The sequence below is a fragment of the Bradyrhizobium sp. 141 genome, assembly GCF_023074055.1.
Taxonomy (GTDB): Bacteria; Pseudomonadota; Alphaproteobacteria; order Rhizobiales; family Xanthobacteraceae; genus Bradyrhizobium.
Genome location: NZ_JADPKR010000082.1, coordinates 230687 through 288066, shown reverse-complemented (window position 1 = coordinate 288066; position 57380 = coordinate 230687). Strand labels below are relative to the sequence as shown.

55 protein-coding genes and 2 pseudogenes (2 of these 57 running past the window's edge) are annotated in these 57380 nt (G+C 65.3%); 27 read left to right on the top strand and 30 right to left on the bottom strand.

The features are described 5' to 3' along the window. The 22 genes and pseudogenes from IVA81_RS24715 to motA form a co-directional block, all read right to left on the bottom strand. On the bottom strand, positions 1 to 1053 hold the 5' portion of the coding sequence (locus tag IVA81_RS24715) for a chemotaxis protein (RefSeq protein WP_247322790.1). 120 nt of this gene lie to the left of the window's left edge; 1053 of the gene's 1173 nt are visible here — the first part of the coding sequence; it begins with the start codon at positions 1051 to 1053; the stop codon falls past the left edge of the window. Then, the gene (locus IVA81_RS24710) at positions 1050 to 2351 is read right to left on the bottom strand and encodes a MotB family protein (RefSeq protein WP_247322788.1); all 1302 of its coding nucleotides are present in this window, start codon (positions 2349 to 2351) and stop codon (positions 1050 to 1052) included. Before IVA81_RS24710 ends, IVA81_RS24715 begins: the two co-directional genes overlap by 4 nt. Positions 2352 to 2357: 6 nt before the next feature. Beyond that, the gene (locus tag IVA81_RS24705) at positions 2358 to 3050 is read right to left on the bottom strand and encodes a hypothetical protein (protein WP_247322786.1); all 693 of its coding nucleotides are present in this window, start codon (positions 3048 to 3050) and stop codon (positions 2358 to 2360) included. Further along, the gene (fliF, locus tag IVA81_RS24700; protein ID WP_246928812.1) at positions 3047 to 4672 is read right to left on the bottom strand and encodes a flagellar basal-body MS-ring/collar protein FliF; all 1626 of its coding nucleotides are present in this window, start codon (positions 4670 to 4672) and stop codon (positions 3047 to 3049) included. Before fliF ends, IVA81_RS24705 begins: the two co-directional genes overlap by 4 nt. Positions 4673 to 4987: 315 nt before the next feature. Further along, complete coding sequence (locus IVA81_RS24695) at positions 4988 to 5899, bottom strand: flagellin (protein WP_247322785.1); 912 nt, start codon at positions 5897 to 5899, stop codon at positions 4988 to 4990. Between the two features lie 266 nt (positions 5900 to 6165). Beyond that, positions 6166 to 7071 (bottom strand): flagellin, encoded by a 906-nt coding sequence (locus tag IVA81_RS24690; protein ID WP_246928807.1) that lies wholly within the window; start codon positions 7069 to 7071, stop codon positions 6166 to 6168. A 240-nt stretch (positions 7072 to 7311) separates the two neighbouring features. Continuing rightward, positions 7312 to 8052, bottom strand: a complete 741-nt coding sequence (gene fliP, locus IVA81_RS24685; RefSeq protein ID WP_247322781.1) for a flagellar type III secretion system pore protein FliP — start codon at positions 8050 to 8052, stop codon at positions 7312 to 7314. Then, a pseudogene (locus tag IVA81_RS24680) lies at positions 8049 to 8490 on the bottom strand (flagellar basal body-associated FliL family protein). Before IVA81_RS24680 ends, fliP begins: the two are co-directional and overlap by 4 nt. A 39-nt stretch (positions 8491 to 8529) precedes the next feature. After that, on the bottom strand, positions 8530 to 9231 hold the full coding sequence (gene flgH / locus IVA81_RS24675) for a flagellar basal body L-ring protein FlgH (RefSeq protein ID WP_247322779.1): 702 nt from the start codon (positions 9229 to 9231) through the stop codon (positions 8530 to 8532). Beyond that, positions 9232 to 10005, bottom strand: coding sequence for a MotE family protein (locus IVA81_RS24670; protein WP_247322778.1), 774 nt, complete (start codon positions 10003 to 10005; stop codon positions 9232 to 9234). Positions 10006 to 10072: 67 nt separating this feature from the next. After that, positions 10073 to 11206, bottom strand: coding sequence for a flagellar basal body P-ring protein FlgI (gene flgI, locus IVA81_RS24665; protein WP_247322777.1), 1134 nt, complete (start codon positions 11204 to 11206; stop codon positions 10073 to 10075). Beyond that, complete coding sequence (gene flgA, locus IVA81_RS24660) at positions 11203 to 11673, bottom strand: flagellar basal body P-ring formation chaperone FlgA (RefSeq protein WP_247322775.1); 471 nt, start codon at positions 11671 to 11673, stop codon at positions 11203 to 11205. The genes flgI and flgA overlap by 4 nt, the downstream gene beginning before the upstream one ends. Before the next feature lie 13 nt (positions 11674 to 11686). Continuing rightward, complete coding sequence (gene flgG / locus IVA81_RS24655) at positions 11687 to 12475, bottom strand: flagellar basal-body rod protein FlgG (protein WP_247322774.1); 789 nt, start codon at positions 12473 to 12475, stop codon at positions 11687 to 11689. An 18-nt stretch (positions 12476 to 12493) separates the two neighbouring features. After that, on the bottom strand, positions 12494 to 12823 hold the full coding sequence (locus IVA81_RS24650; protein WP_247322772.1) for a flagellar hook-basal body complex protein FliE: 330 nt from the start codon (positions 12821 to 12823) through the stop codon (positions 12494 to 12496). A gap of 2 nt (positions 12824 to 12825) precedes the next feature. Continuing rightward, a complete protein-coding gene (flgC, locus tag IVA81_RS24645) occupies positions 12826 to 13242 on the bottom strand; it encodes a flagellar basal body rod protein FlgC (RefSeq protein WP_100174722.1) in 417 nt (138 codons plus the stop codon). An 11-nt stretch (positions 13243 to 13253) separates the two neighbouring features. Next, positions 13254 to 13655 (bottom strand): flagellar basal body rod protein FlgB, encoded by a 402-nt coding sequence (gene flgB / locus IVA81_RS24640; RefSeq protein ID WP_247322770.1) that lies wholly within the window; start codon positions 13653 to 13655, stop codon positions 13254 to 13256. 64 nt (positions 13656 to 13719) lie between these two features. Continuing rightward, positions 13720 to 14805 (bottom strand): flagellar biosynthesis protein FlhB, encoded by a 1086-nt coding sequence (flhB, locus tag IVA81_RS24635; protein WP_247322768.1) that lies wholly within the window; start codon positions 14803 to 14805, stop codon positions 13720 to 13722. Positions 14806 to 14818: 13 nt separating this feature from the next. Further along, entirely contained in the window at positions 14819 to 15859 is a 1041-nt protein-coding gene (locus IVA81_RS24630; RefSeq protein ID WP_247322767.1) for a flagellar motor switch protein FliG, read from the bottom strand. Positions 15860 to 15861: 2 nt separating this feature from the next. Further along, positions 15862 to 16251 carry a flagellar motor switch protein FliN gene (fliN, locus tag IVA81_RS24625; protein ID WP_247322765.1) on the bottom strand — a complete coding sequence of 130 codons (390 nt, stop codon included), beginning with the start codon at positions 16249 to 16251 and terminating at the stop codon, positions 15862 to 15864. Positions 16252 to 16327: 76 nt separating this feature from the next. Next, positions 16328 to 16642, bottom strand: a complete 315-nt coding sequence (locus tag IVA81_RS24620) for a hypothetical protein (protein WP_247322763.1) — start codon at positions 16640 to 16642, stop codon at positions 16328 to 16330. After that, the gene (locus IVA81_RS24615) at positions 16623 to 17564 is read right to left on the bottom strand and encodes a FliM/FliN family flagellar motor switch protein (RefSeq protein WP_247322761.1); all 942 of its coding nucleotides are present in this window, start codon (positions 17562 to 17564) and stop codon (positions 16623 to 16625) included. Before IVA81_RS24615 ends, IVA81_RS24620 begins: the two co-directional genes overlap by 20 nt. After that, on the bottom strand, positions 17561 to 18457 hold the full coding sequence (gene motA, locus IVA81_RS24610) for a flagellar motor stator protein MotA (RefSeq protein ID WP_247322759.1): 897 nt from the start codon (positions 18455 to 18457) through the stop codon (positions 17561 to 17563). Before motA ends, IVA81_RS24615 begins: the two co-directional genes overlap by 4 nt. A 143-nt stretch (positions 18458 to 18600) precedes the next feature. Between motA and IVA81_RS24605 the strand changes: the two genes are divergently transcribed. The 6 genes from IVA81_RS24605 to IVA81_RS24580 all read left to right on the top strand — a co-directional run bounded on the left by IVA81_RS24605 (position 18601) and on the right by IVA81_RS24580 (position 28343). Then, positions 18601 to 19386 carry a DUF1217 domain-containing protein gene (locus IVA81_RS24605; protein WP_247322758.1) on the top strand — a complete coding sequence of 262 codons (786 nt, stop codon included), beginning with the start codon at positions 18601 to 18603 and terminating at the stop codon, positions 19384 to 19386. Between the two features lie 3 nt (positions 19387 to 19389). Beyond that, positions 19390 to 20118: a flagellar basal-body rod protein FlgF gene (flgF, locus tag IVA81_RS24600; protein WP_247322756.1), complete on the top strand. Its 729-nt coding sequence runs from the start codon at positions 19390 to 19392 to the stop codon at positions 20116 to 20118. Between the two features lie 42 nt (positions 20119 to 20160). After that, a complete protein-coding gene (fliI, locus tag IVA81_RS24595) occupies positions 20161 to 21486 on the top strand; it encodes a flagellar protein export ATPase FliI (protein ID WP_247322754.1) in 1326 nt (441 codons plus the stop codon). 786 nt (positions 21487 to 22272) lie between these two features. After that, on the top strand, positions 22273 to 22908 hold the full coding sequence (locus IVA81_RS24590) for a MarR family transcriptional regulator (protein ID WP_247322752.1): 636 nt from the start codon (positions 22273 to 22275) through the stop codon (positions 22906 to 22908). A 1281-nt stretch (positions 22909 to 24189) separates the two neighbouring features. Beyond that, entirely contained in the window at positions 24190 to 25344 is a 1155-nt protein-coding gene (locus IVA81_RS24585; protein ID WP_247322751.1) for an MFS transporter, read from the top strand. Positions 25345 to 25502: 158 nt separating this feature from the next. Further along, the gene (locus IVA81_RS24580; protein WP_247322748.1) at positions 25503 to 28343 is read left to right on the top strand and encodes a winged helix-turn-helix domain-containing protein; all 2841 of its coding nucleotides are present in this window, start codon (positions 25503 to 25505) and stop codon (positions 28341 to 28343) included. Positions 28344 to 28645: 302 nt separating this feature from the next. Here IVA81_RS24580 and msrA read toward each other — a convergent pair whose 3' ends face one another. The 4 genes from msrA to IVA81_RS24560 form a co-directional block, all read right to left on the bottom strand. Further along, positions 28646 to 29161: a peptide-methionine (S)-S-oxide reductase MsrA gene (gene msrA, locus IVA81_RS24575; RefSeq protein WP_247322746.1), complete on the bottom strand. Its 516-nt coding sequence runs from the start codon at positions 29159 to 29161 to the stop codon at positions 28646 to 28648. Between the two features lie 133 nt (positions 29162 to 29294). Next, entirely contained in the window at positions 29295 to 29717 is a 423-nt protein-coding gene (locus tag IVA81_RS24570; RefSeq protein WP_247322744.1) for an OsmC family protein, read from the bottom strand. 82 nt (positions 29718 to 29799) lie between these two features. Beyond that, the gene (locus IVA81_RS24565; RefSeq protein ID WP_247322742.1) at positions 29800 to 30477 is read right to left on the bottom strand and encodes a VOC family protein; all 678 of its coding nucleotides are present in this window, start codon (positions 30475 to 30477) and stop codon (positions 29800 to 29802) included. A gap of 44 nt (positions 30478 to 30521) precedes the next feature. Then, positions 30522 to 30701, bottom strand: coding sequence for a hypothetical protein (locus tag IVA81_RS24560; RefSeq protein WP_247322740.1), 180 nt, complete (start codon positions 30699 to 30701; stop codon positions 30522 to 30524). 323 nt (positions 30702 to 31024) lie between these two features. Here IVA81_RS24560 and IVA81_RS24555 point away from each other — a divergent pair, with 323 nt between their 5' ends. Both IVA81_RS24555 and IVA81_RS24550 read left to right on the top strand, forming a co-directional pair. Then, positions 31025 to 31732: a hypothetical protein gene (locus IVA81_RS24555; protein WP_249812821.1), complete on the top strand. Its 708-nt coding sequence runs from the start codon at positions 31025 to 31027 to the stop codon at positions 31730 to 31732. A 325-nt stretch (positions 31733 to 32057) separates the two neighbouring features. Then, positions 32058 to 32489 (top strand): annotated as a pseudogene (locus IVA81_RS24550) (AraC family transcriptional regulator); the annotation flags it as partial. 165 nt (positions 32490 to 32654) lie between these two features. Here IVA81_RS24550 and IVA81_RS24545 read toward each other — a convergent pair. From IVA81_RS24545 to IVA81_RS24535, 3 genes are all read right to left on the bottom strand, one after another. Next, complete coding sequence (locus IVA81_RS24545; protein ID WP_247322727.1) at positions 32655 to 34976, bottom strand: molybdopterin guanine dinucleotide-containing S/N-oxide reductase; 2322 nt, start codon at positions 34974 to 34976, stop codon at positions 32655 to 32657. A 183-nt stretch (positions 34977 to 35159) separates the two neighbouring features. Then, positions 35160 to 35336, bottom strand: a complete 177-nt coding sequence (locus IVA81_RS24540; RefSeq protein ID WP_247323220.1) for a hypothetical protein — start codon at positions 35334 to 35336, stop codon at positions 35160 to 35162. Positions 35337 to 35458: 122 nt separating this feature from the next. Next, positions 35459 to 35653 (bottom strand): hypothetical protein, encoded by a 195-nt coding sequence (locus IVA81_RS24535; RefSeq protein ID WP_247322726.1) that lies wholly within the window; start codon positions 35651 to 35653, stop codon positions 35459 to 35461. 87 nt (positions 35654 to 35740) lie between these two features. Here IVA81_RS24535 and IVA81_RS24530 point away from each other — a divergent pair, with 87 nt between their 5' ends. Then, positions 35741 to 36256 (top strand): ferritin-like domain-containing protein, encoded by a 516-nt coding sequence (locus IVA81_RS24530; protein WP_247322724.1) that lies wholly within the window; start codon positions 35741 to 35743, stop codon positions 36254 to 36256. A gap of 74 nt (positions 36257 to 36330) precedes the next feature. Here the strand turns inward: IVA81_RS24530 and IVA81_RS24525 are convergent, their stop codons facing one another. Next, positions 36331 to 37188: an SDR family oxidoreductase gene (locus tag IVA81_RS24525; protein WP_247322722.1), complete on the bottom strand. Its 858-nt coding sequence runs from the start codon at positions 37186 to 37188 to the stop codon at positions 36331 to 36333. 267 nt (positions 37189 to 37455) lie between these two features. Between IVA81_RS24525 and IVA81_RS24520 the strand changes: the two genes are divergently transcribed. From IVA81_RS24520 to IVA81_RS24435, 18 genes are all read left to right on the top strand, one after another. Next, positions 37456 to 38706, top strand: coding sequence for an ABC transporter substrate-binding protein (locus tag IVA81_RS24520; RefSeq protein WP_247322720.1), 1251 nt, complete (start codon positions 37456 to 37458; stop codon positions 38704 to 38706). 124 nt (positions 38707 to 38830) lie between these two features. Continuing rightward, positions 38831 to 39658: an AraC family transcriptional regulator gene (locus IVA81_RS24515; protein WP_247322718.1), complete on the top strand. Its 828-nt coding sequence runs from the start codon at positions 38831 to 38833 to the stop codon at positions 39656 to 39658. Between the two features lie 304 nt (positions 39659 to 39962). After that, entirely contained in the window at positions 39963 to 40973 is a 1011-nt protein-coding gene (locus tag IVA81_RS24510; protein ID WP_247322716.1) for a branched-chain amino acid ABC transporter permease, read from the top strand. A 1-nt stretch (position 40974) separates the two neighbouring features. After that, on the top strand, positions 40975 to 42060 hold the full coding sequence (locus IVA81_RS24505) for a branched-chain amino acid ABC transporter permease (RefSeq protein WP_247322715.1): 1086 nt from the start codon (positions 40975 to 40977) through the stop codon (positions 42058 to 42060). Next, positions 42053 to 42835, top strand: coding sequence for an ABC transporter ATP-binding protein (locus IVA81_RS24500; RefSeq protein ID WP_247322712.1), 783 nt, complete (start codon positions 42053 to 42055; stop codon positions 42833 to 42835). Before IVA81_RS24505 ends, IVA81_RS24500 begins: the two co-directional genes overlap by 8 nt. Continuing rightward, positions 42828 to 45038 carry an ABC transporter permease gene (locus IVA81_RS24495; RefSeq protein ID WP_247322710.1) on the top strand — a complete coding sequence of 737 codons (2211 nt, stop codon included), beginning with the start codon at positions 42828 to 42830 and terminating at the stop codon, positions 45036 to 45038. The genes IVA81_RS24500 and IVA81_RS24495 overlap by 8 nt, the downstream gene beginning before the upstream one ends. Positions 45039 to 45041: 3 nt before the next feature. Continuing rightward, positions 45042 to 45875: a phosphoenolpyruvate hydrolase family protein gene (locus tag IVA81_RS24490; protein ID WP_247322708.1), complete on the top strand. Its 834-nt coding sequence runs from the start codon at positions 45042 to 45044 to the stop codon at positions 45873 to 45875. A gap of 26 nt (positions 45876 to 45901) precedes the next feature. Beyond that, complete coding sequence (locus tag IVA81_RS24485) at positions 45902 to 48814, top strand: flotillin family protein (protein WP_247322705.1); 2913 nt, start codon at positions 45902 to 45904, stop codon at positions 48812 to 48814. 9 nt (positions 48815 to 48823) lie between these two features. Further along, positions 48824 to 49261 carry an SRPBCC family protein gene (locus IVA81_RS24480; RefSeq protein ID WP_018643039.1) on the top strand — a complete coding sequence of 146 codons (438 nt, stop codon included), beginning with the start codon at positions 48824 to 48826 and terminating at the stop codon, positions 49259 to 49261. Positions 49262 to 49263: 2 nt separating this feature from the next. Further along, positions 49264 to 49707, top strand: a complete 444-nt coding sequence (locus IVA81_RS24475) for an SRPBCC family protein (RefSeq protein WP_247322703.1) — start codon at positions 49264 to 49266, stop codon at positions 49705 to 49707. Positions 49708 to 49709: 2 nt separating this feature from the next. Further along, positions 49710 to 50528, top strand: a complete 819-nt coding sequence (locus IVA81_RS24470) for an FAD binding domain-containing protein (RefSeq protein WP_247322701.1) — start codon at positions 49710 to 49712, stop codon at positions 50526 to 50528. A 5-nt stretch (positions 50529 to 50533) separates the two neighbouring features. Beyond that, positions 50534 to 51010: a (2Fe-2S)-binding protein gene (locus IVA81_RS24465; RefSeq protein ID WP_247322699.1), complete on the top strand. Its 477-nt coding sequence runs from the start codon at positions 50534 to 50536 to the stop codon at positions 51008 to 51010. Between the two features lie 9 nt (positions 51011 to 51019). Beyond that, positions 51020 to 52612 carry a molybdopterin cofactor-binding domain-containing protein gene (locus IVA81_RS24460; protein WP_247322697.1) on the top strand — a complete coding sequence of 531 codons (1593 nt, stop codon included), beginning with the start codon at positions 51020 to 51022 and terminating at the stop codon, positions 52610 to 52612. 1 nt (position 52613) lies between these two features. Further along, positions 52614 to 53636, top strand: coding sequence for a molybdopterin cofactor-binding domain-containing protein (locus tag IVA81_RS24455; RefSeq protein WP_247322695.1), 1023 nt, complete (start codon positions 52614 to 52616; stop codon positions 53634 to 53636). A 10-nt stretch (positions 53637 to 53646) separates the two neighbouring features. Continuing rightward, a complete protein-coding gene (locus IVA81_RS24450) occupies positions 53647 to 54528 on the top strand; it encodes a MoxR family ATPase (protein ID WP_247322693.1) in 882 nt (293 codons plus the stop codon). Next, positions 54525 to 55646 (top strand): VWA domain-containing protein, encoded by a 1122-nt coding sequence (locus tag IVA81_RS24445; RefSeq protein ID WP_247322691.1) that lies wholly within the window; start codon positions 54525 to 54527, stop codon positions 55644 to 55646. Before IVA81_RS24450 ends, IVA81_RS24445 begins: the two co-directional genes overlap by 4 nt. Then, entirely contained in the window at positions 55643 to 56527 is an 885-nt protein-coding gene (locus tag IVA81_RS24440; RefSeq protein ID WP_247322689.1) for an amidohydrolase family protein, read from the top strand. The genes IVA81_RS24445 and IVA81_RS24440 overlap by 4 nt, the downstream gene beginning before the upstream one ends. Before the next feature lie 31 nt (positions 56528 to 56558). Next, on the top strand, positions 56559 to 57380 hold the 5' portion of the coding sequence (locus tag IVA81_RS24435) for an MBL fold metallo-hydrolase (protein WP_247322686.1). 27 nt of this gene lie beyond the right edge of the window; only the first 822 of its 849 coding nucleotides appear in the window; it begins with the start codon at positions 56559 to 56561; its stop codon lies off the right edge, out of view.

Here is a 57380-nt window from a genome sequence, read left to right as displayed (position 1 = left end):
GGCGGATCCGCCCGGGAGCGGCTTGCGAACGTCGAGCGCGAGCTGCACCGTGGCATTCAGAAGCGGGACGTCGCGCTCGGGCAGCTTCGACCGGTCGAGCGCCTTCAGCTCGGCGAGACCGCCGTCATATTCGTCGGCGAGCGCGCGCGAGACGCCGCGAAAGAAATGCGCCCGCTCGCGATCCGCGGAGGCATCGACGCTGAGCGTCAGCGCCCGCTCGCCGGCAAGCCGCGTCACGGCCAGCTGTCCACGCAGCATCGCCGCGCGCGCGATCACGAGATAGAGCTTGAGGCGGCTCGCGCGATCGATCTGCTCCAGCAGGGCAGCGATCCGCGCAAAGCGGCGCCCGTCGAGCGCCAGGCTCGATTGCGTCAGGCCCGTGGAGAAGCGCTGCCAGAAATCGCCGGCATAGATCGAGTTGCGGTAATGGCGGATATAGGCCAGCGTCAGGAACTCGAACTTGTCGAAATCCTCCGCCTGCCCCACCAGCAGGATCTCACGCCGCAGCGCCGCTTCCTCGACCAGCGTGCCCGGCAGCAGCAGGCGCGCATCGTCCAGGCGCTCGATCGCGAACGATGCCTCGACACGCGCGAACAACGCGCCCTGAACCAGCGCGACCTGTCCGCCCAGGCCCGAGGAAAGCGTTCGCGGCTTGACGTCCTTGAGCTGCTCCCTCGCTTCCTCTTGACGACCCTCGACATAGGCGAGCGCACCATTGAACAGCCGCTCGTCCACGTTCATCTTGTCGCGCGGCAGCTTGCGGACGATTTGCGGCGCGCCGCCGCTGAGCAGATAGATGACCACGGCCTGGCTGTTCTGCGGATTGCTCCACACACCCGGATCGGCGGCGAGAAACTTATCTCCGATCTGCCGGATCAGCGCGACGTGGCTGCCGTGCGCGGCGGTGTCGCCGTTGGCGATCCCGTCCTGCACCGCCTGCAGCGCGCGGACGAGTTCATAAGGCTCGCCCGGCTGGCGCGCGGGCTGGGCAAGCACGTTCGCCGCCGTGAACGGCAGGAGCAGCAGGGCGATGCGGAGCAGCAGCCTGATCAAGGGCGCTTCTCACGGATCAGGATCTCGATCCGGCGGTTCTGCGCGGCAGCGGGATCGTTCGGAAGCTTCGGCCGCCGGTCGGCGTAACCTTCGACATGCTCGATCCGCTGCGCGTCGACGCCGGAGCGAACCAGCATGTAATAGGCCATCTGGGCACGAGCGGTCGACAGCCGCCAATTGTCGTAAGTCTCCGAACGATACGGCCGATTGTCGGTATGGCCGCGGACGATGATCATGCCCTGGCGTTTCGTCAGCAGGGGCCCGATCTTGTCGATCACGCGGATGAGTTCGGGCCGCGGCTCGGCCGAGCCGACCGCGAACATGCCGAAGCTCGCATCGTCGGTCAGGCTGATCAGGAGGCCCTCCTCGACCTGACGCACCTCGGCCGCCGGCCCGGCGCCGGCCTTGATGTCCGACAGCGCGTCCGCGATCGCGGACTGAAGTTGCTTGACGGTCGGCTGATGGGTTTGCGCCGCATCGCGAGCTTCGCTCTCCTTCGTCGTATCGTTGCCGCGCGCCTGCGCGGCGGCGTTGGCTTGAACGCTGCCCTCACGTGGCGATTGCGCCGGCGCGGGCCCTGGCGGCAGCAGCGGCGACAGGCTCGCGGACGACGCATCCGTGCTCGGAGCCACGCTTCCGCCGGCATCGTCTGCCCTGGCACGACGGGCCTGCGGCTCATTCTGATTTGCGCCGGACGCGCCGTCGCGCGCGGAGGCATTCGGCTTGGACTCGCTCTCGATCATGCGATCCGCGTCCTTGGACGCTTGCGGCGCCAGCTTCCAATAGCCGGGGTCGAAGGGATCGCGGTAGGCATCGCCGCCCTTGAGGCCATCCTCTTCGGCGGATGTCAGCGCGCCGGCGCGCCGCTGGCCCGAGGATTGGTTCGCGCTGTTCGCGATCTCGGCGAGAGTCGCATAGGGATCACGGAACAGTACCTTTTCTTCAAAGGAGGCCGGCTTCTCGATCGTCGGCGAGTCACCGCGACGTTCTTCGTTCGAGCCGGCCGGCTGGCGCTTGCCATCCTGGCCTTCGAACGACGTCGGCTCCTTCTTGGAGAGATTCTTCAGGCCCTTCGGCGCGGGGGCATTTTCCGCGAGCTGGATCGGGTTGAAATAGCTCGCGACCACCTGCTTCTGGTCCTGGTTGAGCGCGTTGAGCAGCCACATGACCAGGAAGAACGCCATCATCGCGGTCATGAAGTCCGCGTAGGCGATCTTCCAGACGCCACCGTGATGCGCCTCCTCTGCGAAGGCGCTGCGCCGGCGGACGATCACGAGCTCATGTTTGACCTCTTCCATGGCGGATTACCGGCGCGCTTCCTTCAGGCGTTCGCTCCAGGCCGAGATCTGCGTCTCGATCACGGTCTGGTCGGCCACGACACGGACCTCCAGCGCCTCGGCGGCCTCGTATTCGATGCCGACTCGCCTGGACGCCTCAAGCTGTGTCTTCACGAGGTCGAGCAGCTCGCTCGGGCCGGTGACCTTGAACGCCGGCACCGACGAGTTGCCGGTCAGCGCCGCGATCTGCTCGACCAGCGATCCGATCGCCTTGTCGCGGACCGCGTCAGCGAGGAACGGCAGCAATATCCGCGCAACGGAGCTTGCGATGTTGGTCTCGATCTCGCGGCAAGCCGCCTCGAAGCCGCTGACGATCGCGACCGCCTGCTGGTCGGACCATTTGGCGCGCTCCTCGCCGAGCCGGATCGCGCTGCGGACGCGCTCCTCGGCAAGCCTGGCATCGCCCTCCGCGACGCCGGCCGCATGGCCGCGCCGGTAAGCATCATCCAGGAGATTGGCCGCCGGGGCTTCCGCCTTCGGCGCCGGAGGCGGCGACTGAGGCAGAGGCTGCGGGTGAGCCTGAAGCTGCGGTTGAGGCTCGCGCACGATCTCCTTCGGCCTTGTCAGCACGTCCTGGATCCTGGGCGGCGGAGGCGGTGGTGCCTTGGCCCGGCCGTTCGCGTCGAACTGCGTCAGGAGCTTTCCGATTGCCGCGTTCATGCCGCCTCCTCGCGTCGCATCCAGTCTTTAAGGATCGCCGCCGCCTGCGTCTGATCGAGCCGGACGATCTGCTCCAGCCGCTTCTGCGGCGTTCGCTGCATCTTGCCTTCGAGGTCTTCGACGAGATTGAGCTCGGGGTCCTGACTCTCGGCCAATGCGAGGGCGGTAGCAGCTTCGAGCTCCGCGGCCTCGGCGGCCTCGACCTGCTCCTGCTCCGCGCGATGGGTCAGAATGCCGTTCACCGCCGGCCGCAATCCGAACCAGACCAGCATTGAAGCAACGGCCAGGATCGTCACCGCGTTGATGACGCTGCCGAGCTGCTTGTTGATCATCTCGACGAAGCTGATCGGGGGCACCGGCGCCAGCTCGCGCGAGCCCTCGATGAAATCGACGGCCGTCACCTGGATCTGGTCGCCGCGCTGCTTGTCCAGTCCGCCGGCCGTCGCCGCGAGCTGGCTGATCTCGGCGAGCTTGCTGTCGACGATGGCCTGGTTGCTCTTGTCACCGAGATCGGCGACCAGCCGCGCGCGATTGACCAGGACGGCGATGAAGAGCTTCTTCACCAAATAGCCGTCGCTTACCGTCGTCGTGGTCTTGGACGAAACCTCGAAATTGGTCACGTCCTCACGGCGGGTCTTGTCCTCGTTGGAGTTCTTGCCGCCGCCGGCGTTCACCTGCTGATCGGGAAGATTCTGCTGCACCGTCGTCGGCGTCGAACGGTCGGCGTTCTGCGAGGATTCCTTCTCGCGCACGTTCCGCACCGAACGCTCGGCACGGCTCTCCGGATCGTAGACGGTCTCGTTGATCTGCCGCTTGTCGGTGGAGAGCTGCGGCGCGACGCTGACCTCGAAATTGTCGAGGCCCAGATACGGCGTCAGCGCCTTGCGGATGTTCTCCTGCACCATGCCGCCGACCGTTTTCTGAAGGCTCGCCATTTTGGTCGGGGCGGCGCTGGCCTCGTCCTCTTCGGCGAGCAGCATCGAGCCGTCGGCGTCCAGCACCGTCACCTTGTCGCGGCTCATGCCTGGAATCGCGGCGGCGACGAGATGACGGATCGACTGCGCCGTGCGCGCTTCGATCGCGCCATCGGTGCGCAACACGACCGAGGCCGAAGGCGGCTGCTGCGTCGCGCGGAACGAGCCGCGCACCGGCATCACGATATGCACCCGCGCCGCCTTGACGCCCTTCATCAATTGTACCGTGCGCGCGATCTCGCCTTCCAGCGCCCGGAGCTTGGTGACCTCCTGCATGAAGGAGGTCAGGCCGAGCGAGCCGATCTTGTCGAACAGCTCGTAGCCGGAATTGGCGCTGGTCGGCAGCCCCTTCTCGGCGAGCAGCATCCGCGCCTGCATGGTCTGGCTCGGCCGCACCGAGAGCGCGTCTCCGGCCGTATTGACGTCGAAGGTGATGTTCTGCTCGCGCAGCGCCGCACCCATGCGCGTCACGTCTTCGCGGGTGAGGCCGGTATAGAGCGTCTCGAATTCAGGCCGGCTCAAATAGTACGCGCCGCCGACGACGGTGACGAGAACGGCAAAGCCGATCAATCCCAAGGCCATCAGGCGTCGCGGCCCAAGCTCCAGCAGATTGTTGAGCAGTTGCTGTACCTGCGCACGACTGAGCATATGACCTCGTACCAATGCGAACGGTGAGGACACTCCGCTGCCAACCTTGTCTGAAGGTTGCGCGAGGACAGGATTGTGTCAGTTCGCAGGCACGGCGTTGCAATTTTACAAGAAGCGGGGGCGACGCGATCGGCTTGCCGTCAACGCGCCGACGACCGGGCGCGCGACAGCGCAGGACAGCGCGCTCGAATGCGGCGCGTCGTATGACGTCTGGCGTCGGGGGGTGATTGCGGGCACGTCTCGTGCCGTCACGTCCGCCGGTCACGGCGGGGACCGTGCTCCCTGAGGGAGCACGGTCGTTTTCGAAGCCGTCGCTTAGCCGCGGAACAGCGACAGTATGCTCTGGCTGTTCTGGTTGGCGATCGAGAGCGCCTGAACGCCGAGCTGCTGCTGGGTCTGCAGCGCCTGGAGCCGGGTCGATTCCGCGTTCATGTCGGCATCGACGAGCTGGCCGATACCGCGATCCACCGAGTCCATCAGCGACTTCACGAATTCCGTGTTGTTCGAGATGCGGTTCTTGATGGCGCCGAGGTTGGCGGCGGACTGGCTGACCGTGTTGATCGCGCCGGTGACCTGAGCGATGTAACCGTCGATCGTGGTCTGGTCGGCCGCCGAGTCGGTCAGCGCACCGATGCTGATGGTGTTGACCGACGCGCTGCCGCTGACCGTGTCCAGGATACCGGTCGTGGTCGAGGTGTAGAGCGAGTAGTTGGCCACCGTCACCGTGATGGTGTTGATCGTGGGCGTGCCGCCGACGCGCGAGAACGACGACACCAGGTTGACCGTCGCCGGGGTGGAGGCGTTGGTGCTCAGCCAGTTCACGCCGTTGAACGTCGCCGCGTTCGCCACGTTCTTCATGTCCTGCTGGATCTGGGTGATTTCAGCCTGGATCTTGGTGCGGTCGATGCCGGCGGTCTTGGCTTCGACCAGCAGCGCCTGGAGCTTGGTCAGGCCGGAGTTCTGGTCACCGATGACCTTGTTCAGAGCGGTGTATTCGGTGTCGACGGTCGCGGCCGACAGACCGAGCGAGTCGGAGACGGCGGAGAGCGCGGCGTTGTCGGCGCGCATCGAGGTCGCGATCGACCAATAGGCAGAGTTGTCCGAAGCGGTCGAGACGCGCTGGCCGGTCGAGATGCGGTTTTCGGTCGTCTGCAGGCTGGCGCTGACATTCCGGAGGGTCTGGAGCGCAGTCATTGCAGCGGAGTTGGTAAGCAGGCTGGAAGCCATCTTTGATGTCCCTTTGAAAGCAGATTGGATTTGGGGACATACCGGGCTTGCACCGGTACGACAGGGCGGCATCATGCCTTTGGGCTGCGGAAATGCGCGTGAACCCAATCCGTCGTAACGGCCAGACTAGCCGGCGAAGCTTGTGCGAGGCTTGTGGCGCAGTAATCCCTCTGCAACAGGGCAACCGGAATCATGCCGGCGGCATCGCGCCAAACGAAAGGGCCGCGCTTCGCGAGAAGCGCGGCCCTCCCGAGATTGTCTCAGACTTAGCGGAACAGCGACAGGATGCTCTGGCTGTTGTTGTTGGCGATCGAGAGCGCCTGAACGCCGAGCTGCTGCTGGACCTGGAGAGCCGCCAGGCGGGTGGACTCCTGGTTCATGTCGGCGTCGACCAGCTGGCCGATACCGCGATCCACCGAGTCCATCAGCGACTTCACGAACTCCGAGTTGTTCGAGATACGGTTCTTGATGGCGCCGAGATTGGCGGCGCCCGAAGACACCGTGCCGATCGCTGCGGTGACCTTCGCGATGTAACCATCGAGAATGGTCTGGTCAGCGGCGGAGTCGGTCAACGCACCGATGTTGAGGCTGTCGACCGACGCGCTGCCGCTCACCGTGTCGAGGATGCCGGTCGTGGTCGAGGTGTAGAGCGAGTAGTTGGCGACGGTCACGGTGATCGAGCTGGTGGTCGGCGTGGAGCCGACGCGCGAGAACGACGACACCAGATTGACGGTCGTCGGCGTGGAGGCGTTGGTGCTCAGCCAATTGACGCCGTTGAAGGTCGCCGCGCTGGCGACGTTCTTCATGTCCTGCTGGATTTGCGTGATTTCCGACTGGATCTTGCTGCGATCGATACCGGCGGTCTTGGCTTCGACCAGCAGCGACTGGAGCTTGGTCAGACCGGAGTTGCTGTCGCCGAGCACCTTGTTCAGAGCGGTGTACTCGGTGTCGACGGTCGCGGCCGACAGACCGAGCGAGTCGGAGACGGCGGAGAGCGCGGCATTGTCGGCGCGCATCGAGGTCGCGATCGACCAGTAGGCGGCGTTGTCCGCGGCCGTGGCCACGCGCTGGCCGGTGGAGATCCGGCTCTGCGTGGTGGAGAGTTGCGAGCTGACAGACCGCAGGGTCTGGAGCGCGGTCATGGCGGACGAGTTCGTGAGCAGGCTTGACATTGCGAATGTCCCTTTATGTACGCGTTACATTTTCATCAGGGGACATACCGGGCTTGCACCGGTACGGAGGGGCGGCATCATGCCTTTGGACTGATCTGTGTGGGGTCCAACCCGCCGTGACGCAGTGCTAGCACGCCGAATCTTGCCGCTGGATTAAGATCGGCTTGAATTCCGCAGCAATATCATATGGTTAATATTACTTTCCGCTAACCATAACCGGCCGGTCGACGATCGCCGCCGTTACGAGAACGAGCGCACCAGTCCGGAGGCGAGCAGATTCCAGCCGTCGATCAGCACGAAGAACAGCATCTTGAACGGCAGCGCGAGGATCGTCGGCGGCATCATCATCATGCCCATCGACATGGTCAGCGTCGCCACGATCATGTCGATCACCAGGAACGGCAGGATGATGAGGAATCCGATCTCGAACGAACGCCTCAGCTCGGAGATCATGAAGGCCGGGATGATGACGCGCAAATCGACGCGCTTGTCGTCGAACTTCTTGCGAAAGCTCTCCGCGGCGAGTGCCTCGAAGGTCTGCAGATCCTTGTCGCGGACATGGGCCAGCATGAACTCGCGGAACGGATCCGTGATCTTCAGATAGGCTTGCTCTTCCGAGATCTCGTTCTTCATCAGCGGCTGGACGCCGGTCTCCCAGGCGCGGTCGAAGGTCGGCGCCATCACGTAGAAGGTCATGAACAGCGCGAGGCTGATCAGCACCAGATTGGCCGGCGTGGTCTGCAGGCCGAGACCGGCGCGGAGGAACGACAGCGCCACCGCAAATCGCGTGAAGCTCGTCACCATGATGAGCAGTCCCGGCGCCACCGACAGCACCGTGATCAGGGCCATCAGCTGGATGATCCGGCCGCTGGTCGAGCCGTTTCCGGGCGGCAGCAGCGAGTTGAGGTCCGGAATCTGGGCGAGCGCCACCTCGGGCAGCACCACCAGGATCAACGCGAGCAGCAGGACTTTCACTCTCACTGGATCACCAACGTCTCAATGATCAATTCGCGAACCTTGCCGGACGAGCGGATGTTGGCGCGCTCGGTCAGGTCGTCGCGCAGATGCTGGAGCCCGCGCGATCCCTCGAACTGCGCGACCGAGGCGGCGCAAGTAGGTGACGATGTCCTCGCTGATGTGCGCGGCCAGGATGCCGGCCTCCTCGTCGTTCATGCTCTCGGTCACCATGGAAGCCTCGATGCGGGCCCAGTTGTTGGCCGGCGCGGCGAGATTGGTCACAATCGGGGACAATTTCCTGAGCCGCGCGCTGCCGGCGTAGCTCGACGCAAGCGGCGGCGGGGTCGCGCTCTTCTTCGCGTCGGCGGCGCGCTCGGCGGCCGCAAACAGATGCAGGCCGGCCAGCGCGCCCGCGCCGATCGCGACAAGGGTCAGCACCACGATGGCCGCAATCAGGCGCATGACGTCCCCTGCCCTCGCGCGGCCTCGCCGGCGCAGATCTCAGAATGGTGCCACGGCATCATAGATCCGATGTCCCCATCCAGGCTGCTGCACGTCGGACAGATTCCCGCGACCGCCATAGGACACGCGCGCCTCGGCGATCTTCTCGTAGGAAATCGTGTTGGTGCGCGAGATGTCGCGCGGGCGCACGATGCCGCCGACGTTGAGCACGCGCATCTCGGTGTTGACGCGAAATTCCTGCGAGCCGCTGATCATCATATTGCCGTTCGGCAACACGTCGGTGACGATGGCGGCGATCGAGAGCTTGATATCTTCGGTGCGGTCGATCTGGCCGTTGCCCTTGATCTGGGTGTTGGTGCTGAGATTGGCGTTGGCCGAGCCCGTGTCTTTCCACCCTGCAACGTCCATCAGCCAGTCCAGCCCGAACTTGACCTGTGAATCGCGCGAGCGGCCGGTCTTGTTGTCGAGCTTGGCCTTGTCCTGCATCGAGATGATCACCGTCACGACGTCGCCGGTGCGCCGGGCGCGAGGATCGCGGTAGAGATCGGTGCCGTCGTCCCAGGTCGAGCGATAGCTGACCGGCGTGCGCATGCGCGGCGTCACCGGGATCGGATCGGCCTGGGTCCGCAAGCCGCTACCGACCGGCGACATTTGCGGGCCGGTCAGGACTTCGGCCGGATCATGGAAGCAACCGGCCAGAAGCACGGAGGCCAGCGGGAGGATGAGGATCGGCTTCTTCATCTATTTGGTCTTTCCGTCATCCACGCGGCGCATTCCGCCCAAGAGGTCGGCGAGGTGAGCCGCGCGGGCCGTATCCATCTCGTTGAAGATTGCGCTTGAGCTCCTCGGGCTGAGCTTGGCGAGCACGGCGGCGGCGGTCTCGTCGGCCATGCCGGCAATCTGGGTCGCCGCAGCGTCGGGCTTCATGCGCGAATAGATCTCGACAACGCTCGCTTCGGCCTTCTTCAGGAAGTCGTCGCGCAGCGCCATCCACCTTTCATATTCGGCGCGCTTGGCCTCGACCTCCGCGATCCGCTCGCGGAGCAGGCTCTCGGCCTTTTCCAGCTCCTTGAGCTGCCAGGCCAGCCTCGCATCGACGGCGGGATCGGCAACGTTGCTGCAGAACAGGGCGACTTCGTTATCGGCGGTCGCCGCGGCCTGCGGCGGCGCAGGCTTCGGCGGCACCGTGACGCTGCCGGGCTTGGCCGGACGTACCGGTGCTGGTGCGGGCGCAGCCGCTGGCGCAGGCGTCTCGGAAGCGGGCACCGCGCCGGTGATCGCGGGTCCCGAATCTTCGGCGACCCACGCCGTCGCCCGGATCGATGCATTGTCGCCTGGTATCGCCGTGACCGGCTGCGGCTTCTGCGGTCCGGATGCGCGGGCGCGCGCGAAGGAGAGCAGGTTGAGCGGCTTCGACGACTTGGCTTCGTCCAGCGCCAGCACGGGCGAGGCGCTCGCGAGCACTGATGCCGCGACCAGCAGGAGGAATTTGGCTTTGTGATCCAGCTTCAGCATCGGGCCGCGTGCGATTCTCGGTCGAGACCTGAGCATTGAGCGACCAAGCTTGCACGACGCTTATGCATCATTGCACGATGACATCGGCCTGGAGCGCGCCAGCCGTCTTGATCGCCTGAAGGATCGCGATGATGCCCGACGGTTTCAGGCCGATCTGGTTCAGCCCGCGCACCAGGCGCTGGAGATCGACCCCGCTGAGGATCGCCACCTGCGCTCCGGCCTCGTTGGCCTCGACCACGGTCTGCGGGACGACCACCGTTTGGCCCCCCCGCGAGAACGGCGCCGGCTGCGACACCACGGGCATCTCCGTGACACGGACCGTCAGATTGCCGTGCGTCACCGCAACGGTCGATATCCGCACGTCGCGCCCGATCACCACCGTGCCGGTGCGCTCGTTGATCACCACCCGTGCCGGCGTGTCCGGCTCGACCGTCAGCTCGCCGATCTCGGCAAGGAATCGGACCGGGCCGATGTGGCGCGGCTTCGACAGCACGATGGTGCGGAAGTCCCGCTCGAAGGCGATCTGCGCGCGGTAGCGTCCGCCGGCGTAGCGGTTGATGGCGTCGAGGATGCGCGTTGCCGTGACGAAATCGGGGTTTTTCAGCTCCAACACCAGGAACTCCATCTCATGGAGACTTCCCTGCACCTCGCGCTCGACCAGCGCGCCGTTCGGGATGCGCCCCGCCGTCGGCGTACCCTGGCTGACGTTCTGCGCCTGGCCTCCGACGCTGAAACCGGCGACCGTTACCGCGCCCTGTGCCACTGCATAGACCGCGCCGTCCGCCGCGCGCAGCGACGTCATGACAAGCGTGCCGCCGAGTAGCGAGGTCGCATCGCCCAGGGACGACACGGTGACGTCCATGCGCTCGCCGGGCCCGATCGAGGGCGCAAGGTCCGCCGTCACCATCACGGCCGCGACGTTGCGCGTGCGCAGCGTCGTCGGACGCGTGGGATTGTTGGTGCTCGTGGTCTCGTTCCTGACATTGATGCCCATGTTCTCGAGCATCGATTGCAGGGACTGCTCCGTGAACGGAGCGTTGCGAAGCGTGTCACCGGTGCCGTTCAGGCCGATGACGAGGCCGTAACCGACGATCTGGTTTTCGCGGAGGCCCTTGATGTCCGCAATGTCCTTGATGCGGACAGCGGCATGGGCGCTGGCGGCCGAAAGCAGCAGGACGAGCGCAAGCAGGACTCTGGTCATGACCCGTCCACGACCTTGACGGTGCCGTCCGGCTGGACGATGCCCCTGATGATCACCCCGGTATCGGTATTGCGCACCGGGATGAGCGCGCCGGCTGCACCCGACTGCATCGCCGCGCCGTAAGTGACGATCGACAGGCCGCTGTCTTCCACCACGACCTTGACCTGGGCGCCGCGGGCGACGGTCCAGGGGTCTTCCACCGAGTTGGTTGGAATGGGCTGGCCCGGCAACAGCGCGCGCCGCGCCATGCGGCCGACCAGGACCTGGCGTCCTTCGATGAACATGGCAACGCCGAGCAGGCTCGGCGCAAAGGCGCGCTCGGTGATCATGTCGTCCCGGATCAGCTCGCCGGCGCGGATCGAAACCGCCGGCACGGGAAGCCGCTTCTCCTCGGCCGCGGCAAGGCGCGCCGAAGCCAGAATCAGCAGCACGGCGGCCAACCCGCGCATGATCACCCTGTTCAACATCGAGACACCGGAACTAGCGCATGCCCTTCGAGACCGTCTGGGCCATTTCGTCCGAGGCCTGGATGACCTTGGCATTCATTTCGTAGGCACGCTGCGCCGAGATCAACTCGGTGATTTCCTTCACCGGGTCGACGTTCGAGGCTTCGAGATATTTCTGGTTGATCTTGCCGTAGCCGGCGTCGCCCGGCAGGCCGACGACCGGCGTGCCGGACGCCGTGGTCTCCTTGTAGAGATTGCTGCCGAGCGGCTCGAGGCCCGCTTCGTTGGCGAAATTGGCGAGGTTGAGCTGGCCGATCTGCCGTGGGTTCACTTCCGTGTCGAGCTTGGCGAACACCTGGCCGGTCTGGTTGACCGTGACCTCGACGGTTCCCTGCGGCACCGTGATCGCCGGATCCAGCAGATAGCCGTCGATCGTGACGAGCTGGCCGTTGGCATTGGTGTTGAACGAACCGGCGCGGGTGTATTGCACCTCGTTGTTCGGGCCGAGCACCTGAAACCAGCCCCGGCCGTTGATCGCCATGTCGTAGGGATTGCCGGTTTGCGTCAGCGCGCCCTGGATGTGCAGCTTGCGGATCGCCGCAGACTTGACGCCGAGACCGAGATTGGCGCCTTCCGGCACCGGCGAGGACCCGTTGACATTCGCCACGCCCTGCATGCGGTCCATCTGGTAGAACAGATCGGTGAACTCCGCACGCGCCCTCTTGTACGACGTCGAGTTGATGTTGGCGATGTTGTTCGCGATGACTTCGATGTTGGTCTGCTGGGCGTTCATGCCCGTGGCCGCAATGGCGAGCGATTTCACTTGCGTTACTCCTTCAGATCAAATCGACATCCGAACGACTTCCTGGTAGGCCTGCACGACCTTGTCGCGGACCGCGACCGCCGTCTGCAGAGCCTGCTCGGCCGACATCAGCGCCTCCACGACGCGCCGCGTCGATTCCTTGCCCTGCATCGCCGAGATCGACGCCGCTTCGCCCGCCTTCAGCGTCCCGATCGCGTCGGTCGTCACCTGCTTCATCACCGATTCAAAGCCGACATCGTCGGACGGCTGGATCGCGGTCGGCGCCGCGGGCGCGATGGCCTGCGTCTCGGTCGCGCGGCTCGCCGCCTGTCCTGCGGAGATCGCCGTGGATGAAATCGCCTCAAGCATTGTCAGCTCCTTAAGAGGTCGATGGTCATGCCGAGCATCGACCTGACCTGTTTCACGACCTGGAGATTGGCTTCATAGGACCGGTTGACTTCGCGCATGTCGGCCATCTCGATCATCATGTTGACGTTCGGCAGCTTGACGTAGCCGGCCTTGTCGGCGGCGGGATGTCCGGGATCGTACTCGACGCGGTACGGCGTGGTATCGACTCCGATCTCCTTGACCTTCGCGAGCTGCGAACCCGAGGCGCGGTCCATCGCGGCATCGAAGGTGATCGTCTTGCGCTGATAGGGATCGGCGCCGGCGGTGCGCCCCGTCGAGGTCGCGTTCGCGAGATTCTCCGAGACGATGCGCATGCGCGTCGATTGCGCTTCGAGCCCGGAGCTCGCAACCGTCAGAGAGGCGCTTAGTGAGTCCAGCATGTCAGTTCACCTCAGGCCTTGGCACCGGCCAGGACCATGCGGTGGAACGACCGCACGATCGCCGAGTTCATCGAATAGTCGCGACTGACGTCGCTACCCTTGATCATTTCCTGCTCGAGGCTGACGGAGTTGCCGGAGTGAACCACTTCCCAGCTGTCCTTCTTCGCGGTCGCGCGCGTGTCGGTCTCGGTCGCGGCCAACTGCAGGTGCGAGGGCGATGTCGTGGCAAGCCTCACCGGCATGCCGTCGAGCACCTTGTTGAAGGGCTCGACGTCGCGCGCCCTGAAGCCGGGCGTGTTGGCGTTGGCGACGTTGGTGGCGATGGTCGACTGGCGGAGCTCGAGATAGCGCGCCTGCGACGATGCGAGTTCGAAGAGATAAAGCGGTCCCACGACAGCCCCGTTCTGGTCCATTCGGGAGAAGCCTAGGGCGTTAAGCTTTCGTCAAGCTGTTGGGCCGGACGTCGTGCTCGGAATTCTACTGGACCTTCTCGGTGCGCGGCGCCTGTTTCGACTGGAGGAAGTAGATGATCTCGGCGACGGGGCGGAAGAACTCCGCCGGAATCACCTGATCGACCTGGACCGCCTCGTAGAGTGCGCGCGCCAACGCCTTGTTCTCGATGACGGGGATCCGGTTCTGCTCGGCGACCTCGCGGATCTTCAGCGCGATCACGTCCATGCCTTTGGCCACCACGAGCGGCGCGGGGTTTTCCTCGCGATTGTAACGCAGCGCGATCGCGAAATGCGTCGGGTTCGCGATCACCAGCGTCGCGCGCGATGCGGACGCGATCATCCGCTGCCGCGAGCGGTCGCGCGCCAGCGAGCGCAGGCGCGCCTTGATCAGCGGATCGCCCTCGGCCTGCTTGTGCTCGTCCTTGATCTCCTGCTTGGTCATGCGCAGCTCGCGCCGCCAGTGGAAGCGTGCCCAGGCGAGATCGATCGCCACCAGGACGATGGTCGCGATGCAGATCGCGGAGACGATTCGCATCGCAATGTTGAGAATCATCTCCGGCAGCGCAACCGGATCGGTGTACATCGCCTCGAACGCCTTCGCCTCCGATGTGCGCAGCACGAAGACGACCACGGAGGTCACTGCGGCGAGCTTGAACAGCGACTTGGCGAACTCGACCAGCCCTTGCGTTCCGAAGAGCCGGCTCCAGCCGCCGATCGGAGAGATTCGCGACAGGTCCGGCGTGATCCGCTGAAGCACCAGGCGCGGCGCATTTTGCAGCAGCGAGGCGGCGAGCCCGAATACCGAGAGGATGACGACCAGCGGCACCAGGAAACGCAGCGCCTGGAGGCCGACCACGGTGAGCAGGTTCTGCGCGTCTGCGCCGGTCGAGAGCGGGAAGCCTCCGGGATCGTCCAGCAGGCTCGTCAACGTCGGCGTCAATTGCTGCACGCCCTGACCGATCAGGAACGCCTGAATGACCAGCAGCGCGGCCATCGAGGCGAAAATAGAGGCCTCCCGAGAGACCGGGATCTTGCCCTGTTCGAGCGCATCACGGACTTTCTTCTCGGTCGGCTCTTCTGTCTTGCTGTCCTGATCGGATGATTCTGCCATGCCCGTTCAGCGGTCAGCGGAAGACCAGCTCATCCTCCTGCTCGGGGTTGAGTTCGATTTCGCCCTTCTCCGCGAGCTCGAGCGCGAGATCGGTGATAACGCGTCGCGCCTCCAGCACGTCGCGCTGGTTCGAAGGCTCGCCGATCGCGAGCTCGTGCTCGACGACGCGGCGGACGCGTGAGGCGACCGAGGACAGGATCAGCTCGCGGAAATGCTTGTCGGTCCCCTTCAGCGCGATGACGATGCGATCGGTCGGCACCTGGTCGAAGATCATGGTGCGCGCCTTCGGCGTCAGGTTGGTCACGTCGTCGAAGGTGAACAGCAGCTCCTTCAGCACTTCGGCCGACTTCGGCCGCTTCTCCGACAGGCTCTTCAGCATGTCCTCGATGTGGCCGCGCTCCATCTTGTTGATGATATCCGCGACGCGGGCGTAGGTGTCGGCACCGAGATTGCGGGCGAAATTGAGCGTCAGGTCCTCGTGCAGCGTCTTCTCGAGAACCTTCATCGCGTCGTCGACGATCGGCTTGAGGCTCAGCACGCGCCGCATCAATTCATTACGCAGGCTCGAGGGTAGCTGACTCATCACCTTGGCGGCGCAAGACGGCTTGACCTTGGACAGAATCAGCGCCGCGGTCTGTGGATGCTCCTTGGAGAGGTAGGTCGCCAGCGAATTTTCCGACACCGACGAGACGCGATCCCACACCGACCTGCTCGAATTGCCGAGCAGGTCCGACATGATCGCCGTCACCTGGTCGGCGGGAAGCACATCGCCAAGCACGGCTTCGAGGCCACCGAGAGTCCCCAGAATGTTCGCGCCCATCGAGAATTGCTGGGCGAACTCCTCGACGATGGCTTCGAGCTCCTGCGCCGTGATCGGCCGCAGCTCGGCCGCGGCCTTGGTGACGATGCGAATGTCCTGCGGCTCGAATTGCGCGAGCACGCTCGCGGCCGCCTGCCGGCCCATGGCCAGCAGAAGTGCCGCGACCTTCTCCGTTCCGCCCAACGTGGCAACGCCTCGCTGCTTGATGGGGGCGATGCCGACCTGTGCCGCCATGGTCAGCTATCACCCTGCCCCAACGGTCCGACGATCTCCGTGAGCGAGACGCCGAAGCGGGAATTGTCCTCTTCGACGACGACCACCTCACCGCGGGCGACGATGCGGCCGTTGACAACGACGTCGACGGGCTCGCCGACCCGGTGATCGAGCGGAACCACGGCGCCGCGGCCGAGCTTCATCAGGTTCGCCACCGGAATGGTCGCCGACCCCAGCACCACCTGCATGGTGACGGGAATGCGCAGGATGGCATCGACATTGGCGAACTTGCCGCTCTCCTCCGCCGTGCGTGCTGCAATCTCTGCCAGCCGCTCCAGCGGAGAGGTCTCGGTATGGCCCTCGTCGGAGGCCGGGGCTCGCGCCGCAGATTCATAGTCGAAGGATTGCGCCATCTGGTATCGCCTCTTGGTATTTCCGCTCCCGGAGCGTCGTGACGTTCCGATCGTATTGGTTTCGCCAGTTTCGGCTTCAGTGCTTGTTGACCTCAGTGCCGCCTGCCGTCGCGGCCGGTCCGAGCCCACTGCGGGCATCGAGCGCCGCGATCGCCTCGTGGGCCTGATCGATCTTGGTGCTCAGCACGTTGGCGAGCCGTCCGAGATTGGCGGTGGAATCATGAGCCGCGGTGATGACCGTGTCGAAGGCGCCCGCCGTCTCGTGGACGACGGTCGAGAATTCGCCCTGGTAGCTGCGCAGCCGCGCCAGCTCGCGGTGCATCCGGGTCACCCGCATGCTGGTGAAGGCCAATGCAATCAGCAACACGGCATCAACGAGATAGGATATCATCGACGAACTCCCGTTTCTGATCGACGGGATCGGCCACCTGCATGGCGTAATAGCCATCAAGCTGGCCGATCTGACACCAGAACAGCACCTGATTGTTGCTCTCGAGGCGTGCCAGCGTGCGCGGCGTGGCCTCCAGCTCCAGCACCTGCCCCACCTTGAATTTCACGACGTCCTCGAGCGAAATCATCTTCTCGTCGAGCACCGCGCTCAGCGTCACTTCGGTGCGGTGAACCTCGCTCTCCATCTGCTCGCGCCAGCGCGGATCGGAAGCGCGACCGTCGCTGACGACGACATGAGCGAGCTTCTGCCGGAGCGGATTGAGCGCGGAGTGCGGAATGATGAGGAACATCTGGCCGCCGCGGTAGAGCGCCTGCACCATCATGTTCGCGCAGATCGACATGTTGCTGGCGCGCCCGATCGCCAGCGACGCCATCGCCGTCTCGACCCGCTCCACGCGGAAGGTGACGTTGGACGTGCCGGCGAAGGCGCCCTGCAGCGCCTTGGCGAACCGCTCGAACAGCGCCTGGACCAGCCGGATCTCGATGTTCGAGAAAGTGCGTTCGACATCGAGCGGCGGTTCCGCGCCGTCGGATCCGAACATTGCCTCGACCATCGTAAACACGAAGTCGCGGTCCAGCACGATGATGACGCGCGAATCCCACTGCTCGGCATAGAGCACCGCAGCCACCGCGTTGCCCTCGTAGTCCTTGATAATGTCGCCGAGAGGATCGTTGGTGATGCCATTGACCGAGAAATAGCAGGGCGTTCCCGCCATCGGCTGCAGGCTGTCGGTACATGATGCCGCCATGCGATCGAAGATCACATTGAGCATCGGCATGCGTTCGATCGATATGCCGGCGGCGTCCAGCAAATAGTTCGGTAGCTGCTTGCGCTGATCGACTTCGACGTCTTCCATCATCATGCGCGGGCAGCCTTGGGTTCGGGCTCGGTGACGACGGCCTTGGGACCTGCGATCGTCTCGTTCTCGACGACGTCGATCGACGGCCGCTCGCTGCTCGCGATCATCTTGCGGCCGTGCTCGACGGCGATCTGCGGCATGGCGCCATTCATGAATGCCAGCAGCGTCTGCTTGACGATGATGTAGGGCCGGCACTTCTTCTCGCGCGTCATCTTGATCTTGATCGCGAAGGGCGAAAGGACGCCATAGGACAGGAAGATGCCGGCGAAGGTGCCGACCAGGGCCGCACCGATGAAGCCGCCCAGCAGCTTCGGCGACTGGTCGAGCGCGCCCATCGCCTTGATGACGCCGAGCACGGCGGCGACGATGCCGAGCGCCGGCAGCGCCTCGGACACCGTCACCAGCGCATGATAGGGCGACAGCTTGCTCTTCACGATGGTGTGGATCTCCTCGTCCATCAAGGCCTCGATCTCGTGCGTGCGCGCATTGCCCATGATGATGAGGCGCACATAGTCGCAGATGAACTGGAGCAGCGAGGGATCGCCGAGCACGCTCGGAAACGCCTTGAAGATCTCGGAGGACGAGGGATCGTCGATATGCGCTTCCACCTCGTTGCGGCCCTTGCCCCTGAGCTCGCGCATCAGGGCATGGAGCGCCCCGAGCAGGTCGAGATAGTAGCGCTCACTCGGCACCGCGCCGGTGATGGCTTGCATGCAGGCCACCCCGGTGTCCACGACCGTCTTCCACGGATTGGCCACGAGGAAGGTGCCGACCGCGGTCCCCATGATGATCACGAACTCCCAGGGCTGCATGAGCACGGCCAGATGCCCGCCCATGGCGGCAAATCCGCCGAGCAGCGCCGCCACCGTGATGAAAATCCCCACGAAACTGCCCAACGCGCCGCTCCATCGCCGATCCCATCGGGAATATCTAGTCGGCGAGCCTTGCGCGAAGCTGGCTTCCCGCATCGCCAGCCTCGCGCAAGCAATTGGCGGCAGCTTGGGACAGCGTCGCAACAGCGGCCAGAGGGGCGCGTGTCATGCTATCCACCATCGCGGACTACACCAGACTGACCAAGGACATGGGCAAGTCGCTGACCCAGGTCGCGACACAGCCGGATGTCAGCCGCGAGACCGATTACTTCCTGAGCCATATCGGCAACGTGAAGACGATCGACGACTTCCTGAAGGACTATCGCCTCTACTCCTACGCGATGAAGGCCTTTGGCCTCAGCGACATGACCTATGCCAAGGCGTTCATGCGCAAGGTGCTGACCGAGGGTGTCGCGAACAAGCACACCTTCGCCAACAAGCTGACCGACACCCGCTACCGGGAATTCGCCACCGCTTTCAATTTCGCCGCCCTCGGCAGCAATGCGACGAAGACCACCCAGGCCACGACCGGGACGGCGACCCACTATGTCACGCAGACGATGGAGCAAAAGGCCGGCGACCAGAACGAGGGCCTGCGGCTGGCGCTCTATTTCACCCGCAAGGCGTCCACGATCACGACCGCCTACCAGGTCCTCGCGGACAAGGCGCTGACGCAGGTGGTTCAGACCGCGCTCGGCCTGCCCTCGACGATCAGCGCGGCCGACATCGACGCCCAGGCCAAGATGATCACGAACAGGGTCAAGCTCACCGATTTCCAGGACCCGGCCAAGGTCACCAAATTCGTGCAGCGCTTTGCGGCGATGTGGGATGCGACCCAGGCCCAGAGCGACAGCTCGACCAATCCCGCGCTCGTCCTGATCGGGGGCGCATCCTCGGCCAGCTTGGATATCGACATGCTCTCGAAACTTCAGTCCCTCCGGCTCGGAAAGTAGCTCATGCAATCGGCCCTCTATGTGGGATTGTCGGCTCAGGTCGCCCTCGAAAAGCGACTCCAGACGATCGCCAACAACGTCGCCAACGTCAACACCGCGGCGTTCCGCACCGACGTGGTGAAGTTCGAAACCGTGCTGTCCAAGGCTGGAGCGAACCCGGTCGCCTTCTCCTCGCCCGGCGACAACATCATCTCGCGCGAGGTCGGCAACATCACCGAGAGCGGCAACCCGCTCGACGTCGCCGTGGTCGGCCAGGGCTGGATCGCTTTCGCCGGCCCGAACGGCACGGTCTATACCCGTGACGGCCGGCTCCAGATCGCCCCCAACGGCGATCTTCAGACCGTGAGCGGCTTCCCCGTCGTCGATTCCGGCGGCGCGCAGATCACGCTGGACCCGAACGGCGGACCGATCTCGGTTTCGCGCAGCGGCGCGATCACCCAGGACAACAACGAGATCGGCACCATCGGCCTGTTTAACATCCCCACTGATGCCAATCTCGAGCGCTACGGCAATTCCGGCGTGACGCCGGACCGGCCTGCGACCGCCATCGCCGATTTCTCCCGTGACGGCTTCAAGCAAGGCTATGTCGAAGGCTCCGGCGCCAACCCGATGATGGAATTGACCAAGCTGATCGCGGCCTCGCGCGCCTTCGACGGCACCAATTCGATGATCGAGGGCACCGAGAGCTTGCTGCAGAATGCAATCCGCACGCTGGGCGAGCCCGGCAAGTAGACCGCGCCTCGCGCGCATTGAAATTGAGGTTGGACTGATACCTTGAACGCTCTTCGGCAACTCGAGTGGGCGCTGCTGGAGCTTCAGCAGAGCACTCCCCTGGCAAGCGTCAGCGGCGCGATCTCCGAGATCGCGCCGACGCATTTCCGTGTCTCCGGCCTGTCCCGCTTCGTCAGGCTCGGCGAGCTCATCGGCGTCAATTCGGCAGGCAAGCCCCAGATCGGCGAGGTGGTGCGGATCGACAGCGAGGGCATCGTTGCCAAGCCGTTCGACCGGCAATTTGCCGGCGGCCTCGGCTCGGTCGCCTACCGGATGCCGCCCTTGTCCTTTGCCCCCGATCCGAGCTGGAAGGGCCGCGTCATCAACGCCCTCGGCGCGCCGCTGGATGGACTCGGCCCGCTCACCCCGGGCCCCAAGGCGGTCTCGGCTGAGGCCGAGGCGCCGTCGGCCATGAAGCGCGCACGCGTGCACAAGCCGCTGCGCACCGGCGTGCGCGTCATCGATTTGTTCGCGCCGATCTGCGCCGGCCAGCGCGTCGGCATCTTTGCCGGCTCCGGCGTCGGCAAATCGACGCTGCTTGCGATGCTCGCGCGCAGCCAGGGCTTCGACACCGTCGTGCTGGCCCTGGTCGGCGAGCGCGGCCGTGAGGTGCGCGAGTTCATCGAGGACGTGCTGGGCAACGATCGTCAGCGTGCCGTCACCATCGTGTCGACGGGAGACGAAAGCCCGATGATGCGGCGCCTGGCGCCGAAGACGGCCATGGCGGTCGCCGAATATTTCCGCGACCGGGGCGAATCGGTCCTGCTGATGGTCGATTCGATCACCCGTTTCGCCCACGCCGCCCGCGAGGTCGCGCTCGCCGCCGGCGAGCCGGCGGTGGCGCGCGGCTACGCGCCGACGGTCTTCACCGACCTGCCGCGCCTGTTGGAACGCGCGGGCCCCGGCGAGGAAGGCACCGGCACGATCACCGGGATCTTCTCCGTGCTGGTCGACGGCGACGATCACAACGAGCCGATCGCCGACACCATCCGCAGCACGCTCGACGGACACATCGTGCTCTCCAGGCACATCGCCGACCAGGCGCGCTATCCGGCCGTCGACGTTCTGGCCTCGGTCTCCCGCCTCGCCCACAACGTCTGGGACCCCGAGGAGCGCGAATTGGTGAGCAAGCTGCGCGCCATGATCGCCAAATACGAGGACACGCGCGACCTTCGCCTGATGGGCGGGTATCAGTCCGGGCGTGATTCGGGCCTCGACCAGGCGGTCGACATGGTTCCGAGAATCTACGGCGCGATGCGGCAAGATACTTCGGCTCCCCCGAGCGCCGATCCGTTCCGCGAGCTCCGGGACATGCTCAGGGGCGACTAGCAAGGGGCCGCGACCGCGCATGACATGCGCGCGCCTTCCCGTTCCTCGCCGGCTTTTCGTCGTGCGCGCCTCCACCATTCGGGTGAGAGGAACGGGCTGCCGCGCCGGAAAGCGACCGAATGGGCGATTCTGCGAGCGCGATGTCAACAACCGGCGCGTGCAATTCCTGTGAGTTCCCTTATGGATTCTCGATACCACGCACAAGTTGTGGATGACGTGTCGATACTCATCGTCGTGATGCACAAGCTTCGATCAATTTGCGTCGAACACAGACAGCAAGATGACTTGCAATCAAAGCGTCGCAGAGTTGAGTGCATGTTGTTCGCCCGACAACGTATTGCGTTCACTATCATGTGTCCTGAAGAGCAAGATTGTCTTGAACGTTACATTCGCTTGCGACGACATCTGGGGCTCGCGCGGGTCTGTACTTGATTTTGTTGAGAAGCTCATTCATCGTTTCGGCGGAAGATAAGAAACGTCTGCGTGTGACTTGAACTCAGGGGCTTCGGTTGAACTATTCCCGTCCATCGTCTGCTGGCGACGGCAACTCGGGCACCCGCGCGACGACGCTGTTGGTATGCCAACGACGCAGTTTCTCACTCCGGAGCACGCGACGCCAATCGGTCCAGATCGGGCGTGCTGCAATTCGTTCCTTCGAGCGAGAGCTCGACACGACATGCTCGCCGGACAGCTGCAACCGTTCGATGTCTTTCGATGGATTCCCGGGCCAGGGCGGACAGCGGCTTCAGGGCGCCGCAGACCAAGTTCCGGGGACGAGGTAGATTCATGCCATTGGCGCGAGAAGCCGTCGAGCTGCTGGTTCAGGCGGCGAGGGCTTGGTATTTCGAGGGCAATCAGCATGGACTGCGCGATCGCGAATGGATGGCGCTGCGTTTTCTCGGCCGCGCGAACAGGTTTTCGCGCACGCCGTCCGCGCTCGCGGGCTTCATCGGCGCGACCAGAGCGACTGCATCGCAGATCGTGAAGACGCTGGAGAGCAGGTCGTTCCTGGTGCGGAAGCCGTCGCATGAGGACAAGCGTTCCGTCGTCCTGCACGTCACCGCCCAGGGCGAGAAATGCTTGAGCCAGCACGACCCGATCAATCACGTGGTGAATGCGGTCACGGCGCTTGGGAGCGACGAATGCGTCAGGCTGCGCGACTCGCTCCGCGAGGTCCTCAATCACCTCGACGCAGCTCATCAGCGGCTTGATGCCAGCGTCTGCCGGGACTGCATGTTTCTCGCCGAGCGCGGTCCAGGCACTGGCAAGGGACGCGCAAGCGCCGAGTTCATGTGCCGGTTGTATCGCGCTCCTGTCTCGCTCGATGAGACGGAACTTCTGTGCACCAGTTTCGAGCGCACCCGCGATCGCCCGAAGATCGAAGAGCATCTCGACCGCGCGCGGATAGCGAGCCAGGGCTGACGCGCGGAATTCCCGGGCGGAGTCTGCGCATAGCTTCGCAGTCGCGCCTGTCTGTAAATATCGCACGCGGTCCTCTCGCGTCCCGGACAAGCTGCAACGCGCGAGCGAAGCGACTTGTCCGCCGAAGCCTCGGCGAAGGCGGAAGCAATCCTGAGTCTTTCCCCGGAGGTAGTCTGGATTGCTTCGCTCCTCGCAATGACGGAGCAAGGGGCAGGATCGCGATACTCCAGTCCACATCCCGGCTGCGATGCCGTAGGGTGGGCAAAGGCGCATAGCGCCGTGCCCACGACCTTTCAGATGCGGCGATAGACGCGTGGGCACGCTGCGCTTTGCCCACCCTACGAGATCGGGTTTGTGGCAGGCAGATCGAATCGCAGACACGCCTTCGCAGCCTCGCGACTTAATTCGCCCGAGCTTTGCTTCGTCTCGCGTCCCTCAAAGCCAAGAGGGCGCAGGGAAGGCCGGGTGCCAGCTCGCACCCGCGGTCCGCTGCGCGAAATGCACACGCAGAAAGAACCGCACAGCAGCATACAGGTGGTGCCGAACACTCGGCCTTCCCTGCGCGATGGTCGGACGGCTTATGCCGTGCTCTCCCGGGAGCCGAACTTTCCTTCTGGCCTCCCTCGCCCCGCGAATTGGATGATGCAGTCTGCCCGGTTGGGCTCGCTCGCATCTTCGCAAGACTTGACCGTAGCAACGACGGCCAGGACCACACGGTTTTGCCGTACGCACGGCCCGCCATTTCGCCGCAGTTTTTCCAGCCCTGTCGACGGAGCTACGAAACTTACAGGCGAGACGAACCTAGCAGCGCCGCTCGTCCGCACGCGGGATTCAGGCTCACAGGGACTACCCGCCCTGCCCGCCCCATCTCGTGCCGACGCTGCCGCGTCCACCGCAAGCCCAGCTCGCGAACGTGACGACCACAAGATCGCCCCTCTTGGATGAGCCGGGATGGGCAACACATACGCCAAAACCGAAATTCGGTAAAGTGGAATATTTTTGCGTGAATGGATTGACAGCCGAGCGACACAGCGAGGTGCCGTAGCCCGGATGGAGCGAAAGCGCAATCCGGGACAGTGCGAGATACCGGGCGAGCGGCCCCGGATTGCGCTGCGCTCCATCCGGGCTACAACAGAGAGCCTCACTCACTTGTCTGCGCCGACATTCCGTCCGCCTGCGGCTTGCCGAGGTCGGCTGCGACAATTCGGGAATGCCTCGGACATAAAGCTGCGGCATTTCTCGGGCTTGTCGGCCGTCCTGCCTGCTTCCCCCGGAGTTCCCATGTCTTCTGCCGACCGGCCGGCGACACGCCTTGCGACCCGGCTTGCCTTCCTCGTCGCGGGCTTCGGCATCGCGTGCTGGGCACCGCTGGTGCCGTTCGCAAAGACACGGCTCGGCGTCGACGACGGCGTCCTCGGACTGCTCCTGCTCAGCCTCGGCATCGGCTCGGTCATAGCGATGCTGCTGACCGGAATCATCAGCGCGCGCCACGGCAGCAGGCCGATCATCATTGCGGGCGGCTTCGGTCTGGCGCTGGTCCTGCCCCTGCTCGCCGTCGCAAGCTCGCCCGCAACGCTGGCGCTGGTACTTTTCGCATTTGGCGCGGCGCTCGGCTCGATCGACGTCGCCATGAACATCCACGCCGTCGAGGTGGAGCGCGCCGCGGGACGCCCGCTGATGTCCGGATTCCACGCGCTGTTCAGCATCGGGGGCTTCGCCGGATCCGCGCTGATGACGGCGCTGCTCTCGCTGCAATTCGGCACGCTGGCCTGCACGCTGATCTGCTCCGTCCTGATGCTGATCGCGATGGTCGTGACCTGGCCGCGCCTGCTCCGCTCCGTGCAGGTGCAGGAGGGCCCGCTGTTCGTGCTGCCGCACGGATCGGTGCTGCTGCTCGCGCTGCTCGGCGCCATCACTTTCCTGGTCGAGGGCGCGATGCTCGATTGGGGCGCACTGCTCGTCATCGGCGCAGGTCTCGTCACCGAGGCGCAAGGCGGAGCCGGCTACATCGTGTTCTCGATCGCAATGACCGCGGGCCGTCTCGGCGGCGACGCCGTCGTTGCGCGCATCGGGGACCGCGCGACATTGCTCTGGGGCAGCCTCATCGCGATCGTCGGTTTCGTGGTCCTGCTCACGGCGCCCGTTGCGGCGGTCGCCATCGCCGGATTCCTGCTGATCGGGCTCGGCGCGTCGAACCTCGTGCCGGTGCTGTTTCGACGGGCGGCGCGGCAAACCGTCATGCCGACGGGGCTTGCGGTCGCGGCGATCACGACCGCGGGCTATGCCGGGATCCTGATCGGCCCTGCCGGCGTCGGCTTCGTCGCACGTCTTGGCGGATTGCCGATGGCGTTCTGGTTGCTGGCCGCACTGATGGGTCTCGTCACACTGTCGGCGCGCATCGTCACAAAGGACGCGGGTCGGACCATGCCGACCTAACCCCTTCCGCCTCAAGCATTATCTTGGCGAGCCGAAGCCGACCCAAGCCATCTGCGCGGGTCTGTCAGCCATGCGGCTTTCGGCCAGTTTACTGGACGTCTCGTTCTGCTAGACCACAATAAAATACCTTTTGACTCCCGTCGCGGGGGCAATGGCACGTGCCAGCTCAGAACCAAGACTCGGTCGTTTCATTCGGGCCATTCCGGCTGTTTCCAAAGTCCCGGCTTCTGGAGAAGGACGGGGAGCCGCTTCATGTCGGTGGCCGCGCGCTCGATATTCTCATCTTGCTTGCCGCGCGCCCGGGGGAAGTCGTCGACAAGAGAGAGCTGGTCAAACGCATCTGGGCCGACGTGAATGTCGACGAGGGCAGCCTGCGCTTCCATGTCGCAGCGTTGCGCAAGGTGCTCGGCGATACTGGCAAGTCGGCCCGTTATGTCCTCAATGTGCCGGGCCGTGGCTATTGCTTTGTCGCCCCGTTCGCTCAAGCTGCCCCGCAGGTCGCCCAAGCCTCAGCCGACATCAGCCCTCCCCGCTCCCTGCCCGCTCCGCTTGCGAAGATGGTCGGACGCGAGGAGATCATCGAGAAGATCTCGAGCGGCCTTGCCCTCCATCCCTTCATGACCGTGGTCGGCCCGGGCGGCATCGGCAAGACCGCCGTCGCCGTCACTGTCGGGCATCGCCGCTCGGCGGATTTCGGCGGCCGCGTCTTCTTCGTCGATTTCGGTCCACTGCGCGACGCCAGCCATGTCACGACCACCATCGCCTCCGTGCTCGGACTGACCGTCAACTCGGAGGATTCGACGCCGGCGATCCTGACATTTCTGAAGACCGGACCTGCCCTGCTGATCTTCGACAGTTGCGAGCATGTGCTGGACATGCTGGCGCCGCTCGTGGAGCGCATCGTTGACGAAGCGCCGCAGCTTCGCGTTCTCGCAACCAGCCGCGAATCGTTCCGAAGCGAAGGCGAACGGATTTTCCGGCTGTTTCCGCTGGATTGTCCGCCCGAGCGCGAGGGTCTCGATGCCGCCGAGGTTCTCGCCTACCCAGCCGCCCAGCTCTTCGTCGAGCGCATCGCGCAGAGCTCCGGACCGTTCCAGCTCAGCGCCGAAGAGGCGCCGCTCGTCGCAAGCATCTGCCGGCGGCTCGACGGCATTGCGCTGGCGATCGAACTCGCGGCGGGCCGCGTCGACGCGTACGGCATCGCCGGCACGGCCTCGCTGCTCGACAGCCGCTTTTCGCTGCAATGGCGGGGACGACGCACAGCCGTCCCGCGGCACCAGACGCTCGCCGCCGCCCTCGACTGGAGCTACGACTTGCTGCCTCCGGCGGAGAGCGCCACGTTGCGAAGATTATCGGTGTTCGCCGGGCCGTTCGCGCCGGAGGCGGCCGCCGCGGTCGCGTCCGGCGACGGCCTCAGCGTCTCGGAAACGCTGGAGGCGATCGACAGCCTGGTCGCCAAATCGCTGATCTCGCCATCCGGTTCGCGGGCGCTACGCTATCGCCTGCTCGACACCACGCGCACCTACGCGCTCGGCAAGCTGAGCGAGCTCGGCGAAAACGGGCCGTTCGCGCGGCGCCATGCGGAGCATTTTCGCGACTTCTTCGAACGTGCGGGGGCCGACACCTCGACGCCGCTTCCGGAATGGCTGAACACCTATGGCGGCGAGCTGGACAATGTGCGCGCAGCGCTGGACTGGGCCTTCGCGCCCGACGGCGATGCGAGGCTCGGCATCGCGCTGACAGGGACCGCGGTCGCCCTGTGGGTGCGTCTTTCGCTGTTCGCCGAATGCCGCGAGCGCTGCAGAACGGCACTGGTAGCGCTCGGAGACGACCGCGACCACGACGGCATCCGCATGCAGCTGCTGTCGGCACTTGGCTGGTCGCTGATGTATGGCGAGGGCCGCGCGCGCGAGGCGCGCCCGATCCTCGAGACGACGCTCGAGCTGGCCGAGAGGCTCGACAACAAGGATTTCCGTCTGCGCGCGCTCTGGGGCCTGTGCATCGACCAGTTCAACAACGGGCAGTTCGGCAAGGCCCGTGCACTCGCCGACCGCTTTGCGAGCGTCGCGGCGAATTCATCAGATAATACCGATCTCATGCTGGGCGACCGCCTGATGGCGGTCGCGCTGCATTATCTGGGAGACCAGAACGATGCGCGGCAGCGTATCGATCGGGTGAACGCCTCGCTGCATGCGCTGGTAACGAGGCCGAAAATCTTCCCGCTCGATCTCAGGATATCGACGCAATATTTCCGGGCCCGCATCCTCTGGCTTCAGGGCCTCGCCGATCAGGCCCGGGCGCTCGCCGCCAAGAATATCGAAGAGGGCCGCGCCAACGGCCACGCCCTGACCTTCTGCAGCGTACTGGGGCAGGCCGCCTGCCCGATTGCGTTCTGGTCCGGCGATTTCGACGCCGCCGAGCGCCACGGCGCCGAGCTGCTGGAACACACCGAGCGCCACGCAATCCGGCCGTGGGGGCTGTGGGTACGGGCCTTCAACGCCGCGGTCGTTGCCAGGCGCGGCGACGTCGCGACGGGCCTGCCGCTGCTGCGCGAAGAGCTCAATCGTGCCGGCGATGCGCGCTTCCTGCCGCGCTTTCTCCCGTTGCTCGGCGAGCTCGCCGCATGCTTCCTGGAGACCGGCCAAATCGACGGTGGCCTCGAAATGATCGAGGACGTCCTCGCCCGTTGCAACGACCGGCAGGAGCGCTGGTATCTGCCGGAGCTGATCCGCATCAAGGGAGAATTGATGCTCAAGAGCCCGCGGCATTCCGAGCACGCCGAGGCGCGCTTTCGCGAGGCGATCGACATTGCCGTCGAACAGGGCGCGCGCTTCTGGGAGCTGCGTTGTGTAACCAGCCTGGCGCGACTCATGATGGCCGCAGGCCGGAGCGCGGACGCTAAGACGATTCTCGACAATGTCTGCGGGGCGTTTGTCGAAGGCTCCGAGATCGCCGACATGCGCACGGCCCGCGAGTTGATGAGGCAAGCGGGCGGCTGACAGGCACAACGCTGCGCTCTATGGCGTGGTCATGTTAGGGGCTGTCGCCCTGGTTCACCTCTCCCCAACGGGAGACAGGGCAATCGCATTTGAATGTTCAGCAGAGGTCGTCATGCCCGGGCTCGTCCCGGGCATCCACGTTCTTTGTGCTGCGTGGAAAGGCGTGCATGGCCGGGACAAGCCCGGCCATGACGCTCTGGGTAATGTCGGTACCCCCAAGCCCAACCTCATACGCGGTTGCCTTGGTACGGGAGAGGTGGGCCCTGGGCTCTCGTCGATCTTCAACGAAGACTCGACGCCGCCTAGCCTCCGACGGCAGCCGCGCGGCGCGGCAGCTTCCAGCCGGGCCGGATGAAGTGGCAGGTGTAGCCGTCCGGGTAACGTTCGAGATAATCCTGATGCTCGGGCTCGGCTTCCCAGAACTCGGCTGCGGGCGCGACCTCGGTCACCACCTTGCCCGGCCAAAGGCCCGACGCCTCGACGTCGGCGATGGTGTCTTCGGCGATCATCTTCTGCTCCTCGCTCGTCGTGAAGATCGCCGAGCGGTAGCTCGTGCCCAGATCGTTACCCTGGCGATTGAGCGTGGTGGGATCGTGGATCTGGAAGAAGAATTCCAGCATGGTCCGGAAGCTGGTCTTCGCTGGGTCGAACATGATTTCGATCGCTTCGGCGTGGCCTTCGTGATTGCGGTAGGTGGCGTTCTTCACGTGCCCGCCGGTGTAGCCGACACGGGTGGAGATCACGCCCGGCTGCTTGCGGATCAGATCCTGCATGCCCCAGAAGCAGCCTCCGGCCAAAACTGCGCGCTCTGTCGTCATATCTCCGCTCCCGATTGATTGCTCGGTCCGTTCTGTGTCCCTAACATAGGCTCTCGGCCACCCGGCCGAAAGCCGTGCTATTGACGCGTATCCACCTGTGCCCCTAGGGCCCGGTGGACCCGGGATGCTCGCCTTAAGCCAACTTGGCGTCGAGGGTGATCGCTGCGTTGAGCACCTTCGACACCGGGCAGTTTTTCTCGGCCTCGCCGGCGATCTTGGCAAAACCCGCATCGTCGAGGTTCGGCACCTTGGCGCGCAAGGTCAGCGCGGATTTGCTGATCTTGAAGCCTTTGCCTTCGGGCTCGAGGGTCACGGCGGCTTCGGTCGAGAGCTCGTCGGGCGTGAATCCCGCCATCTGAAGGCCGAAGGCCAGCGCCATCGTAAAGCAACCTGCATGGGCCGCTGCGATCAACTCCTCGGGATTGGTCCCCTTCTCATTCTCGAAACGCGTCTTGAACGAATAGGGCGTCTGCGCGAGTATGCCGGATTCGCTGGTCAGATGGCCAGTTCCGTCGCGACCGGTGCCTTTCCAGACGGCCGTTGCTTTGCGGATCATGTCAGTCCTCCCTGTCGTTCAGTACCGGGCTCCATACCGGAGCAAGGCGACATTGGCGTGGCGGGCGAGCAACGTTGCGGGTTCAGCTCGGCAGAGGTTGGCCGGCCTGCTCGCGCACAATGTGGTCGGCGTACCATTCCGCCCAATTCTCATCATGTGCACCGGTCCGCCGCTCATGTTCGCCATGCGCTGCCGCCGCCCGGTGGAGTGCGGCCGCCAACTCCGCCTGCGAAGCGAACGTCGTGCCGCCGCCCGCGATGCGCCCCGGCAGCCGCGTTGTCACCTCCTGGAACAGCCAGCCGTTGCCATCGGGATCGCTGAACGATGCGAACGAGCTGTAGCTGCCGCGGTTGGGGTCGGCGCCACTGATCCGAGTACTGCCGAACAGGTACGGCTCGTCCGGCCCGGCGTGAACGTCGCCGGCACCGTGGAATGGCATGCTGACTTCGACGCCGCGGTCGAGCAGATCCCGTCGTGCCGCCTCCAGATCGGAGACAATCACGTACAGCCCTCGCACCGAGCCGGGTGCGGCGGCAGTCACATTGTTTCCGAAGATCACCGAGCAGGCCGAGCCAGGCGGGGTGAACTGGATTGCACGCCAGTCATCTCCCGAGGTGAAGTCGGCGTCCAGCCGCCAACCAAGGCGCGCGTAGAACGCCTTGGCGCGGTCGACATTGGACACGGGGATCACGACGACTTCGAGCTTCCAATCGGTGCTGAGCGATGTCGAGAGTTCGGGATCGGTTTGGATAGTGGTCATGTCCAGCTCCCTGATGTGAAACGCGATTGCGAATGGGACGGCCGCTATGCGGCGGCGGGCATCATGATGGTCACCCGTGTGCCGTCCTGCCCCGCCTCGCTGAGCAACCGCGCGTGGATGCTACGTACTCCCACGAGCTCCAAATCGCGACACTGCTCGTCGAAACTGCCAATCAATTGAGATTGAACGACATTGTCGTTCGGCCGAGCGCCGATGCCGGACATCATAGCCTCCTGCTGGAAGGTGGATCCAACTCGAAGGCCATAGTGGATGCATCGGGCGCATCTGGCTCGTTAGACGTTGCAAGATTCTGTTATGATTGGCGCCGACGCGCGCGCCCTGCTCACCCCGCCCGTCGCACGGTCCCAGGAAAGCCTGCAGACCCGCGGTCCGATCGCCCGCATCAAATCTGCTGAGCGGCCTGAATTGAGAGCATCTTCAACAGGATACCGCCCTCCGCCCGCTCGCAAGTCCTAACAAATTCTAACATGCCAAGCCGCATCGGCGCCGCCATGGTGGAGACACTGCACGGTGGACATGGCGGGACATGGCGCTTCTAGACGATGTGATCGATGCCAGCGGGGGAATGACCCGCTGGAACAGCTTGAGCCGTTTCACGCTCCACCTTTCCATTGGCGGAACGCTATTCGCCGACGCCGGACATGCCCGGGAATTCAAGGACGTGACCGCGGAGGGCTCGACCCGGACACAATCGCTCCGCTTCACCGGCATCACCGGAGGCGAGCGCTCCGGCTCCTTTCAGCCCGACGCGATCACCATCGAGAAGTTGGATGGTGAGGTCCTGCAGACCTGGAGCAACCCCGTCCCTGCGTTTGCCGAGGCCGGCTCGCCCGCACTTGCGGACGAGCTGCACCTCGTCTTCTTCTGCGGCGTCGCGATCTGGAGCTATCTGACGATTCCATTCCTGCTTGCTCACCCCGATGTCGTGATCGAAGAGCTGTCGCCTTGGCAGCAGAGCACCGAAACCTGGCGCCGGCTGCGCGTGCAATTTCCGCCAGCGCTGATGACGCTCGCGTCGGAGCAGATCCTCTATTTCGACCAGAGCGCCCTGCAGCGGCGCGCGGATCACGAGCTGTTCGGGATGAAGGTCGCACACACCTCTTGGGCGCATGACAATTTCGGCGGCATCGTGGTGCCGACGCTTCGACGCATTCAGGCCACGCAGCCGGACGGAACCGTGATCCCCAGGCCCGTACTTATGGACGTCGAGATTTTCGACGCCGTCTTGGAGTAACGCCGATGGCTTCGAAGTCAGATCGGATTTGCAACCCTCGAACGACGCGTTCTGCGGCGGGCTGTCGCACCCGACGCAGACGCACAAAATCTAACAGATCCTCATCACCCCTAACGGGCGTCCTGGCCTTCCGACGCCTATCCTCCGAGCATGGAAAGCATTGGTTTGCGCGTTTGCCGAGCGTGCAAGCGGCGGCAAAGCCAGGAAAGGACGAGCGATGTTGAACAATTTGCAGGCGGCGCATGCCGATGGTCCGGTCGGCGCGCGGGATCACGAGATTCTTCGCCGTACACCGGTCATCGCCCGGGAGAGCCAATGCACGGGGATGGAGTTGCCGCGCGTCAGGGTCAATGCCTTGCCGAAATGGCGGCTGCGGCGCGTCGAGCAATATGTCGCCGATCATTTCGACCGTTGCATCAGCCTGTCCGAGCTCGCCAATGTCGCCGGCCTGTCCCGAATGCACTTTGCCGCACAATTCCGCGCCGCGACCGGCTACCGCCCCCGCGAATATCTGCTCCATCACCGGACCGAGCATGCGAAGACGCTGCTCGCAACCACCGAGCGTCCATTGGCGGAGATCGCGCTGGCCGTGGGCTTCAGCACGCAGGCGCATTTTTCGACCGTCTTCAAGCGCATCAGCGGCGAGTCTCCGGCACGCTGGCGCCTCGCCAGCAGGGGTGAACGGCTCGCGGTCGAAGCACCTGCGCGGCGTCGTCCTTCTGCCGATCGCGATTGGATCACCAGCGCAGCCGCGTAATCCATCTGCCGGCTCGCGCCCTCGTCCTCCCGGGGCTGCGAGCCTCTCGGGGCCGCCCTGATCGCACACAGGAGCGGCCCCTTTTTCTATCTTGAGCGACGCAGCCGATCGTCATGATAGATGGACCCCGGATTGCGCTGCGCTCCATCCGGGGCACGCCGATCGCTACGCCGGATCGAACGCGCGGATCGGCGGCAGATTGCCGGTGAACTTCTCGACCTCGACCGCCGTCAGCTGACCGGTGCAGCCCTGCGCCAGGGATGAGGTCCCGATGTCGCGGGTGAGCACATTGGGATTGCCGTGAACGCAGAGCGGCGCCTCGTCCTCGGGATCCATCGGATCGTACCAGGCGCCGGTCGGAAGCTGCACCACGCCGGGCGCGATGCCGTCGGTGACGTGGACCGCGGCGAGGCAGGCGCCGCGCTCGTTGAACAGGCGGATGATGTCGCCATCCCCAATGCCACGCGCGTTCGCATCAACCGGGTTCATTCGCGCGACCTCGCGGCCGCGATGTTTCGCGGCAAGCGAATGTCCGCCGAAATCGAGCTGGCTGTGCAGGCGCGTCACCGGCTGGTTGGCGACGAGGAAGCATGGCGCCCCCGGCTTCGGCATGTCGGTCTTCTCCAGCCAGACCGGATGACCGGGACAATCCGCATCGCCGTGGCCCGCGATCTTCTGCGAAAAGATCTCGACGCGGCCGCTCGGCGTCGGCAGGGCATGATCGACCGGGTCTTCGCGAAAACGGCGCAGCCGGCCACCGTCATCGGGCTGCTGCGGCACGACCAGGCTGCCGCGCGCCCAGAACTCGTCGAAGGTTGGGGCTTCGAGGCCGCGCTTCGCAAGCGAGGCGCGGGTCGGCTCGTAGAGATGCTCCAGCCATTGCCGCGACGTACGTCCCTCGGTGAAAGGTTCGCGGGCCCCGAGACGATCGGCGAGATCGGCGAAGATGTCGTAGTCGTCGCGCGCAAGGCCAAACGGCTCGGCGACCTTGTGCATGGCGACCATCAGGGGATCGTTGGTGGAATAGCCGATGTCCTCGCGTTCGAGCGTCATCGTCGCGGGCAGCACGATGTCGGCATGCCGGGCCGTGGCGGTCCAGGCGAGCTCGTGCACGACGAAGGTGTCGAGTTGCGCAAAGGCTTTGCGCAGGCGGTTGATGTCCTGGTGATGGTGGAAGGGATTGCCGCCGGCCCAATAGACCAGGCGGATGTCCGGATAGGTGCGCGTCTCGCCATTGTAACGATAGGCGGTGCCGGGCTTGAGCAGCATGTCGGCGATGCGCGCCACGGGAATGAAATCGGCGACGCCGTTACGGCCCTGCCCCAGCGTCGGCCCCGGCACGTCATTGACGCGGCGGCCGTAATAGCCGATCGCCCCGAGCGAATAGGCGTAACCGCCGCCGGGAAGGCCGATCTGGCCGAGCGCTGCCGCCAGCACCATGCCCATCCACACCGGCTGCTCGCCATGCTCGGCGCGCTGCAGCGAATGCGAGACGGTGATCAGCGCGCGCTTGCCGGCGGCGCGGCGCGCGAGCTTTCGGATCGTCTCGGCATCGACGCCTGAGATGGCCGCAGCCCATTCGGCGTGTTTGGGCTGGCCATCGCTTTCGCCCATGAGATAGCGCAGGAAGACCGGCCAGCCCTCGGTGTAGCGATCGAGGAAGGCCTGGTCGTGCAGACCTTCGCTGACCAGCGTGTGGACGATGCCGAGCATCAAGGCGGTGTCGGTGCCGGGAACGCAGCTCATCCATTCGGCACCGGCCTCGACCGGCAGATCATCGCGGAGCGGGCTGACCAGAACGAATTCGCAGCCGCGCCGGCGCGCCGCTGCCATGGCGCCGCGCTCGACATGCTTGCTGATCGAGCCGCCGGCCACCATGGAGTTCTTCAGCGCCATGCCGCCGAACGCCAGCACGATGTCGGTGTCCTCGGCGATCTGCTCCCAGGTGACGTTGCGCTTGGTGATGTCCTCATAGCCCGCCAGAATCTGCGGCAGCAGCACCGACGACGCGCCCGACGAGTAAGTGTTCACCGAGCGGAGATAGCCGCCCATCGCGATGTTGAGGAAGCGATGCACCTGGCTCTGGGCGTGATGAAAGCGGCCGGCGCTCGACCAGCCATAGGACCCGCCGAACACGGCGCCGGGGCCGCGCGTGTCGCGGATACGGCAGAGCTCGTCGCCGAGGAGAGCGATAGCCTTCTCCCAGCTGACGGAGACGAACTCGTCGCGGCCGCGGCGATTGTCGGGGCCCGGCCCGCGCTCGAGCCAGCCGCGGCGGATCGCCGGCTGGGCGATGCGCGCCTGGTGGCGGAGCGCACCGGGAAAATTGTCGATGATGCCGTTTGGATCGGGGTCGCCCGCATAGGCCCTGACCTCCAGCCCGGCCGCGCCCTGACGCGCGGAAAACACGCCCCAATGCGAGGTGTGCGGCTTGAAGCCATCCGACAGGTCGAGATCGGGGTCGGGGAAGCCAATCGTATCGTCCATCGTCTGATCCTCGTTCCGGGTCCGGTCTGCATCCGGGCTGGTAATATACCGATCTGCTCCGGACGTCGTCGAGATCAGCCTTGACGGAAACGCTGGGCTGCCCCGCGCGGCGAACTTCGTGATCACACTATGACGATGCGCACTTGGAGAGGGCGCCCCTAACAGGCGCGCCGGAGTTCGGGCTCACTCACCCGCGCAGCAATCGACCAACAGCTGCCAGATCCGCTGCGCCTCGCCCCGCTCGTGGCCATCCGGCACCTTCTCGACGCTGGACTGACCATAATCGGCGCGCGTTTCGCGAGGCACGATCCACCGCTCCGAGATCGGGTCGTACCATTTTCCGATGTTCATCTCAGTCACGGCGATCGACTCACAGATTTGATCAACGGTTGAGCGATGCGCCTGCCGCGGTCTCGTGCGAGACATTCGGCGACGCGCCACTCAGTTTACCAATCATGAGCTCGCGCGATCGTTCCGTTGCATCATCCCGGCCGGGCCGGATGAAGCGTTCGCGGATGCCGCTCGTGCAGCAGCCGCGCGAGCTCCTCACGCTCGCTCGCGCGTCCCTTCATGGCGGTCTCGAACAGCGCCTCCTGGATGTCGCGAGGCATGTCGCCCCACACGTCCATGGCCGCGCGTCCGAGCAGGCCCGCGAGATGATCAACTCCATCGCTCATTCGGCTCTCCTGGTCTGCACACGGAAATGGAACAGCTGCAGCCGTCTAGCGTTCCAGTGTCATCATTGTGAAAAGGAGGCGTCTTTTATGGGATTCTTCACCAAGGACATCAAATCGATGGAAGACCTGCTGCTGCACGGGCTGCAGGACATCTATTACGCGGAGCAGCAGATCCTGAAGGCGCTGCCCAAGATGATCGACAAGGCGACCAACAGGGATCTCGCCACTGGGCTGAAAGCGCATCTGGACGAGACCAACAAGCAGGTCGAACGGCTCGACAAAGTGTTCGCGAAGCTCGGCAAGGAGCCCCGCGGCACGCAGTGTCCGGCCATCGACGGCCTCATCGAGGAAGCCGACGCGACCGCGGGTGAGATCGAGGACAAGGCCGTGCTCGACGCCGCCATTGTCGCCAATGCACAAGCCGTGGAGCACTACGAGATGTGCCGCTACGGCACGCTGATCGCATGGGCCGAAAAACTCGGCCACGACGACATCGTGCGCTTCCTCACCACCAATCTGAATGAAGAGAAGGCTGCCAACACCAAGCTGAACACGGTGGCGCTTCGCAAGGGCGTTAACGCCAAGGCGTCCAACGCCGCCTGATCGAGATCGCCGCCTGATCGAGATGTGACGATTGAGACGTGGCGGCCCGGCTTCCGGCGCCGCCACGGTCCTCGTCAGATAAACGGCTTTCCGCCGGTGACGGCCAACGTCGCCCCCGAGGTGTAGCTCGAGAGCGGATCGGCCAGCATGACATAGGCGGTTGCGAGCTCGGCCGGCTGGCCGGCGCGCTGCATCGGGACCTGCTTGCCGAAGTTTTTGACCCTTTCCTCCGACATGGTCGAGGGAATCAGCGGCGTCCAGATCGGACCCGGCGCAACGGCGTTGACCCGAATGCCCTTCTCGGCCAGCATTTGCGCAAGCCCGCCGGTAAAATTCTGGATGGCGCCCTTGGTCGTGGCGTAGGCCAGCAGGGTCGGGTTCGGCATGTCCGAGTTCACCGACGCCGTGTTGATGATCGCAGCTCCCGGCCGCATATGAGGAACGGCGGCCTTGGTCAGATAGAACATGGCGTGGATGTTGGTCTCGAACGTCCGCTGCCACTCCTCGTCGCTGATGTCTCCGATATCCCTGAACGTGGCCTGATGGGCCGCATTGTTGACGAGGATATCAATGCCGCCGAGCTCCTCGACGGTGCGACGCACGATGGAGCGGCAGTGCTCGGGATTGCGGATGTCGCCGGGAATCAGGACGGCCTTGCGTCCCTCCCGCTCCACCAGCGCCTTGACCTCGGCCGCATCCTCGTCCTCGTTCAAATAGGAGATGACGATGTCGGCGCCTTCACGCGCGTAGGCGATCGCGACCGCGCGGCCGATGCCGCTGTCACCTCCGGTGATGAGCGCCTTCTTTCCGGCCAGACGTCCGGCGCCTCTGTAGCTCTCCTCGCCATGATCGGGGCGTGGCTGCATCGCACGCGTCGAACCGGGCATCGGTTGCTGCTGCGGAGGATAAGGTGGCTTTGGATAGTCGGTCATGAAGCGGCTCCAGGCAATCTGCTCCGCTAACGGAGCCCCGCCGGAAGCGTTCCTGTAACTGCACTGCTGCACCGCGGAACCATTTGCGCCGCAACATTCAAAAATGAGACTGCCCGTCAAACCGGACGAGGCGCTCACGCATGCACCGCATCCGACTTCGGCTAGCTTCTCTTCAAAGCCGCGGGCCTTCGAGAGCCAGCCTTCGAGAGTCATGCGGCGCCGCGCCGGTTCGCTGCGGCCATAATCGACGACACAGGGAGGAGCACAATGTTGAAATGCAGTGTGGGACTGCTCGCGCTGAGCAGCCTGTTTCTTTCGGGCGCAGCGATCGCCCAGGAAAAGATCAAGGTGGGCGTGACCGCGACGCTCGAGGGTACCTACACGGTGCTCGGCGAGGACGGCATGCGCGGCCACCAGACCGCGCTCAACGTGCTGGGCAAGAAGATCGGCGACAAGGAGCTCGAGTTCATCGTCGCCTCGACCGACGCGACGCCGGACTCCGCGGTGCGCGCCGTGCGCAAGCTGATCGAGCAGGACAAGGTGCAGATCCTGCTCTCGCCGCTCTCCGGCGACGAGGGCATTGCGGTGAAGAATTTTGCGAAAACCCATCCCGAGCTGACGTTCATCAACGCCGCTTCAGGTGCGCAGGAAACAACTTACGTCGATCCTGCCCCGAACTTCTTCCGTTACAACATGGACGGCGCACAATGGCAGGTGGGCCTCGGCAAATACGCCTATGACGAAAAGAAGTATCGCAAGATCGCAACCGTCGGCGAGGACTACTCCTTCATCTACACGCAGGTGTTCGGCCTCGTGCTCGAATTCTGCGGCGCGGGCGGGCAAGTCACGAACCGGCAATGGGTGCCGCTCGGCACCAAGGATTTCGCCTCGGTCATCGCCGCTCTGCCCGATGACGTTGACGCCATCTATCTCGGCCTTGGTGGCGCCGACGCCGTCAATTTCCTCAATCAGTATCAGCAGGCCGGCGGCAAGGCGCATCTGATGGGCGGTTCCATCATGATTGATCAGACCATCCTGTCGTCCAAGGGCAACGCCAAGAACGCCCTCATCGGCACCATCGCCGCGAGCGGCCAGGCCGACACCTGGGAGGATCCCAATTGGCAGAAATTCGTGAAGGCCTATCAAGACGCCTTCCCGCCCAACAAGCGCTTCCCGAGCCCGTCGCTGCTCGCGACCAATTACTATGACTCGACCATGGCGCTGATCCTCGCACTGCGTCAGGTCAATGGCGATCTCTCCAACAACCAGTCGAAGTTCAAGGAGGCACTGGCGAAGATCGAGATCGATGCGCCGAACGGCAAGATCAAGCTCGACTCCAACCGCCAGGCGATCGGTACCAACTTCGTCACCGAAGTCGTCGACGACGGCAAGGGCGCGCTGTTCAGCAAGGTCGTGAAGGTAATCCCGAACGTGAACCAGACGCTGGGCTACGATCCGGCCGTATTCTCCAAGATCGGGTTGCCGAGCCGCACCGTGCCGGAATGTAAGAAGTACTGACGCATCACGGCTGCAACGGACAATCGGGGAGCGACTTGCTGACGCGGTCGCTCTCCGCTCTTGCAATCTCGCCGGTGTTGTTGAACGCTGCGTGAAAAGACAAGAACATTCGGGAGGGGAAGGCATGAGCCGTGCGCTCGCCGTCTTCCACGGCCGGTTCGGTCGGGCGACGGTTTATCAGTTGAACCGCCCTTTCAACATCCACGCCCATCGTGAAGGTCATCTGATCTTCCATGTCGGCGGCATGTCCGCATGCATCGACGTTTCCGACGGGCACTACGATCTCACCGAGACGTCCGTCGTCGCGGTCAATCCCTGGGAGCCGCACAACTTCCTGCCTGCCGACCTGGACGGCGGCGCGATCTTCTTCGTGCTTTATGTCAATGCGGAATGGTTCGCGCCCGATGCATCCGGCACCCACCGGCTGCGTTTCGGCCGCACCCAGTTCAAGCGCACGCCGGCACTCGACAAGCACATCAGGCGGACCGCCGCGCTCGTGTGCGGCGCACCATCGCTCTCCAGTCTGGATTCCGAGCTGCGGAGGCTGATCGACATCTGCTACGACGAAAGCTGGCAGCAGGCCGACATCGCCCGCGATCCGCGCGCAAGCGGCTCCGTCACTGATTTTCGCGTGCGCAAATGCATCAAGATGATGTCGGAAAGCCCCGGCGCTGAGATCGAGCTCGACACCATCGCGCGGGAATCCGGCCTGTCGCGGCCACATTTCTACCGGCTATTCCGCGTGCAGACCGGCGTTACGCCGAACCTCTATCTCAACACGCTGATCATGGAACAGGCGCTCGAAGCGCTGGTGGCAAGCGAGACGCCGATCGCCGATATCGGCTTCGATCTCGGCTTTTCCTCGCAGAGCGGTTTCACCCGCTTCTTCGCCGCCAATGTCGGGATGGCCCCGACCGATTATCGTCGCGCAGCCAAGATTTTGCGCGCCTGATCTCTGCGCGAAAAGATACTCACGATCAAACGTTCCCTTCCGGGCCCGGCTAGGATGTCGGCAACGCGATCCCGAAAGAGGATTGCGACCGACGGGAGCGCACGTCCATGGCGAGGCCAGCAGCCGGCATCGGCTTGCATGCCACCTCGCCCCGCTTGCGGGGCCGAGACGAGCTTCGCTCGCTCTGGGAGGGTCGGGGTGAGGGGGAGTCTCCACGAGGTCGGTGGCAGTTCGACTCGCGCAGGCTCCCCCTCACCCGCGCCTTCGGCGCGACCTCTCCCCGCAAGCGGGGCGAGGTGAAGCCATGAGCCGCTTTGTCGAACGCCATCCGGCCTGGGCGTTGATCGCAATCATTGCCGTTGCCGTCGCGCTCTGGCTGATCTTCGCGGTCTGGCCGCCGGGCCTCGAAGAGGCCGTCGGCCGCAAGCGCGTCTTCCTCAATGCCGTCTTCAACGGCATCACGCTCGGAGGGCTCTACTTCCTCGTCGCCAGCGGCTTCACGCTGATCTTCGGGCTGATGCGCAACGTCAACCTCGCGCACGGCTCGCTCTATCTGTTCGGCGGCTATGTCGGCTACGCCATCAGCACGGCGACCGGGTCCTGGGTGCTCAGCTTCATCGTCGCCTTCATCCTCACCGCCCTGGTCGGCGTCCTGCTCCAGGTGATCGTGTTCCGCCGGATGGAGGGACAGGATCTTAGGCAGACCATGGTGACGATCGGGCTTTCGATCGTGTTCGCCGACCTCATGCTGTGGGCCTGCGGCGGCGATTTCTACCAGGTCCAAACGCCGAACTGGCTGATCGGCCCCGTGGAGCTGCCGCTGATCACGGCGATCAAGTCCTCGGGTGAGCCGGTCTATCTCAGATATCCCATGGTGCGGCTGGTGATCTTCGCAGCGTCCGTGATCATCGGCGTGGCGATGTGGCTCGCGCTCAATCGCACCCGCATCGGCATGATCATTCGCGCCGGCGTCGACGACCGCGATATCCTCGCCGCGACAGGCGTGCGTATCCAGCTCGTCTTCGTGCTGGTGTTCGCGTTCGGCGCGGGACTTGCCGGGATCGCCGGCGTCGTCGGCGGCACCTTCCAGTCGCTCTCGCCCGGCGAGGACATTCGCTTCCTGCTCGCCTCCCTTGTCGTCGTGATCGTGGGCGGCATGGGCTCGATCCCTGGCGCCGCGCTCGGCGCGCTGATCATCGGCCTCGCCGAACAGCTCGGCTCGGTCTACATCCCGACCTATGCCATCGTCGTGACCTTCCTGATCATGGTGCTGGTGCTGGCGATCCGGCCGCAAGGCCTATTGGCGAGGCGCTGACATGTCGCTCGCCCAAGATGCCCGCGTTGCCGCTCGTCCCGCCACAATGGCGCAGCGCGCGGCACGGACGTGGCCGGAGATCAACAATCCCGCGGCCTGGGTCGTCGCCGTCATCCTCCTGATCATGCCGCTGATCGCCAACGGCTTCTTCCTGATCGAGATCTTCGCCTCCACCTTGATTCTCGGCACCATGGCGCTCAGCCTGATGTTCCTCGCCGGCTATGGCGGGATGGTCAGCCTGATGCAGCTCACCATCGCGGGCTTCTCGGCCTACATGGTCGCGGTGTTCGGCATCAGCGGCAACGCCAATATCAGCCTGGGCTGGCCGTGGTGGCTCGCGGTGCCCATGGCGCTGGCGCTGGCAACCGCGTTCGGCACGCTCGGGGGCGCGCTCGCGGTGCGCACCGAGGGCATCTACACCATCATGATCACGCTCGCGATTGGCGCGGCGTTCTATTATTTCACCAATCAGAACTGGGCGATCTTCAACGGCCATACCGGCATCAACACCGTGGCCACGCCGCACTTCTGGGGCGTCAACTGGCGCGCCGACATTCCCTTCTATTATGTCGTGCTGGCGGTCGCCGCGCTCTGCTACTTCGCCGTCGAATATCTTTCGCGCGCACCCTTCGGCCTCGCCCTTCAGGGCGTGCGCGACAATCCGAGGCGCATGGCGGCGCTCGGCTTCAACGTCAATGCGCACCGGATCGCCGCCTATGCCTTCGCCTCCTTCGTGGCGGCGCTGGCCGGCGTGCTCCAGGTCTGGAACTACCGCCAGATTTCGCCGGGCTCGGTCAGCGTCGGGGCCTGCATCGACGTGCTGATCATCGCCGTCGTCGGCGGCATCACGCGCCCGATCGGCCCCTTCATCGGCGCGCTGATATTCGTGCTGCTGCGCACCTTCGCGCTCGACTTCCTGGTCAGGCTCGGCCTCGACGGCAACCGCTTCCGGCTGCTGATTGGGCTCGGCTTCCTTGCCATCGTGTTCTGGTCCTCGGACGGCGTCATCGGCCTGTGGCAGCGCTGGCGTCAGAGCCAGCGGCGTCCGGCTGCAAATCAACCTGGCAGAGGACGCGGCCATGGATAGCGTCGCGCAACGCCTCTCGGCCGTCGGCGCCGGTGCCGCGCTGGAGCTGCGCGGCGTGACGAGGTTGTTCGGCGCGCTCGCGGCGCTGACCGATGTCACCATGACCGTGCGCCCCGGCGAGCGCCGCGCCGTGCTCGGCTCCAACGGCGCCGGCAAGACCACGCTGTTCAACTGCATCACCGGAGACTTCGCGCCCTCCTCCGGCACCATCCGCTTCTTCGGCGAGGACGTCACGCACTTCCCGCCCTATGAACGTATCCGCCGCGGGCTGCGCCGGACCTACCAGATCTCGGCGCTGTTCCCCGGCCTCACCGTACAGGACAATGTCTATCTCGCCTGCCGCGGCGTCTCGCGCGGGCGCTTCTCGTTCCTGCGTCCCGGGCAGAACGATGCCTTGATGCATGCGGCCGACAACCTGGTCCAGGCCGTGCATCTTTCCGCCGTGAAGGACCAGCGCGTGGCCGAACTCGCGCACGGCCAGCAGCGCCAGCTCGAGATCGCACTTGCGCTCGCCGGCGCGCCGCGCTTCGTGCTGTTCGACGAGCCGGCCGCGGGCCTGTCGCCGACCGAACGGGCCGAGCTGATCGAGATCCTGACCTCCCTGCCGGCGCATATCGGCTACATCATCATCGAGCACGACATGGACGTCGCCCTGCGCGTCGTCGAGAGCGTCACGATGATGCACAACGGCCGCGTCTTCAAGGAGGGCGTGCCGGAAGAGATCCAGTCCGACCCCGAGGTGCAGGAGCTTTATCTCGGAGGCGGCCATGAATGAGGTCCGCCGCTCTGCCGCTGCACTCGAGGTCCGCGGGCTCGACGTCTATTACGGTCACTCGCACGCCCTGCAAGGCGTCGACCTCACGCTGGAGAGCGGCGTGTTCTCGGTCGTCGGCCGCAACGGCATGGGCAAGACCACGCTGTGCAAGGCGATCATGGGGCTGGTCGGCGTGAGCGGCGGATCGATCCGCGTTCGCGGCGAGGACGTCACACGGCGGCCTTCAGCGCAGATCGCCCGGCTCGGCGTCGGCTATGTGCCGCAGGGCCGCCGGCTCTGGCGCTCGCTCAGCGTCGAGGAGCATTTGCGGCTCGCCGGCGGGATGCGCTCCGGGGCCTGGACCGTCGAGCGCATCTACGACACCTTCCCCCGTCTCGCCGAGCGCAAGGATCACGGAGGCGGTCAGCTCTCCGGCGGCGAGCAGCAGATGTTGGCGATTTCGCGCGCGCTGCTCACCAATCCGCAGCTCTTGATCATGGACGAGCCGACCGAGGGCCTTGCGCCCGTGATCGTGGCGCAGGTCGAGGAGATGCTGCTGCGACTGGGGGAGGACGGCGACATGTCCGTGCTCGTGATCGAGCAGAATATCGGCGTCGCCACCGCGATCGCGCGCAACGTCGCGATCATGGTCAACGGTCGCATCAATCGCATCATCGATTCCGCGCGGCTCGCCGCCGACCGCGAGCTTCAGCAGCGCCTGCTCGGCGTCGGGCTTCACGCCGAGCTCGAGCCGGATATCGAGCTCCCCGCGTCCGGCCCCGAGGCAAAACCGGCGCCGGCGCCACGGCGCGACGGGCCGATCCGCATCTACATCTCCAACCCGACGCTTCCGACGCGGTGGTCACAACCGGTGCCAATCGCCCGCATCGAGGCCGCAGCGCGCACGCTCTCGACGCAAGTGGCGCGGCTCGACGAGACAGCGCGGCGCAAGCGCGAGCCGGTGGCGGCGCAGACCGCCGGCCCACCCGTGGTGCTGGTCGTCGGCACGCTCGACACCAAGGGCCTCGAGCTGCGCTTCATCCGCGACATCATCGCCGAAAGCGGCCTGCGCACCCGGCTGGTCGACGTCTCGACCAGCGGCAAACATTCGTCCTGCGATGTCTCCGCGCAGGAGATCGCCCTCAATCACGGCCGCGGCGGCTCCGCCGTGTTCGGCCCCGACCGCGGCGCCGCGGTGACCGCGATGGCCGATGCGTTCGCCAGCTGGCTGCGGCGCCAGGGCAATGTCGCCGGCGTGATCTCGGCCGGCGGCTCCGGCGCGGCCTCGCTGGTCGCCCCGGGGATGCGCGCGCTCCCGGTCGGGGTGCCGAAGGTGATCGTCTCCTCCGTCGCGTCCGGTGACGTCGGGCCCTATGTCGGCCCCGTCGATATCACGATGATGTACTCGGTCACCGACGTGCAGGGGCTGAACTCGATTTCGCGCGCGGTGCTGGCCAATGGCGCCAATGCGCTCGCCGGCATGGTGAGGGCGCGGCTGGATGGACGCGCCGCGACGGCCCACGAGGCCAGCAAGCTGCCCCCGGTCGGTATCACCATGTTCGGCGTGACGACGCCGGCGGTGCAGAAGATCGCCGCCGATTTGCGTGACGATTTCGAGTGCCTGGTCTTCCATGCTACCGGCGTCGGCGGCCGTTCCATGGAAAAACTCGTCGAGTCCGGCCAGCTCGCCGGCGTCATCGACCTCACCACGACCGAGGTCTGCGATCTCCTCATGGGCGGCGTCTTTCCGGCGACGGACGACCGCTTCGGTGCGATCATCCGCACGCGCATCCCCTATGTCGGCTCGGTCGGCGCCCTCGACATGGTCAATTTCGGCGCGCCCGACACCATTCCCGAACGTTACCGCGGCCGCAAATTCCACGTCCACAATCCGCAGGTGACGTTGATGCGGACGACCGTGGAAGAGAACGAGCGGATGGGCCGCTGGATTGGCGAGCGGCTCAACCAGATGGATGGCCCTGTGCGCTTCTTCCTGCCAGAGGCCGGCGTCTCCGCGCTCGATGCGCGGGGTCAACCGTTCTGGGATCCTGAAGCCGACGCCGCACTGTTCCGCACGCTGGAGCGTACCGTGCGGCAGACCGGCAACCGCCAGCTCATCCGCATGCCCAAGAACATCAACGATCCCGAATTCGCCGCCGCCGTCGTCAGCGCGTTCCGAACCCTGTTCGGCCGCACCGGCGCGCGGCGGAGACTAGCGAGGTGACCGATGCCAAGGTTTGAACGCGCAGCGCTGCTGAAGAGGTTTCGCGACATGGCGAGGCGCGGCGAGCCGATCGTCGGCGGTGGCGCCGGCACCGGGCTATCCGCCAAATGCGAGGAGGCCGGCGGTGTCGATCTCATCGTGATCTACAATTCCGGCCGTTACCGCATGGCTGGCCGCGGCTCGCTCGCCGGGCTGATGGCGTATGGTGATGCCAACGCTATCGTGCTCGAAATGGCAAACGAAGTGCTGCCCGTGGTCGCCGGGACGCCGGTGCTTGCGGGCGTCAACGGCACCGATCCGTTCCGCGACATGGACGTCTTCCTCGACCAGTTGAAGGCGCTTGGATTTGCCGGCGTCCAGAACTTTCCGACCGTCGGCCTGATCGACGGCACGTTCCGCGCCAATCTCGAGGAGACCGGCATGTCCTACGCGCTGGAGATCGACATGATCGCCAAGGCGCACGACAAGGACATGCTGACGACACCCTACGTGTTCAGCGAGAAGGAGGCCGCCGCGATGGCGATCGCCGGCGCCGACATCATCGTCTGCCACATGGGCCTGACGACCGGCGGCTCGATCGGCGCGCAGACGGCGGCCAAGCTCAAGGACTGTCCGGCGCAGATCGACACCTGGGCATCCGCAGCGCTCAGCGTCAATCCTGACATCCTGGTGCTGGCGCATGGCGGCCCGATCGCGGATCCCGCCGATGCCGATTTCATCATGAAGAACACCCGCCATTGCCATGGCTTCTACGGCGCGTCCTCGATGGAGCGATTGCCCGTGGAGCGGGCGCTGACGGAGCAGGTACGTCAATTCAAGGCGATCGGCGCGCGATAACGCCTGATAGTTCGAAGGAGGGAAAGATGTCGGGGATGCTGGTCGGTGAATTGATCCTCTGGCTGATCGTCGTGATCGTCGTGATCGTGGTCGGCGTCTATATCGTGAACTGGCTCTATCACCGCTCCTCCAAGGAGACCTCGTTCGTCCGGACCGGCTTCCTCGGCGAGCGCGTGGTGATCAATGGCGGCGCCTTCGTGCTGCCGTTCATCCACGACTACACGCCTGTGAACATGAACGTGCTGCCGATGGGCATCGTCCGGTCCAGGCAGGATGCCGTGATCACCCGCGACCGCATGCGCGTCGACATCGAAGCCGATTTCTATGTCCGGGTGCAGCCGACTCGCGAAGCGGTCTCGATCGCGGCCGCGACGCTCGGTCGCCGCACCATGGAACCCGGGCAGCTCCATGCACTCCTCGCCGGCAAGTTCATCTCCGCGATCCGCTCGGTCGCCTCCGAAATGACGATGGAGGAGATGCACGAGCGACGCGGCGACTATGTCGTGCGGGTCAAGACAAATGCCGCCGAGGCCCTCGCCCAGAACGGCCTCGAGCTGGAATCGGTCGCGATCACCGATCTGGACCAGACCGATCTCGAATTCTTCAACCCCTCGAACCGGTTCGACGCCGAGGGCCTGACCCAGCTGATGCAGGACATCGAGGCCAAGCGGAAGCTGCGCAACGACATCGAACAGGACTCGATGATCAAGATCCGCGCCCGCAATCTGGAAGCCGAGCGGCAGGCGCTCGAGATCGAGCGCGAGAGCGAAACCGCGCGCCTGGAGCAGGAACGCGACATCGAGATGCGCCGCGCGCTCCAGCGCACGGAAGTCGCCCGCGAGAGGGCGCTGCGCGAAACCGAGGCCGAACAGGCGCAGATCTCGGCGCGCGAGACCATCGAGCGCGCCCGGATTGCCAATGACCAGGCGATCGCGGAGGCCCGCATCGCCTCCGAGCGGGAAACCCGCCAGAAAGAGATCGAGCGGACCCGCACCATCGAGGAGAAGGAGCTGCTGGCGCGCGAGGAGATCGAGAAGACAAGGATCGCCAACCAGCGCTCGATCGATACGACCCGCATCGCCTCGGAACGCGAGGTGCGCCAGCGCGAGATCGAGCGGATGCGCACGGTCGAGGAAGCCGAAATTTCCGCCCGCGAAGCCATCGAGAAGGCGCGGATTCAGCAGGATCGCGTCGTCACCGACGCCCGCATCGCCAACGAGGAAGAGACAAGGCGCCGCGAGATCGAGCGCACGCGCGCCGTCGACGAGGCCGAGATCGCCGCCCGCGAAGCCACCGAGAAGGCCCGCATCGCGCAGACGCTGATCGTCAACGTCGAGCGCATCTCCTCCGACGAGCGCACCCGCGCGCTGGAGATCCAGCAGGTGCGCACCATCCAGGAGGCCGAGATCGAGGCGCAACGCGCGGTCGAGGCGGCCCGCATCGCCCGCGAGCGGACGCTAGCCGCCGAACGCATCGCCGCCGAGCAGAACACGCGGCAGCTCGAGATCCAGCGCAACCAGACGCTGGACGTCGCCGGCATCGCCGCGCGCGAAGCCACCGAGGCCAGCCGCATCGCCCAGGAGGAGCGCGTGCGCTCGCTGGAGATCGCCCGCAACCGCGCCGTCGAGGAAGCCGACATCGCCTCCCGCGAGGCGATCGAGGCGGCCCGCATCGCCCAGGAGAAGACGGTTGCAGCCGAGCGGATCCAGGCCGAGCGTGATACCCGATCGCTCGAAATCGAGCGCACCGGTGTGCTGGAGGCGGCCGAGCTGAAGCGGCGCGACGCCATCGAGCGCCAGCGCATCACGGTCGATCTGGCACTCGAGGCCGAGCGCATCAATTCTTCCAAGAAGCGCGAGGTGCTCAATATCGAGCAGAAGAAGGCGGTCGAGATCGCCGACGAGGACCGCGTCATCGCGCTGTCGACCAAGAAGTCCGAGCGGATCGACGCCGACCGCCAGGTCCGGCAGGCCGAGATCGTCGCGCGCAAGGAGGTCGAGACCACGGACGTCTCGCGCGAGCAGGCGCTGGAAGCCGCCCGCATCGAGCGCCGCCGCTCGATCGAGCAGCTCGAGGTCGCCCGCGTGCAATCCTTGCAGGAGGCCGAGATCGCCTCCCGCGAGGAGGTCGAGCGCGCGCGCATCGCATCCGACCGCGGCCTCGACGAGGCCCGCGTCGGCCGCGAGCGCGAATTGCGCAAGCTCGAAGTCAACCGCGAGAAGGAAGTCGAGACGGTCCTGATGGAGAAGGCAATTGCCATTCATTTGAAGTCTCTGGAAGAGTCCGCCGCCAAGGCGTCGGCCGAGGAAGCGCGGATGCGCGCGACCGAAGCGACCGAGCGTGTCATCACCGCGCGCGAGAGCGAGATCGCCAAGCGGCGCAAGACCGTCGAGGTGCTGCTCGCCGAGAAACAGGCCGAGGAGACCCGGATCGCCGCGGAAGCCGAGCGGGTGCGCGCGGCGGTCGAGGCCGAGGCGCAGCGGATGCTCAACGAGGCTGAGAACGTGCTGACCGATCAGGCGCGCTACTCGCTGTTCCGCCGCAAGCTGCTCGACCGGATCGAGGGCATCGTGCGCGAAAGCGTCAAGCCGATGGAGAAGATCGAGGGCATCCGCATCCTCCAGGTCGACGGCCTCAACGGCAACGGCCATGGCGGCAATGGCGGCCGCAGCACCACCGACGAGGTCATCGACTCCGCCCTGCGCTACCGCGTCCAGGCGCCGCTGATCGACTCCATCCTGGCGGATATCGGCGTCGAGGGCGGCAGTCTCGCCAAAATGCCGGGCCTGATCCGCGAGGCGCGCGACATGCAGGGCATCAAGGAGTCCGCGCGCAAGGGCGGCGGAGGCGGAGGTGGCGGCGACAAGCCAGCGGCCTCCCCGCCTGCGACTGAGGCCGGCGAGCCGCCGGCCGAGCGCGGGCCGAGGAAGAAGAGCTGAGGTCGCATTATGGCTCGCGTCTACGTCTCCACCGTCGTCAACGCCCGCAACGACCGCGTCTGGGCGCGGGTGCGCGATTTCAACGGCCTGCCGAACTGGCATCCGGCGATCGCCGAAAGCCGCATCGAGGGCGGCGAGCCCTCCGACAAGATCGGTTGTGTGCGAGATTTTCGCCTGCGCAACGGCGACCGCATCCGCGAAAAGCTGCTCGGCCTCTCCGACTACGATATGTTCTGCACTTATTCGATCCTGGAATCGCCGATGGGCGTCGAGAACTACGTCGCGACGCTGCGGCTAACCCCCGTCACCGACGGCGACCAGACCTTCATGGAATGGACCGCCGAATTCGACTGCGCGCCGGAGCGGGAGACCGAGCTCGTCAGCAATATCGGCGGCGGCGTGTTCCAGGGTGGGTTTGACGCGCTGAAACGCGTGTTCGGAGGCTAGCCGTGCCGCATATCGTCAAGAGCACGATCCTGGATGCACCGACCGACGCGGCGTGGAACGTGCTGCGCGATTTCAACGGGCATGATCGCTGGCATCCGGCGGTCGCGACCTCCTCGATCGAGCGCGCACAATCCGCCGACAAGATCGGCTGCATCAGGCGGTTCAAGCTCAACGACGGCTCCGAGCTGCGCGAGCAATTGCTGGCGCTGTCCGATCTCGAACAATCCTTCAGCTATTGCCTGCTCGATACGCCGGTGCCGATGTTCAACTACGTCGCCCATGTCCGGCTGCTGCCGGTGACCGATGGCGACCGCACCTTCTGGCACTGGGAGTCCCGTTTCACCACCAAGCCGGAGGATCGCGACCGCATTACTCATATGGTCGCGGAAGACATTTATCAGGCCGGATTCGAAGCGATCCGCCGGCATCTGAAGGAGGCCGCATAGTCATGGCCGTGACCGTGAAGACTTTTGTAAGCGCCAGCGAGGCGGCCGGCGCGTTGTCCTCGGACCGCACAGCGCGTTATCTCGGCGGCGGCACGCTGGTGATGCGGGCGCTGAACGAGGGAGATGTTTCGATCTCGATTGTCGTGCGCGCACAGGACCAGGCGCTGACCCGGATCGACGCCTCGGGACCGCGCATCACGCTCGGCGCCGGCGTCACCTTCGCGCGCGTCCTCGCCGAACGCGACCTCGCCTTCCTGCATGCGCCTGCCCGTTCGATCGGCGGTCCCGCCGTCCGCAACATGGGCACGGTCGGCGGCAATCTCTTCGCCCTGAGTCCCTATGGCGATTTTACCGTCGCGCTGCTGGCGCTCGATGCAACCGTCGCCGTCCAAGGCGGGTTCGGCGCGCGCGACATCCCGATCGAGGAGTTCTTGCAGGCACGCGAACGGCAGACCGGAACACTGGTGCTGTCGGTCTCCTGCACCCGGCCAGCGAACACCGAATCGTTCCGCTATCGCAAGATCGCCCGCATCAAGCCGAAGGGCGGCTCGGTCATCACGCTCGCGGCCCATCTGCCGCTCAGCGGCGGCCGGATCGCGGGCGCGCGGATCGCGCTGGGATCGATGGCGCCAACCCAGATCCGCGCGCGGGCCGCCGAGCGCGCGCTGGAGGGCCGCTCGCTGGACGCCGCAACCATCGCGGCGGCCGCATCTGCGGCGACCGAAGGAACATCGCCAAGCGACAACGCGCTCGGCAGCGCCTGGTATCGCCGCGAGATCGTCGGCGTGCATCTGCGGCGACTGCTGTCGGGACAGGAATAGAGCCTATGGCCAAGATACCCCTGCAATTTCGTCACAACGGCCGCGACGTCGCAATCTTCGTCGATGGCGGCACCAATCTCCTGGTGGCGCTGCGCGAGCTGATCGGCGACATGACGCCGAAGTTCGGCTGCGGCCAGGGCGGCTGCGGCACGTGCAGTGTGCTGATCGACGGCGAGCTCCACCTCTCCTGCCTGACGCTGGCGGAGACGGTCGCCGGCCGCTCGATCGAAACGCTCGACGGCATGAAGCAGGGCCCGAACCTGCACCCGCTGCAACGCGCCTTCGCCGACAATTTTGCCGCCCAGTGCGGCTACTGCACGCCGGGGATGCTGATGGCAGCAAAGGCGCTGCTCGACCGCAACCCCTCGCCCAGCCGCGACGAAGTCGTCGAGGCCATCTCCGGCAACATCTGCCGCTGCACCGGCTACGAGCCGATCATCAATGCCATCCTCGCCGCCGCCGGCGGCCGGGTCAGCGCCTGAGGTCAGACCATGCTGGAACTGCGCAAGGACATCTTCGCCGACGAGCGCGACGATAACCTCAAGGAGATCGGCAAGGGCACGCAACGCCAGGACATGCTCGGCCATGTCACGGGCACGTCGAGCTATTTCAATGATCATAAGCTGCAAGGCATGCTGCACCTGAAGGTCGTTCGCTCGACACAGGCCCATGCACGGATCCGTCGCATCGATACCACGGACGCAGAACGCTCGGCTGGCGTGCGCCGGATCATCCGTGGCACCGACGTGCCGGTCAATCTCAACACGCTGCTGAGCCTGATCAACTTCGGCAAGGATGACGAGCCCTCGCTCGCCGTGGACAAGGTCCGCTACAAGGGCGAGCCGATCCTCGCCATCGTCGCCGATAGCGAGCACGAGGCGTTCGAGGCCATCGCGAAGGTCAAGGTCGATTACGAGCCGCTCCCGGCTGTGTTCGATGTCGAGGACGCGCTGAAATCCGGCGCGCCCGTGGTCAACGAGACCTATCCGAAGAACACCTTCATCTATCACGACGTCTACGATCACCAGCGCCTGCGCTTTGGCGATGCCGATGCAGCGCTCGCGAGCGCAGACCACGTGCTCGAACAGCGCTACCAGATGTCGCCGATCGAGCACGCGCCGACCGAGACCAACGGCGCCATTGCCGCGCCCGACACCAACGGCCGCTACGTCGTCTACACCTCGACCCAGGCGCTGTTCTTCTCCGTCGACACCTGCGCCAAGATCCTGGACGTGCCCTCCAACACGTTCCACTTCATCGGGGGCACCGTCGGCGGCGGCTTCGGCGGCAAGGTGGACACATTGACCGAGCCGCTCGCCATCCTCGGCGCCATGCTGACCGGACGACCCGTCCGCTACGTGTTCGGGCGCGAGGAGGAAATGCAGTATGGGCCGCCGCGCGGCGCCGAGCGCATCTACATCAAGGACGGCGTAATGCGCGACGGCCGCGTCGTCGCGCGCAAGATCCGCGCCTATTTCGACAGCGGCGCCTATACGCGGCTGTCGAGCTACGCCGCGGTGAAGTGCGCCGCGCATCTGCCCGGGCCCTACACCATCCCGAACGTCTATGGCGACGTCTATTGCGTCTTCACCAATCGCACGCCCGCGACCGCCATGCGCGGTTTCGGCGTCACCGCGATGGACTTTGCGATCGAATGCCAGATGGACAAGCTCGCGAACCTCGTCGGCATGGACCCGATGGAGTTTCGCATTCTCAACGCCTATCGCGACGGCGACATGAAGGCGCATCGGCGCGAGGCCAAGAACACCGCGCTGATCGAATGCGTTCAGGTCGCGGCCGAAAAGGCCAAATGGCCGATCCGCGACGAGTTCAGGCGCGCGTCCTCGCGCAAGGACGGCGGCGGCAGCCGCGCCGCCATCCCGCCGACGCCGACGGATTCGCGCGCGCGCCCGGCCGCCCCTGCGCAGCAGCGCACGAGCTATGACCGCGCGCCGGTGACCGCGACACGGGAGCCGCCGCGCGATCCGCCTCCGCCGGCACCGCCGCCTCCCCCGCCCCGCCCGGCCGCGCCATCGCACGGCGCGACGCGGTTCTCATCCGTGTTCGGCACCAGGAGACGCTGACATGACCAGGCATCGCGGACGCGGCATGGCGTCGATCAACTATCCGATCGGCATGAACCTCGGTGGCGATCCAAGCCAGGCACTGGTTCATTCCAATCCCAGCGGCAAGTTCACGGTGGCGCTGTCGTCGATCGACTTGGGACAGGGCATGAAGTCGGTGACGCGGCAGATCTGCGCCGAGACGCTGGGCGTGCCGGTCGAGGACGTCTATGTCGACACGGCGGACTCCGACACCGGCCCGCACTGCATGGGCTCGTTCGCCTCACGCGGCACCCACCGCGTCGGCAATGCCGTGATGGCTGCCGCCCGCGAAGCGCGCGGCGTGATGATGGAGGCCGCGGCCGAGGAGCTCGAGGTCAACGCGGCCGATCTCGAAACCGACGGCCGCGGCAATATCCACGTCAAGGGCGCGCCGCATCGCTCGATCTCGACCAAGGATGTCGCGATTGCCGCGCAGTTCAAGCAGGGCAAGACCATCTCGGGTCGCGGCATCTTTCTCGTCCCGCTCTCCAACGTCGATCCGGAGACCGGCGAGATGTCGCCGGCAACCTGTTACGCCCATGCCTGCCTCGTCGCGGAGGTCGAGGTCGACGACGAGACCGGCGAAGTCGCGATGGTGCGGATGGACTCCGCCTATGAGCTCGGCCGCGCGCTCAACCCGCGTCTGGTCGAGCAACAGCTGGTCGGCGGCGCCTGGATGGGCGTCAGCCACGCGCTCTACGAAACGCCGGAGCCCTATTATCCCGATCCCGTTCACGGCCCCCGCGACTTCGTTGAATATCTGATGCCCGGCCCCGGTGACATCTGGCCGCACGATATTGCGGTGCTGGAGCGTCCCGCCCCTGATGGTCCCTTCGGGGCCAAAGGCCCCGGCGAGATGTGCGCCAACCCGGTGCTGCCGGCCGTTGCGAATGCGATCTTCAACGCCGTCGGCGTGCGCATCGACGACCTGCCGATCACGCCCGAAAAGGTGCTGCGCGCGATCAAGAGCCAAGGCGGCGCACGACCGCAGGCACGGCGCTAGAGGAACGGCTGTGGCGGTTCGCAGCAACATCGTCGGCATCGACAGCCCCGAGGCGCTCGAGAAGGCGCTTCGGGCGGCCTATTACCTCGCCGACGAGGGCCTTGCGACATCAGCCTATCTCGGCCTCGCGCTCGGCAAGCCCCTGCTGCTGGAAGGCGCGCCGGGCGTCGGCAAGACCGAGGCCGCAAAAGCGATCGCCGCCGTGCTCGGCCGGCGCCTGATCCGCCTGCAATGCTACGAGGGCATCGATGCCTCCGCTGCGCTCTATGAGTGGAACTACCCGCGCCAGATGCTGGCGATCCGCCAGGCCGGCGACGAGAGCATCGACATCTATGGCGAGACCTTCCTGATCGAACGTCCGATGCTGGCCGCGCTCCGCGCGCCCGATTCCACCGTGCTGCTGATCGACGAGATCGATCGTGCCGATCAGGAGTTCGAGGCCTTCCTGCTCGAATTCCTCTCCGACTTCCAGATCTCGATTCCCGAGCGCGGCACGGTTCGCGCGGCCGAACGCCCCGTGGTGGTGCTGACGTCGAACCGGACGCGCGATCTGCACGAGGCCCTGCGCCGCCGCTGCGTCTATCATTGGATCGACTATCCGACTGCCGAGCGCGAGGCGCGGATCATCATGATGCGCGCCTCCAGCGTTGCCGAAGCCACGGCCCGCGCCGTCGTCGCAGCTGTGGAGAAGCTGCGGCGCGAACCCCTCAGCAAGGCGCCGGGCATTGCCGAGGCCGTCGACTGGGCCGAGGCCGCGACGCTGCTGCACAACGGCGGCGCGCGCTGGCCGGACGCGTTCAAGCGCTCGATCGGCGTGGCCCTCAAGGACGAAGAGGATCTGCATTTCATCTCGCCGCGGCTCGATGCCATGCTCGCGGAGGCGACGGCATGACCATCGAGACGCAGCTGCCGCGCGCCGCGCGGATCTTTGTTTCCTTCGTTTCGCTGCTGCGCGCGAACGGCTTTGCCGTGGCACCGGAGCAAACCACGACGTTCCTCGCCGCGATCGGGCTGCTCGGCCCTGATAGCATCGAGCACATCAAGCAAGCCGCCCTGGCAACGCTGGCTCCGCCGCCCGAACGCCGCGCGACCTTCGACCGGCTGTTCGATCTGCATTTCCGCGGCAACGAGGCCATCGAGCGCCCCGAGGACGGCGAGGACGACGAGACCGTCCGGCTTCAGGAGGAAGGCCGCGGTGATGAGGCCCCCCTGCTCTCCGACGAGGCCAATGAGTCCGGCCTCACTGCGACCCGAAGCGAGGCGCTGGTCGAGCGCCGCTTTGCGTCGACCGCGAGCACAGACGCATTGCGCCGTCTGGCGAGGGAGGCACCACGACGCCTGCCGCGGCGGCGCGGCCATCGCCGCATGCGCGCTCGCCGCGGACCGTTTTCCGATCTCCGCCGCACCTTGCGCGACAGCGTCCGCAGCGACGGCGAGATCCTGCGGCTCGGTCACATGAAGCGGCGCCAACGTCCGCGCAAGATGCTGCTGCTGATCGACGTCTCCGGCTCGATGAAGATCCGCACGGAGGAAAACATGAAGCTCGCGCATGCGCTGGTGCAAGCCGCGCCCGGCGTCGAGGTCTTCACCTTCGGCACGCGGCTGACCCGCGTCACCCGTCCGTTGCGGATGAAGCGTCGCGAGCAGGCGATGAACGCAGCCGCTCATCTGGTCAGTGACTGGGACGGCGGCACCCGTATCGGCGACGCGCTGCAAGCGTTCCTGGCGGTCCCGCGGTTCGGTGGCTACGCCCGCGGCGCCGCCGTGGTCATCGTGTCCGATGGACTGGAGCGCGGCGAGACCGACGCACTTGCCGACGCCGTCGCGAAGCTGTCGCGCCGTGCCTGGCGCTTGAGCTGGCTGACGCCGCTGGCGACAAGCCCCGGCTTCCGCCCGCAGACCGAGGCGCTGATCGCCATCGAGCGCTTCGTCGACGACCTCGTGGATGGCGGTTCGAGCGCGTCAATCGTCGCGCATATTCTGGCGTTGGGACGAAGGAGAGCGGCGTGACCGACATTGTCGACGGCCATCATCACATCTGGCGGCAGGCCGACCTGCCCTGGCTGATCGGCCCCATGCAGCCGCGCATCTTCGGCCCGTATGAACCGATCCGGCGCGACTATCTGCTTCCCGAATATCTCGACGACCTCAAAGGCACCGGCGTCACACGCTCCGTCTATGTGCAGACCAACTGGGCCAACGAGCGTTTCGAGGACGAGGCCGCGTGGGTGCAGCAGACAGCCGACGCGCACGGCTGGCCGCACGCGATGGTGGCCTATGCCAATTTTGCCGTGGACGACGTTCGCCCGCAGCTCGATCGCCTGAAGCGCTATCCGCTGGTGCGCGGCGTGCGCATGCAGTTGCACTGGCACGAGAACCCGCTCTACCGCTTTGCGGCCCGCCCGGATCTCTGCGCCGATCCGATGATCCGCCGCAACGTCGCGCGTCTAGCCGACTATGGCTGGAGTTTCGATTTGCAGGTGTTCACGCCGCAAATGCCGCAGGCCGCAGTGCTCGCCGAGGCGTGCCCCGCGGTGACCTTCATCCTCCAGCATGCCGGCATGCTGGAGGATCTTTCGCCTGGCGGCCGCGCCGCCTGGCGCGGCGGGATGGCCCGGCTCGCGGCCTGCCCCAACGTGGTCTCAAAACTTTCCGGACTCGGCACCTTTATTCATCGCAACGATCCCTTGCACATCGCCGCCGTGCTCACTGACACCGTCGCGATCTTCGGTGCGGAGCGTTGCCTGTTCGGCTCCAACTTCCCGATCGAAAAATTGTGGACCAGCTATCGCGACCTCGTGGGCGCTTCTCGCAGCGCCGCCGCGCCGTTCAGTGCAGAACAGCAGGACGCGATCTTCAGCGCTACCGCAGCGCGCGTGTATCGACTTTGACAGACAAGAAACAAGGCAGGGAGGGCAACGAATGGCGCTGGAGATCAAGATCCTGGACTATGGCGATATCGAACTGGAATCGAGCTTTCTGGTTCTCGGCCGCGACTGCGGCCGCACCCGCCGCGTCCTCACCCTCGGCTTCCTGATCCTCGGGGGGAAATATCCAATCGTGGTCGACACCGGCTACCGCTCCAACCAGATCATGGAGACGCTGGGCATGCGCGGGCTGCAGTACCACGAGAACATGATCGAGAACCAGCTCGCGCGCCACGGCGTGCGCATGGGCGACGTCCGCTTCGTCTGCCACACCCATCTGCACATCGACCATGCCGGCAAGGACGATCTGTTTTCGATGAACACGACCGTCGTGCTCAATCGCAAGGAGCTCGAATATTCCGTCTCCGGCCTGATGCATCCGCAATATCCGGCACCCGACATCAAGCACCTGATCGACCGGCTGCACACCAAGAGCGCGCTGCGCTTCCTTGACCTGGAGATCACCGGTCCGATCGAGCTGATGCCCGGCGTCTATTGCGACGCCGCCAATGCGCATACGGAGGGCTCGATGAACATCATCGTCGAGACGGCCGATGGGATTGCAACCATTTGCGGCGACGTGATCTACGATTTCAACGACCAGATCGTGACGCCCTTCAACGAGATCCACGACTGGGAGCCGCGCACGACGGGCAATCACGGCACCAGCAAGCGGGCGGAGAAGGCCTCGATCAAGAAGCTGCTCAGCAATTCGCGCTATTTGCTGCCGGTGCACGACCGTCCCGCCAAGATCGAAGGCGGCAACGTCGTCGGGCGCCTGCACGATCAGGTCCCCGGCCCGATCGTGCAATCGTTG

Coding starts and splice junctions, on each gene's coding strand:
- IVA81_RS24710 (WP_247322788.1), bottom strand. CDS start 2,351: ATGGAAGAGGTCAAACATGAGCTCGTGATCGTCCGCCGGCGCAGCGCC.
- IVA81_RS24705 (WP_247322786.1), bottom strand. CDS start 3,050: ATGAACGCGGCAATCGGAAAGCTCCTGACGCAGTTCGACGCGAACGGC.
- fliF (WP_246928812.1), bottom strand. CDS start 4,672: ATGCTCAGTCGTGCGCAGGTACAGCAACTGCTCAACAATCTGCTGGAG.
- IVA81_RS24695 (WP_247322785.1), bottom strand. CDS start 5,899: ATGGCTTCCAGCCTGCTTACCAACTCCGCTGCAATGACTGCGCTCCAG.
- IVA81_RS24690 (WP_246928807.1), bottom strand. CDS start 7,071: ATGTCAAGCCTGCTCACGAACTCGTCCGCCATGACCGCGCTCCAGACC.
- flgH (WP_247322779.1), bottom strand. CDS start 9,231: ATGAAGAAGCCGATCCTCATCCTCCCGCTGGCCTCCGTGCTTCTGGCC.
- IVA81_RS24670 (WP_247322778.1), bottom strand. CDS start 10,005: ATGCTGAAGCTGGATCACAAAGCCAAATTCCTCCTGCTGGTCGCGGCA.
- flgI (WP_247322777.1), bottom strand. CDS start 11,206: ATGACCAGAGTCCTGCTTGCGCTCGTCCTGCTGCTTTCGGCCGCCAGC.
- flgA (WP_247322775.1), bottom strand. CDS start 11,673: ATGTTGAACAGGGTGATCATGCGCGGGTTGGCCGCCGTGCTGCTGATT.
- IVA81_RS24650 (WP_247322772.1), bottom strand. CDS start 12,823: ATGCTTGAGGCGATTTCATCCACGGCGATCTCCGCAGGACAGGCGGCG.
- flgC (WP_100174722.1), bottom strand. CDS start 13,242: ATGCTGGACTCACTAAGCGCCTCTCTGACGGTTGCGAGCTCCGGGCTC.
- flgB (WP_247322770.1), bottom strand. CDS start 13,655: ATGGACCAGAACGGGGCTGTCGTGGGACCGCTTTATCTCTTCGAACTC.
- flhB (WP_247322768.1), bottom strand. CDS start 14,805: ATGGCAGAATCATCCGATCAGGACAGCAAGACAGAAGAGCCGACCGAG.
- IVA81_RS24630 (WP_247322767.1), bottom strand. CDS start 15,859: ATGGCGGCACAGGTCGGCATCGCCCCCATCAAGCAGCGAGGCGTTGCC.
- fliN (WP_247322765.1), bottom strand. CDS start 16,251: ATGGCGCAATCCTTCGACTATGAATCTGCGGCGCGAGCCCCGGCCTCC.
- IVA81_RS24620 (WP_247322763.1), bottom strand. CDS start 16,642: ATGATATCCTATCTCGTTGATGCCGTGTTGCTGATTGCATTGGCCTTC.
- IVA81_RS24615 (WP_247322761.1), bottom strand. CDS start 17,564: ATGATGATGGAAGACGTCGAAGTCGATCAGCGCAAGCAGCTACCGAAC.
- IVA81_RS24605 (WP_247322758.1), top strand. CDS start 18,601: ATGCTATCCACCATCGCGGACTACACCAGACTGACCAAGGACATGGGC.
- flgF (WP_247322756.1), top strand. CDS start 19,390: ATGCAATCGGCCCTCTATGTGGGATTGTCGGCTCAGGTCGCCCTCGAA.
- IVA81_RS24590 (WP_247322752.1), top strand. CDS start 22,273: ATGCCATTGGCGCGAGAAGCCGTCGAGCTGCTGGTTCAGGCGGCGAGG.
- IVA81_RS24585 (WP_247322751.1), top strand. CDS start 24,190: ATGTCTTCTGCCGACCGGCCGGCGACACGCCTTGCGACCCGGCTTGCC.
- msrA (WP_247322746.1), bottom strand. CDS start 29,161: ATGACGACAGAGCGCGCAGTTTTGGCCGGAGGCTGCTTCTGGGGCATG.
- IVA81_RS24570 (WP_247322744.1), bottom strand. CDS start 29,717: ATGATCCGCAAAGCAACGGCCGTCTGGAAAGGCACCGGTCGCGACGGA.
- IVA81_RS24565 (WP_247322742.1), bottom strand. CDS start 30,477: ATGACCACTATCCAAACCGATCCCGAACTCTCGACATCGCTCAGCACC.
- IVA81_RS24560 (WP_247322740.1), bottom strand. CDS start 30,701: ATGTCCGGCATCGGCGCTCGGCCGAACGACAATGTCGTTCAATCTCAA.
- IVA81_RS24555 (WP_249812821.1), top strand. CDS start 31,025: ATGGCGCTTCTAGACGATGTGATCGATGCCAGCGGGGGAATGACCCGC.
- IVA81_RS24545 (WP_247322727.1), bottom strand. CDS start 34,976: ATGGACGATACGATTGGCTTCCCCGACCCCGATCTCGACCTGTCGGAT.
- IVA81_RS24535 (WP_247322726.1), bottom strand. CDS start 35,653: ATGAGCGATGGAGTTGATCATCTCGCGGGCCTGCTCGGACGCGCGGCC.
- IVA81_RS24530 (WP_247322724.1), top strand. CDS start 35,741: ATGGGATTCTTCACCAAGGACATCAAATCGATGGAAGACCTGCTGCTG.
- IVA81_RS24525 (WP_247322722.1), bottom strand. CDS start 37,188: ATGACCGACTATCCAAAGCCACCTTATCCTCCGCAGCAGCAACCGATG.
- IVA81_RS24520 (WP_247322720.1), top strand. CDS start 37,456: ATGTTGAAATGCAGTGTGGGACTGCTCGCGCTGAGCAGCCTGTTTCTT.
- IVA81_RS24515 (WP_247322718.1), top strand. CDS start 38,831: ATGAGCCGTGCGCTCGCCGTCTTCCACGGCCGGTTCGGTCGGGCGACG.
- IVA81_RS24510 (WP_247322716.1), top strand. CDS start 39,963: ATGAGCCGCTTTGTCGAACGCCATCCGGCCTGGGCGTTGATCGCAATC.
- IVA81_RS24505 (WP_247322715.1), top strand. CDS start 40,975: ATGTCGCTCGCCCAAGATGCCCGCGTTGCCGCTCGTCCCGCCACAATG.
- IVA81_RS24500 (WP_247322712.1), top strand. CDS start 42,053: ATGGATAGCGTCGCGCAACGCCTCTCGGCCGTCGGCGCCGGTGCCGCG.
- IVA81_RS24495 (WP_247322710.1), top strand. CDS start 42,828: ATGAATGAGGTCCGCCGCTCTGCCGCTGCACTCGAGGTCCGCGGGCTC.
- IVA81_RS24490 (WP_247322708.1), top strand. CDS start 45,042: ATGCCAAGGTTTGAACGCGCAGCGCTGCTGAAGAGGTTTCGCGACATG.
- IVA81_RS24485 (WP_247322705.1), top strand. CDS start 45,902: ATGTCGGGGATGCTGGTCGGTGAATTGATCCTCTGGCTGATCGTCGTG.
- IVA81_RS24480 (WP_018643039.1), top strand. CDS start 48,824: ATGGCTCGCGTCTACGTCTCCACCGTCGTCAACGCCCGCAACGACCGC.
- IVA81_RS24470 (WP_247322701.1), top strand. CDS start 49,710: ATGGCCGTGACCGTGAAGACTTTTGTAAGCGCCAGCGAGGCGGCCGGC.
- IVA81_RS24465 (WP_247322699.1), top strand. CDS start 50,534: ATGGCCAAGATACCCCTGCAATTTCGTCACAACGGCCGCGACGTCGCA.
- IVA81_RS24460 (WP_247322697.1), top strand. CDS start 51,020: ATGCTGGAACTGCGCAAGGACATCTTCGCCGACGAGCGCGACGATAAC.
- IVA81_RS24455 (WP_247322695.1), top strand. CDS start 52,614: ATGACCAGGCATCGCGGACGCGGCATGGCGTCGATCAACTATCCGATC.
- IVA81_RS24445 (WP_247322691.1), top strand. CDS start 54,525: ATGACCATCGAGACGCAGCTGCCGCGCGCCGCGCGGATCTTTGTTTCC.